The following is a 57,671-nucleotide window of genomic DNA, read 5'->3' on the forward strand; positions in this document are numbered from 1 at the left end:
GAGGGTGTGGATAACCAGTTTCGCCCGCCGCCAGGCAATGCTTTCAAGCCACTGGCCGACGCGCGCCACATCGAAGGTCTGAGTCGGATGCCAACGCCAGCCGACGCTCCAGCCGCCCTCCTGTGCCTGACTCAAGCAAATCGGCAGCGCAGGATCGGTCCAGATGGCCGGCATCTGCGCCAATCCCTTGGGCACGATGAAGCTATCCACACCCGCCTCCGCCTGAGCGCCAAGGCCCGGTAATTCGCTCAACGGCAGGCGCGCTTGCTGCGTCCAGTACAAAGGACGAGCAGGCAGCTGCGCGGCGATTCGCTGGCGATCATTGAGGTCGAGACCTTCCGCCTTGTTCAGCACCAACAAACCGGCACTGCTCAACGCCTCCTGCTGCGCCTCGGGCAGTGGTTTGCCAGCGGCGAGTGCCTGGGCATCCAGAACCAATACACAAGGCTGTACCGCCAGTACGCCTTGCCACGGTGCCTCACTCAATTGCTTGAGCAACTGCGCCGGGTGGCCCAATCCGGAAGGTTCGATGAACAATCGGTCCGGCCGCGCCTTGCGCAGCAACCGCCCGAGGCCGATCTGAAACGGAGCACCGTTCACGCAACACAAACAGCCTCCGGCCACTTCCCCCAGTGCGATACCATCGGCGCCCTCGGTCAGCAGCGCGGCATCGAGGCCGATCTGGCCGAACTCGTTGATCAGCACCGCCCAGCGTTCGTTCGCTGGCCGCTGCGCCAGCAAGTGCTTGATCAAACTGGTCTTGCCCGCGCCCAATGGGCCGGCAATGACGTGAGTGGGAATGTTCTGCAACATGGTCGATGTTTTCTGAGGAGGTAATGGATGCGGTTGATGGGATTGTCGTTGGTGTTGGCGCTCTGTTCCGGCGAGGCGCTGGCACAGGCTTGCGTGGTACATAGCACAGCCGAGCGACTCGACGTTAAAGTCTGCCAGCAGAACCGCAACATCCCGGAAAAGCTCTTTGCCGACGGATTCTGCCAACCGAACCTTCCCGGGCAGAACGTCGAGGTGCAATACGTCGACCAATGCCCCACCGGCGCGTTCGGCGTATGCAGCAACGCCCAAGTCGCCAATATGCCTTACCGGCAGGATATTCACTATTACGGCGTGGCGACCGATGCGGCGTATCTGAAGCCGTTTTGCGAAGGTCAGAGCCAGGGCAACTGGCTCAAGCCTTAGGCCAGCCAATCCAGGGTCAGAATCAAACGGCGTTCGCCCGGCGCGGGTTGCGGCGAACGGTGGATCAGGCCGAATCCTTCGTTGCCGTGCCATTTCTCGCCTTTGAGCAGTGCCACTTCGCCGGTCGCAATGTGCTCGACCAGCGAATTTTCGGTGGGCTCGGCCTTAGGCTTGCCCAGTTGCCGGCGATCCATCACCCCTTCTTTCAGCCACTGACTGCCGATGCCGCAATACGTAGTAATCAGCCGCACCGGCACATGATCGACGTGAAAGCGCGGGCACATGGCCTTGTCCAGAACGCGCACGCGCAGGCCGATGCGCTTGGCGCCCAACAGGCAAGCGAATGCGCTGACCAGCCAGGACACGTCGGCAATGAAACCGGCATACCCTTCGAGATCGCTGAATCCTGAGGCCAGCCCATGCAGATTGGGTTCGGCGTCATCACTGGACAATTCCAGGACCAGCGACTCCGCCAGCGGTTCGTTCAGGGACAGCAACAAGCACCCGAAATCACTGATGTGCGCCGGGAGCTGGCGTTGCCAAACGGCCAGGTTTACCCCGTCTTCAAGAACTCGAGACAGGGTTTGTGGCGTTTCACCTTGAACCTGATGAACGACCGGCCGCAGCTTCAGGCTGGGCGCCAACATCAAGCGGCAACCTCTTCGTGCCAAGGACCGAACGGATCTGACAGCAAACGCCAACCCTCGACACCCAAGGCCATTTCATCATCGCTCAGCAGGCAATCGTCGAGTTCAGCGGTGAGTTGCGCGAAGTCGATGTTCTGACCGATGAACACCAGTTCCTGGCGGCAATCGCCGGTGGCGGCGGTCCAGTTCTCCATGATCCCAGCCGTGCTTTCTTCGTCCTGCGGCCACTGGGTTTTCGGCACGAAGCGCCACCAGCGCCCAGCGAAACCATGGCGCATCAAGCCACCGGCCTGGGACCAGCTACCCGCGTCCGTGTGCTTGCTGGCCAGCCAGAAAAAGCCTTTGGAGCGTAGCAGTTTGCCGTTCACCCACGGTCGATCAATGAAGCTGAAAAAACGTTGCGGATGAAACGGTCGGCGGGCTCGGTAGGCCGTCGAGGCGATGCCGTATTCTTCGGTTTCCGGTATGTGTTCACCGCGTAATTCCTGCAACCAGCCCGGCGCCTGGGCAGCCTTCTCAAAGTCGAAACGACCGGTGTTGAGGATCTTTTTCAGAGGAATCTCACCCATGACCATCGGGATGATTTCTGCCTGAGCGTTGAGGCGTTCAAGGATCGCGATCAGTTCCTGGCGCTCGCGGCTGCTGATCAAATCGATCTTGCTGATGAGGATCACGTCGGCGAATTCGATCTGCTCGATCAACAGATCGGTGATCGAGCGTTCGTCCTCCTCACCTAATGTTTCTCCGCGGGAAGCGAGACTTTCAGCGGCCTGATAATCGAGCAGGAAGTTCATGCCGTCGACCACCGTGACCATGGTGTCGAGCCGCGCGATGTCGGCCAGGCTCTGCCCCTCTTCATCACGGAAAGTGAAGGTTTCGGCCACGGGCAATGGCTCGGAGATGCCGGTGGATTCGATCAACAAGTAATCAAAACGCCCATCCCTGGCGAGCTTGCTGACCTCTTCGAGCAGGTCTTCGCGCAAGGTGCAGCAAATGCAGCCGTTGCTCATCTCCACGAGTTTTTCTTCGGCACGGTTCAGGCTGACGTCGCGCTGGACTTCGCTGCCATCGATGTTGATTTCGCTCATATCGTTGACGATTACGGCGACTCGCAGGTTCTCGCGGTTACGCAATACGTAGTTGAGCAGCGTGCTTTTACCGGCGCCGAGAAAGCCCGACAGGACGGTCACGGGGAGACGATTGGGCATCAGGATTTCCTCACAGAGATGCCCGATCGCAGTGTCGGGCTGATTTGAATGTTATAGTGTAACAATGCAATCACGCCAGCCCGCTCTTGTCCACCACGATAAAGGGCACGATGCTGAAAACCGCCCACTCCGTGAGAACTCCCATGCGCATTGCCCTGAAATCAGCGCTGATAAGCTTTTCGCTGTTATTTGCCGTAGGCGCCTGGGCGCAAGTGCCGAGCCTGGCGAAGTGCACACGAAGCGCCAATCTGCTCGCCTGCGTGGATGCCGATGGCAACGCCTATAGCGTCAACACCGTCGGCAGAACGATCTATTTGCGCGGCTTCGAAAAGGCAGGCAAACGCTATTGGGCGCAGACCAACAGCCGTTACGGTCAGCTCACGTTTTTCACCGGTCTCGCCTCCGACGGCGAAGCCTGGGTTGGTTACAACCGGCGAGTCGGCTGGACTACGATCAATCGCTTCTCCAGCTCAGGCGGCAGTAGCGCCAGGTTCACCTGTAGCAGGATCAGCGGCTGCTAGGCCTGCGCTTTTTTCTGCTGCTGTTGCCAGGCGATGTAGCTGTCGAGCGGCGGGTTCTTCTGAAAATAGCGCTGCAATCCCTCGAACAATCCATCAGCCACAGCCTGCTGATGGCGTGCGGTCACCAGTCGCTGGCTGTCGCGGGCGTTGGAAATGAAGCCCGTTTCCACCAGGATCGACGGCACGTCCGGCGACTTCAGCACCGCGAATCCCGCTTGTTCCACGCGCTTCTGGTGCAGCGTGGTGATGCCCGCCAGGCTGCCGAGCACGGTGCTGCCCAGCTGCAAGCTCGCGGCGATGGTGGCGTTCATCGACATGTCGAGAATTACCCCGGCGAGCATCGGGTCCTTGTCCTTGAGATTGAGCAGACTGGTGGCGCCCAACAGATCCGCGCCGTTCTCCCGCTGCGCCATGAAACGCGCCCTGCACCGGGCCGCTGAGGTCGAGGACGATCCGCGTATCGCCCTGACCAAAATGCCCGGAACGGATCGAGCGAATGACCGTATTGCCAAGTGCCAGTTGGCTGAAGTCGCCGTTAAGGCTGGCACCACGCAGGTCAATGATCAGCCGCTCGGGAGCGCTCAGTGAAAAGGTTTTGTACTGCACCGGCCCGCTCAAATCGAACACCAGACGTAGCTTGTCATCCGATCGCCAGAGCCGCGCGTTGCGAATCTGCGTGGCCGAAACACCAAAGGGCAAAGCGAAGGCCGCGCAGGCCAGCATCCAGTTGAGCAGGTGACGTCTGTGCATGTTGGAAGCCGCTCGTGAAAAAGGCATGGTCGATTTCAATGTAATAACATAACATACGAAACCCCACACCCACGACGGACCTGCCCATGAATGCGCTGACTCTGCCGGATATCGCCGCGCAGGCTTCACGCCAAGCCCTGCCTCTCGATTGGGTAGGCATGTGCGGCATCGCTCTTCCTGTGTTGTTCGATGGCCAACGGCTTAGCGCAAAGGCGGACGCCGGCGTGAGCCTCGATGATGGAGAAGCGCGCGGCATTCACATGTCCCGGCTGTATTTAGCGCTGGAAGCACTTGAGCAGGAAAACCTGACGCCCACCCTGTTGCGGCGAGTTCTGCAAAGTTTTCTCGACAGTCATGAAGGGCTGTCCCACAGCGCTTACTTAAAAATTGATGCGAATTTACTGCTTAAAAGGCCGGCGTTGATCAGTCCGTTGGCCGGCTGGAAAACCTATCCAGTGAGCATCGAAGCCCGTTTGAAAAACGCGATGTTCCACGTGGAACTAAAAATCGATGTTCCATATTCCTCAACGTGTCCGTGTTCAGCCGCACTTGCTCGGCAGTTGATTCAGCAACAATTCATCGACGACTTCGCCAACAAATCGCTGCAACATGCTGATGTATTGGCGTGGCTGGGTTCTACCAAAGGTATTGTTGCGACACCTCACAGCCAACGCAGCAACGCACGTTTACAGCTGCGGCTGGACGACTATCTGGATGACCTGCCGCTGATAGCGTTGATCAACGACGCCGAAGCGGCACTCGGCACTGCCGTACAAACCGCCGTGAAACGCGCCGATGAACAAGCCTTCGCCCTGGCCAATGGGCAAAACCTGATGTTCTGCGAGGACGCCGCTCGCCGTTTGAATCTGGCCCTGAAACGCTCCCCCGGCATCAACGCTTTCCACATACGCGTCGTCCACGCCGAAAGCCTTCATGCCCACGATGCCGTTGCCGAAAGCCGATGGAACTGGGTGTCCGCATGATCCGTTGCCAGGCATTGCGCTGGGGTGCGCCCGGTCAACCGCTCACGCCGCCTGTGGATTTTGAATTGCCAAAAGGCAGTCTGACTGCCGTGATCGGCGCCAATGGCTCGGGTAAAAGCAGTCTGCTGAAAGTCATCGCAGGGCTGCAAAAACCCCTAGCCGGAAAAGTAAGCCTCGATGTTCCACGCAAGGGCTCGCTCTCCTTCCTCCCCCAGCAGCAATACCTCGACAGGCAATTCCCAATCAGCCTCCAGGACTTGGTGGCTGCCGGTTTCTGGGGCAGCAAACAATCACCAGAGCTACGCCGCCAACGCCTAAAAGCCGTGCTGGAAGATTGGTGCCTGAGCGGTCTGGAACAGCGACCGTTGATGGCCCTTTCCGGTGGCGAATTGCAGCGCGCCCTGCTCGCCCGTTTGAGCCTCGCCGAAGCACCTTTGTTGTTGCTCGACGAACCCCACGCTGCACTCGATGAACTGGGTCAGTCGCTGCTCTGGAAGCACATCCACGACTGGCACGCCGAAGGTCGAACCCTGCTGGTCGTGTGTCATGACCTGGCCGCGGTTAGACAACATATTCCTCAAAGCCTGTTGATCAAGAGCAGCGGCTGCGTCCTTGGACCCAGTACCGAACTGATCCGCCAACAACCGCAAACGCAGGTGGCCTGATGCTCGCTGCCGCTCAGCTATGGCAACCGTTCCACGAGTTTGTATTCATGCGCCGGGCACTCGTTGGCGGATTGGTCCTGGCTTGCAGCACCGCGCCGTTGGGCGTGTTTCTGATCCTTCGTCGCATGAGCCTGATCGGCGACGCAGTGGCTCACGGCATCCTGCCGGGTGCAGCCCTCGGTTTCTGGTTCGCCGGTTTGAGCCTCCCTGCACTGACCATTGGCGGCCTCGGCGCAGGCCTGAGCATGGCCGGACTCGCGGCCTGGATCACCCGCCGGACGGGATTGCGCGAAGACGCGAGCCTCGCCGCGATCTACCCGATTTCCCTCGCCAGCGGCGTGCTGATCCTCGGCATCGCCGGCAAACGCCTGGACCTGCTTCACCTGCTGTTCGGCTCGGCACTGGCGGTCGATGGGCCGACGCTGACAGGCATGCTGTGGGTCTCCGGGTTCAGCCTGATCGCCATGGCACTCATCTACAAACCGTTGTTGCTGGACACCCTCGACCCGCTTTTCCTGCAAACCGTCAGTCGCCTCGGTCCATTGGCACACGGCGTGTTCCTGACTCTGGTGGTGCTGAACCTGGTGATCGGTTTCCAGGCCATCGGCGCATTGATGATGGTCGGCTTGATGATGTTGCCCGCCGCCGCGTCGCGCTTCTGGAGTCGCCGTTTGCCGGTGTTGATCGCAATCGCCGCCCTGCTCGGCTGCCTCTCGGTATGGCTCGGATTATTGCTGTCGTTCTACTACTCGCTGCCCAGCGGCCCGGCGATCGTGCTGGTGGCGGGCGGTTTGTACGTGCTGTCCGTGGTGTTCGGGCCGCTGCACGGTTTGCTGCGCCGCCCGCCTTTGCTCACATCCCAATGAGGTGCTTTCCGATGCGCGCTTTACTCGTGCTGTTCAGTCTGATGCTGCCGATGTCGCTGTCTGCTGCGGAAAAACTTCAAGTGGTCACCAGTTTCAGCATCCTCGCCGACATGACCCATCAGGTCGGCGGAGACCATATCCAGATCACCAACATGGTCGGTCCTGACGCCGATGCCCACACCTACGAGCCGACCCCGGACGATGCCAAAGCCTTGCTCAAGGCCAGACTTATTATCAAAAACGGCCTGGGGTTCGAATCTTGGCTGGATCGCCTGGTGACCAGCACCGAGACCAAAGCCGCGGTCATCAGTGCGAGCCACGGAGTCATTCCGCGCTCCCTGGATGAAGATGGCGAGACCGTGCCCGACCCTCACGCCTGGCACAACCTGGCCAACACCGAGCTGTACATCAGCAACATCACCAAGGCGCTGATCGCTGCCGACCCGGCGAACAAAGCCGACTACGAACGCAACAGTCAGGCCTACCTGAAACAGATCTACGCACTGCTCGCCGAAGCCAAGGCCAAGCTCGGTTCGCTGCCACCGGGCAATCGCAAGATCGTCACCTCTCACGATGCGTTCGGTTATCTGGGCCAGGCCTACGGCATCGACTTCATGGCACCGCAAGGCCTGTCTACGGAACGCGAACCTTCGGCCGCCGAAGTCGCCGCGCTGATCACCCAGATCCGTCAGGCCAAGGTCAAAGCGGTGTTCATGGAAAACATCAAGGATGCCCGTCTGCTCAAGCAGATTGCCGATGAAAGCGGTGCGCACATCGGTGGCACGCTGTACTCCGACGCGCTCGCCGCGACCGGTCCGGCGAGCACCTTCGCCGGACTGTTCGAATACAACCTCAACACCCTCTACGACGCATTGAGCACGCCATGATCCGAAAGAACCCCTCAGGCGATTTGCCACTGATTGCGGAGTCTGCCTACGTGGATAAAACTGCAATCATCTGCGGCAAAGTGGTGATCGGCGAAAACGTTTTTGTCGGCCCCTACGCAGTTATTCGGGCCGACGAAGTGGATGCGTCAGGCGAGATGGAGCCAATCACCATCGGCGCCAACTCGAACATTCAGGATGGCGTGGTGATCCACTCCAAGTCCGGCGCGGCGGTGACCATCGGCGAGTTCAGTTCCATCGCTCACCGCTCCATCGTTCATGGCCCTTGCACGGTTGGTGATCGAGTGTTCATCGGTTTCAACAGCGTGCTGTTCAACTGCGCGGTCGGCGATGGCTGCGTGGTGCGGCACAACTCAGTGGTCGACGGTCGTGACTTGCCCGAGGACTTCTACGTGCCCTCCACCACCCGCATCGGCCCTAACACCGACCTGTCGCAGTTCCCACCGGTGAGCGTCAGTGCCTCGGAATTTTCCGAAGACGTGGCGCGCACCAACGTCGATCTGGTGCGCGGCTACAAAGCCCTGCAGAACGAGTTTTGACCATGAGCAGCGTGCTGATTCGCAATGCCAGATTGGTGAACGAAGGTCGGGAATTCGATGGTGATCTGCTGGTGACCAACGGCCGGATCGTGAAGATCGCCAGCAGCATCCACGGCGAATATGCCCACGTCGAAATCGACGCACAAGGGCAGTGGCTAGAGCCCGGCATGATCGACGACCAGGTGCATTTCCGAGATCCCGGGGCACCCGACAAGGGTAGCTTTTACACCGAATCGCGGGCGGCCGTGGCGGGCGGCATCACCAGTTTCATGGACATGCCCAACACAAATCCGGCCACCCTGACCCTCGCGGCACTCGCTGACAAGAAGCGGCGAGTGGCGATCAACTCCGTCGCCAACTACGGCTTCCACTTTGGTGTGAGCAACGACAACCTCGACACCGTTGCGGCGCTCAATCCCTGCGAAGTGGCTGGCGTGAAAGTGTTCATGGGCGCCTCTACCGGCAACATGTTGGTGGACGACCCGCAGACACTTGAACGATTGTTCGCCGAAGTGCCTACCATCCTTGATCGTGACTACCCGAGCCTCGGCAACCTGATCAAGTGCAATCCGGCGATCAAGACCCAGGCCGATCGTAATGCCCTGCGCCAAGCCCTGATGAGCAATCGACTGGACGTCATCGGCAGCGATCACGCGCCGCACACCTGGGCGGAGAAACAACGGCCCTACCACCGGGCCCCGTCCGGTTTGCCATTGGTGCAACACGCCGTGCCCGCGTTAATGGAACTGGTGATCGACGAAGTGCTGCCGATAACTACCCTCGTGGCCAAGACCAGTCACCGCGTGGCTGATCTGTTTGCCATTCCCGACCGCGGCTATCTGCGCGAAGGCTACTGGGCCGACCTCGTTCTGATCAAACCCGAGCCAGAAGGCGTGGCCGTTTCCAGGCAGCCGATCTTGTCGCAATGCGGCTGGACACCCTTCGCTCGCCAGCGTTTTCGCCACAGCGTCAGCACCACAATCGTATCGGGGCAAATCGCCTGGCACGACAAACGTCTTAATGACAACTGTCAGGGTTTACCCCTACGGTTTATGCGCTAACGCGCGTTTATTGCACTCGAGAGCACCGACATGATTCACATCACCCTGAGCAATGGTTCATTGCGTGAATACGACCAACCGTTGTCGGTGTATGAGTTCGCAGCGAGCATCGGCGCCGGTCTGGCCAAAGCGGCCGTCGCCGGTCGGGTGGACGGCGTTCTGGTGGACTGTGAATTCATGATCGAGGCCGATGCCCGGGTCAGCATCGTCACGCCTCAAGAGCCCGATGGGTTGGAGATATTGCGACGCTCCTGTGCATTGATGCTGGCGGTGGCCATCAAACAACTCTATCCAAGAGCGCAGTTGTACAACGGAGCGGAGCTGGGTGATGGGTTCTTTCATGAGTTTGCGTTTGAGCGGCCTCTGAATCTGGTCGACCTTGCCGGCATCGAAGCGCGCATGAAGACCCTGGCAGCAACCAACCATTCAATCCGGCGCCGCAAACAGTCATCCCCATCGACGCTCACGGAAACGTCATTGCCCTATCTTCTTGGAGACTTCGAGTGTGTGTCGGTGGGCCCGCATGTGCCCGCGACCCGGGTGTTGCAGGCATTCGCGCTCGATCACATCAGCGGCACGGAGCCACAGCGGATCTATGGCACGTGCTGGTCGTGCCAACAGGAACTGGAAGACTGGCGGGCGCCGCCGCACGTGATCATTGTCAGCATGGACGAGCGTCAGGCGGATTACGCACAGTCGGTGACCGAGGCATTGCGCCGAGGTGGCGTGCGCGCTCGTGCTGATCTGCGCACCGAGAAAGTCCGCCACAAGATCCGCGAGCACAGTCAGCAAGTGCCGTATCTGGTGGTGATCGGGGAGAAAGAAAAAGCCGGTGGGTTTGTCAGTGTGCGCAGCCGTACCGGGGAGGATTTCGGCAGGATGGCAGTTGATGCGGTGTGTGAGTGGTTGAGGTCAACGGGTATTGCGGGTGTCTGAAGCGACGCCATCGCTAGCAGGCTAGCTCCCACAGGATACACACCGACCCTGTAGGAGCGAGCGGGCGGCGATCCGACTTGCCCGCGAAGCTTTTAAGCTCTCGGCTTAACGGTCCCGCAATCCTGACCCAGCCAAACCGCACGGGTATCGAGGCTACCCTTCTGCTGAATGCCGGTCGCATTGAACGTGCCGTTGACCTTGGTGGTGAACTCACGATCACTGAGGAAGGTGGCGACACCCGCGCCCTGCGCTTTCGGACAGCTGAAACGGAATTTCCACTGATTGCCGCTGCGCTCAGTGATTTCCTGTTTGCAGCCCGATTGCGGGTCCGTCAGCGGGATATTGTCTGACTTCACTTGCTCCGGCGTCAGACACGCCCGTATCCCCTTTCCGCCCATGGTGATGCCCTGCTTCTCCAGCTGCGCGCGCTGTTGCGGGGTCATCTGGCCCTGCAACTGACCGAGGATCAGCTGCAAGTCCGGCAGGTTCTGGTCATCGACCTTCATGTTGCTCGTGGTCAACTCCCACAAACCTGGCTGCAGCATCTGCGCCTGAGCGGCCACAGGAAGTGCTAAACCTAGAGCCACGGCCAAACCCAGCAGACGAACGTTCATCGAGTAACTCCTGATCAGTAGTGGCCGTTAGACGTCAGCCATAGGCTTCAGTTCATGGGCCAATTAAATAGCGACATTCTGCACGGAACATGGTCTGTTAAGCATTGAATCTTCAGGAGCAAGGCTGCCCCATGGATTACTTTGGACCGCACATTTTCGGCTACATGATTGCACTGCTTCATACGCTGGGCCTGATCGCAGCCATCCACGCCGTACTCACCGTCCGGACCGCCCAGGGAGCTATCGCCTGGGCCCTGTCGTTGATCTTCATGCCTTACCTCACGCTGATTCCGTATCTGGTCTTCGGCCGCAGCACCTTCGATGGCTACATCAATGCGCGGCGACAAGCCAACGAGGAAATGCGCAAGGCCATCTCCGAGCTCAACTGGCGCCCCTGGGTAGAAGAGGCGCTGACCGCACGCGCTTCCAACGCCTACGCGTCCCTGCGGGCGATGCCGAAACTGGGCCGCATGCCGTGCCTGGCGAACAACGAAGTGCGCTTGCTGATCAATGGCAAAGCCACCTTCGACGCGATTTTCGAAGCCATCGACAACGCGAAGGAAGCGGTGCTGATTCAATTTTTCATCATCCACGACGACCGTCTCGGCCAGCGCCTGCAAACGTTGTTGCTGAAGAAAGCCGCCGAAGGCGTGGCGATCCACTTGCTGTACGACCGCATCGGCAGCCATTCCCTGCCCCACGGTTACGTGCAGCCGTTGCGTGACGCCGGCGTCGAGGTCAAAGCCTTCGCCACCCGCAGCGGCTGGCTCAACCGCTTCCAGGTCAATTTCCGCAATCACCGCAAGATCGTCGTGGTCGACGGCATTCTGGGCTTCGTCGGCGGGCATAACGTCGGCGACGAATACATGGGCGAGAAACCGCCGCTGGCGCCCTGGCGCGACACCCACGTCCGCGTGTGCGGGCCGGTGGTGGCCTGCATGCAGGAATCGTTTGCCGAAGACTGGTTCTGGGCGGCGCGATCATTGCCGCCGCTGATCCTGCCGGACGTGTATCCGGACGACGGTGTGCTCTGCCAATTGCTCGCCAGTGGCCCGGCCGATTCCTACGAAACCTGCTCATTGTTCTTTGTCGAAGCCATCCACGCGGCAACAGAACGGGTGTGGATCACCAGCCCTTACTTCATCCCCGACGAGGCCGTGTTTGCCGCGTTGAGACTGGCCGTTCTTCGAGGCGTGGATGTGCGGCTGCTGCTGCCCTCACGACCGGACCATCGAATCGTCTACGCGGCCTCGAGCCTCTATGCCTTCGAAGCCGTGCGCGCAGGCGTGAGAGTGTTCCGGTACGCGCCGGGTTTCCTGCATCAGAAGGTGGTGTTGATCGACAGTGAAATCAGCGCCATCGGCAGCGCCAATCTGGACAACCGTTCGTTCCGGCTCAATTTCGAAGTGATGTTGCTGACCGTCGACAGTACGTTTGCCGCCGAGGTGGAACAGATGCTCAACGATGACTTCGCCCAGGCCCACGAGATCGCCAAAGAAGAAAGCCGGGAGACCCGCCGCCTGCAACAGGTCGGCATGCGGATCGCCCGGCTTATTTCACCGATTCTCTAAAGGTAGATATCGTCGCGAGTCCATGGCAGTTCATGGCTGCCATCGGCGTGGGCTTTCACCGCGAGAATCTGGTGCAGGTTGATCCAGCCTCGGGCGAATGCATAAGCACATCCAGCCAGGTACAAACGCCAGATCCGCAGCGCCTGTTCCGGAACCAGCCTGGAAGCGGCTTCCAGATTGTCCTCCAGGCGTTCGCTCCAATGGTCCAGGGTGCGCGCGTAGTGCAGACGTAGACTCTCGACGTCGACGATCTCCAGCCCCGCTTCGCTGATCTCGGCGGAGATCATCGACAGGTGCGGCAACTCGCCGTTGGGGAACACGTATTTCTCGATGAAATCACCGGCACCGCGTCCAACCGGACGGCCATCAGTGTGCTTGGCGGTAATGCCGTGGTTCATCACCAGGCCACCCTCTTTCACCGAGCCGAACAAGGTCTTGCAGTATTCGGCCAGATTGGCGTGGCCGACATGTTCGAACATGCCGACGCTGACCACTTTGTCGAAGCGACCGTCCTGAGGCAGATCGCGATAGTCGAGCAGTTGCAGTTCAATCAGATCGTCCAGGCCTTCCGCGGTAACCCGTTCACGGGCCAACGCCAATTGCTCTTTACTCAGGGTAATCCCGAACACTTTCGCGCCGAACTCACGGGCCGCATACCGGGCCAGCCCACCCCAACCGCACCCGACGTCCAGCAAGTATTCACCCGGTTGCAGCCGCAGCTTGCGGCACAGGTGACGGAATTTGGCTTGCTGAGCTTGCTCCAGCGTTTCGCTGCCGGTCTCGAAATAGGCACAGGAATACGCCATGTCGCTGTCGAGCCACAGCTGATAAAACGCGTTGGAAAGATCGTAGTGGTAGGAAATCGCCTTCGCGTCGGTTTCCTTGTCGTGGACAGTGCGCACGGGATGACTGTCTTGGTCACCGAGCAACGCCTGGCTCCATTCGTCACAGACGCGAATCACGTCGCTGATGGAGCCTTCGAGTTCCAACTTGCCTTCGACAAACGCCGCTCCGAGCGCGTCCAGGCTTGGATGAGTAAACTGGGTAACCATTTGTGGGTCCTTGACCACAATAGTGACGCTGGGCGTCGGCCCCAGGTTGAACTCATGGCCGTCCCAGAGTCGCAGGCGTATCGGTAACTGCAGATTCTGTAAGGCCGGTGGAAGTTGCGCGAGCATGGAAAGTCCCCCTTGTTTCAGACGTCTGATGTGAGGGTAGACCATCCTGGAAAAATAGCTGGCTATCGATTTAATAGCGTTTTTCTATAACTCGCGGCGCTTAAACCAGCCGTCGTGAGTCCACAAAAGCAGATGGTCCTCACCCTAGATGACTACAAACTTGATGCACAGTTCTAAAAAGTTGGTTTTGCCCCCATAGCCCTGTTTTAGAGGCGTTCAAGCCTCGTCTTTGATTTTCAGCAAAGGCTCCTGAAAGCGCAGCAGGCGCCCCGCGTTACCGAGCACCAACAACGTACTGAGGTTATGCAGCAACGCCGCGATCATCGCCCCTGCTGCACCGAGCCAGCCGAACGCCGCGAATGTGACAATCGCCAGGGTCCAGCCCAGACCGATGATCACGTTGACCTGCAAGGTCTGCCGACATTGGCGACTCAACCGGACACAGGTTCCGAGGCGACGCAGGTCGCTGCCGATCAACACAATGTCCGCCGACGCCAGCGCGATGTCCGCGCCACCCGCGCCCATGGCCACCCCTACGACGCCGGCCTTGAGTGCCAGTGAATCGTTGATGCCATCCCCTACCACCATCGGCCGGAAACCGTTGTCGATTTCTGTCAGCACGCGGTTGAGTTTGTCCTCAGGCAGTGCCTGCGCCTCAACATCGCTGATGCCGACATCACGTGCCAGTGTGTGCGCGACGCTTTGCCGATCTCCGGTGAGCAGCAACTGGCGACCCAAACCCAACTCACGTAATTCGCTCAAGGCAAATCGCGCTTCTGGTTTGACGCTGTCAGCCAGCAACAGCCAAGCCAGGAATTCACCGTTGAGTGCCAGCCCGGCAATCGGGCCATCGTGTTCGGGAACGGTCGACGTGGCGATGCCCAACTGCGCGAATAGCTCTGGACGGCCCAGCGCTGCCTCGCCCTGCTCCGTCATCGCGACCACGCCCAGACCCTGGCGCTCGTGGATGTCCGACAGCAGCAGAAAATGTTCCTGCGTGACCAACCCGGCGAGTGCACGGCTGACCGGATGACTGCTGGCCGAGCCGAGGCTGGCGGCGAGTTTCAACACGTGACTGCGATCCTCCAGCGGGCTGTCAATGGACTGCAAGCGCAAGGTGCCAAACGTCAGGGTTCCGGTCTTGTCGACCACCAGCGACGTGAGGTCCGCCAACTCTTCCAGAAACGCTGAGCTGCGAATCAGAATCCCGTGCCGCGCCGCCACCGTCACGCCGGCAATCGCCGTGGCCGGTGCCGATAACACCAACGCGCAAGGACACGCCGCCACCAGCACCGCGAGCATCGCCTGGGCATCGTTGGTGACAAACCAGGTCACCGCCGCCAACAGCAACACCAGCACCATGTAACTGCCGGCGTAGCGTTCGAGCAAACGAGTGATCGGCGGCTTCGAACGCTCGGCGCTTTGCATCAGGGCGATGACTTTACCGAGCGTCGATTCGTTGCCGGTGCGGGTCACTTCGATGCGCAGCAGGCCGTCGAGGTTGATCGCACCGCCAAAGACCTGCATGCCAACGCGTGCCTCGATCGGCACCGACTCACCGGTAATCGATGCCGTGTCGAGGCTCGCCTGACCGGACAACACCCGACCATCGGCCGGCACTCGGTCACCCGCTCGTACCTCGACAATGTCGCCGGTTTTAAGTGTGCCGTTGTCGACTTCGACGATGGCACCGTCCACCTGAACCTTGCGAGCGTGACTGCGGGTCAATTTTCCGAGGGCGCGAATCGCTTCCTGGGAACCGATCACGCTGCGCTCTTCCAGTACGTGACCAAAGATCATGATGATCGGCAGCAACGCAGCAGTCAGCAAATCACCCGTCGCCCAGGCACCGAGCATGGCGAGGGCGATCAGCTGATCGGTGATCCCGTGCAAGCTCGGATATCGCAGGCTGTACCACGCCGAACGCATCACCGGCACGGCCACCAGCAACGAAGCAAAACCCAACAGCAATTGACTGACGCCCGTCTGCTCCGGTGACAGCCAGCGCCAGATCAACCCGAGGCTGAGCAAGCCAAGGGCAAACATGGCCAGGGTCAATTGGCGTGCAGCGCTGCGTTGTTCCGCCGAGGACAACAGGCTGGGTGCGGCGGCGGTTTGGGTGGTCATTGCGCTGCTCCCTGAATGATCAGGCGGGAATCGTCTTTCGGATTGACCGTCGTTACCGAGCCGGCCTGGCCGAGAATCTTCGGCATCCGCTCACGATAAATACGCAGCAACATTTGCGGGTCGGTGCCCTGTTGTTGCGCCTGGGCCAGGCTCAACACCGTGGCCGTATCAGCCGAAGCTTTGGCCAGCCGTTCGCTCGCTTGGGCGTGGGCGACTTGCAGTGTCCGGTCGCCTTGTTCATTGGCGGTCTGTGTCAGTTTCTCCGCCTCGGTGCGCGCATTGGCGACGGCTTTATCGGCTTGCTGGCTGGCGGTCAACACCGCATTGAACGCATTCACCGCGGGGCCGGGCAGACTCGATTGCACATCGACTCGTGCCACTTCGATGCCCAGTCCCTGCCCCGTCGCTGTCAGCTCGGCTAGACGTTGATTGATGCCTTGCACCAAGTCGCCGCGCAGGCGTTCGCGACGTTCGGCCGCCTGATTGTCGCTGCCGATCAGCTCCGGTCGCGCCACCAAAATGGTGTCCAGGTCTCGTGCGGCAGTCAGGGCAACGGCGCTGCGGGTGACCAGCCGATCGAGTGCTGGCAGCACATGTTCACCTTGAAGCACGAAGGCGTAAGGTTCGGTGACTTTGTAGAAAACCCGCACATCCAGTTGCACCACGCCCGCGTCACCGGTCAGCAAATAGCCCGACCCAGCGAGCGCATCGCTCAACGGTGTCGCGAAGGACGCCACCCGATCGGCCTGCAAGGCAGCATCGCTGCGAAGCAGATTCTCCACCCGACGCTCGATCACCCGGTCAGCCGCCGGCAACAAAATCACTTGTTCAACGGGGCGCGGCCAAGCCAACAGCAACCCGGCATTCTGGATGCGATCCAGCGCGCCGAAGTGCAGGACCACCGCCCGATTCTGAGGATCAATCTGCCGCACATTGGAGAATGCCCAAGCTAACGCGGCGAGAATTGTCACTCCGTACAGCGCCAAAAAAGCCAATCGCCCAGCCTGAATCCAGGGGCTACTTAACTCATGTGTTCCACGTGGAACTAAATTCATGGCTGCGACCCGGACTTGTTATCGAGGGTCGGCGGACCGTCAACCAACACCCGGAAAGGCGCGGCATCGGTGCGCAATATCAGTTTGGTGCCTGGGGTGACGATCGTGCCCAAGGTATCGAGGGAGCGCAGCAAGTTATAAAGCTGTGGCGAACCGGCATACGCACGGCCGTAAATCTGCGCGGCTTCGACACGGGATTGAGCTTCGATATCAGCCGCTTTGACCGTCGCGTCGGCCTGTACGATTCGCGCATCACGCTCGGCAGCCGATCGAATTTGCGCGGCTTCTCGCTTGCCGATGGCGGTGCGTTCAGTGGCAATTGTTTCACGCTCGGCGCGCATGCGATCGACGGTGGCAGTGAGCGTTACCGACGGCAAGGTCAAACGTTCGATGCCCACTTGCAGCACGCGAACGCCATACGTGGTCAGCAACTGCTGATCGATCTGTTTCCGCAGCTGCGCTTCGAAGTCGGCAATGTGCACTTGATTGGCGTCGGTGTTCACCAGGTTGGCCAGATCGAAACTGCTCGCGGTGGTTTCCAGTGCAGAACCGACAAACGTACGAATCTGCCGCGCCGCTTCGTCCGGCTGATTCTGCACGGCGCGCATAAATCGCTGCACGTTGTCTGGGTCGCCCTGCACCTGCCACGCCACATACGCCTGAACGATAATGCGCAAACCGTCGCGCGTGCCCACATCCTGTAGGCCGCTGGAGGTGGTGCGCAGCCGCAAGTCGACAGGAATGGCCGCTTCAAACGGTGCCGGCCAGCGCCAGCCAAGACCCGGCTCCAGCAACACCCGCGACGGATTGCCGAAGCGAGTGATCACCGTGGCCTCCCCCGAGCGAACCTGCACCAGACTGGCTGCCGCGATGGCGAACGCCACGAGCAATGCCGCCCAACCCATGCGCCGCCACGGGAATGGACCGGCTTCCTGTGGATCGCCGTGATGATGGTGATGGTGACCGTGGTGATGTCCGCCATGGCCGTGATCGTGGCCGGCGTGGTCGTCATGATCTTGAGAGTGCGACTGGCTCAATGGGTGGCTCCTGGCTGAGCGCTGGTGCGCGGCGACGCAGGATCGGCCGGCAGCGTGAAGGTACGTAGGTCGATGGTCGGCGCGTTGCTGCTGCCACCCAGACGATGATCGAGCACCAGCAACCGGGCGTTGGCCAGGCCTTGGGTGAGTTGGCTGAAGTACTGTTCCAGCACGAACGCCTGGCCGGCACTGGCATACGCTTTTTGCTCGGCAGTGAATTTCAGATCAGCCGCCTTGGCGGTGGAATTGATTTCATGCGCACTGGCCGTCGCCTGATCGCGTGCGATGCTGGCCTGCAATTGCGCCTGATTGGTCGCTTCCGTTGCCGCCCCGCGCTCACGCGAGATCAATGCCTGGGCACCAATCTGCGCCGCCTGAACCCCGTGATAAGCGTTGGCTGCACCAGCTGGCGGATGGATCGCCTCCACCACCGTGGCGAGAATTTCTACGCCGCTGTCGAGTTTGTGCAAATCAGACTGCACGGCGCGGCCTATCTCTTCGGCCAGCCCTACCCTGTCTTCGCCGAGCAAACCATCGAGGGTTCGCGAGGCAAAGTCGTGAACCAGAATCCGGCTGGCGGTGCTGCGAATCAACGTCGGTACATCAGCACTGTTGTACGTCGCGGCCAACGCCGCTCGATCGGTCAGACCGATGCGATAGACAAAACGCACGTCCATGTTGACGATCTGAAAGCTCTGCTTGTCAGCACGGCTGCTGGCGATGACCTGGGATTTATCGTTCACATGGCTGGCGTCCCACAAGCGATTGGCAATCGCCGGCGCCGGGCCTTCTGCTGGTTCCAGAACGAACGGCGCCGATGTTTCGCCAACACTTGTTGCCAACTCGTGTACGACGCCGTTTTCAACGTTCAGTACCCGGCCCAGGGGCCACGGCAAACCGGCGTGCAAACCCGGACCGAACACCTCAACCGGTTTACCGAAACGTTCATAGATGCCCCGCCCTTGCAGGGGTATTTCGTGAATGCCGGTGAGCGACCAGCCGACAATCGCCACCACTGCCATCACCGGCAAAAACGCCCGGCGCATGTAGGTGAAGGCCCAAATCTGCCGCAAGTCGATGCCGAAGCGGTTGTGAAGTTCGTGCTGCAACGCCAGCAAAGGTTGTGGCGGCCAGCGCAGCATGTCGGCGACAACACTTCGCGCCAACAACGTCGGTTCCAGTTGTTCACGGCGAGGGCTGAATAGCGATAACACCGCACGCAGCAGCAACTCGACCGCGACCAGTCCTGGCAGCATACCGATCAGCACCGCCAACCGCGCCGGCCAGACTGAGGTTTCGCTGCCGAACAACAGACACAAAGCGCTTACCACCAGGCAAATGATCGCTACCCGGCACAGTTGCGCCACCTGCCCCGCTTCAGGCCACTCGGTAACGTTTTCCTGGGCGAGTTGACGCTCAAGCACCAGCAATCCGAAGGCCAGCAACAACGACAGCGCGGCGCCGACGCTCGCCGATAATCCCAATGCCGCGGGCGGCAACGCGAGGTTCCAGAATTGGCTGATGCTGTAGATCGCCAATAGCGCCCAACCGGCGAGCCAGAGGGTCGGTGCGCCGATCTGCCCGAGCAAGCGCACCCAGCGCTGGCTGAGCCGCTCCAGCAGTCGCTCATACCAGCCTTCGGGAGAAACGATTTCATCCAAAACCACCACGGGCAGCGGTGGGCTCATCGCTTGTGCGCGCCACTTTGTCACCCACCAGGCTGATTGCAGCCCCGCAATCAGCACCAGCAAACCGGCGCCCTGATTCACCAGCAACGGGGCCCACAGCGTCAACGGCGCAAACAGCCCGACAAAAAACGACAACACCAACCCGACCGCCGCCAAGGCACTCAGGCCGATGGCGAACTGACGCAATCGCCGCCCTTGAAAAACCGCCTGCTGAAAGCGCGGCAGCCCGGCTACCTGCGTTCCATCGACTTCGAGATCGACTTGCATACCACCCCAGTGCTTATCATTGGCTACATCGCATTTCGTTACCATATAACGAAAGTGGTGAAATTTTTGTACTCATTCGCTCTATCTAAAGACGCTCAACCTGTCGCGTTGCTGAAGCCTTGACCGAAATACCCGCAAACGCACATATTACGTCCGTAATTTTAATCAAAGACTACGGTTATCCAGCCCATTCCCCTTTCAGTCCAGGAGTACATCCATGAGCACTTATGACGTCGTAATACTGGGCGGTGGCCCCGGCGGCTACAACGCAGCGATCCGCGCAGGTCAACTGGGCCTGAAAGCGGCGTGCGTGGAAGGTCGGGCGACGCTCGGCGGCACCTGCCTTAACGTCGGTTGCATGCCCTCCAAGGCGCTTTTGCATGCCTCGGAACTCTACGACGCGGCCATGGGCTCGGAATTTGCCAACCTGGGCATCGAGGTCAAACCCACCCTGCACCTCGCCCAGATGATGAAGCAGAAAGATGAAAGCGTGACCGGGCTGACCAAGGGCATCGAATTTCTGTTTCGCAAAAACAAAGTCGACTGGATTAAAGGCTGGGGCCACATCGACGGGCCGGGCAAAGTGACGGTGACCGACAGCCAGGGCGGCAAGACCGAACTGAGTGCCAAAGACATCATCATCGCCACCGGCTCCGAGCCCACTCCCCTGCCCGGCGTCGAGATCGACAACAAGCGCATCCTCGATTCCACCGGGGCGTTATCGCTGGCCGAAGTGCCGAAGCACTTGGTGGTGATCGGGGCCGGCGTCATCGGCCTGGAACTGGGCTCGGTGTGGCGGCGCTTGGGCGCTCAGGTGACGGTGGTCGAATTTCTCGACCGGATCTGTCCCGGTGTGGACGGTGAAGCAGGCAAAACCCTGCAGCGTTCATTGAGTAAACAGGGCATCAGCTTCAAGTTGAGCTCGAAAGTGACCAGTGCCACCACCTCGGCAAACGGCGTTCAGCTCAGCGTGGAGCCCGCAGCTGGCGGCACCGCCGAGTTGATCGAAGCCGATTACGTGCTGGTGTCCATCGGCCGCCGACCTTATACCCAGGGCCTGGGGTTAGAGAACGTTGGCCTCGCCACCGACAAGCGCGGCATGCTCGCCAACAAAGGCCACCGCACCGAAGCCGCTGGCGTGTGGGTGATCGGCGACGTCACGTCCGGGCCGATGCTCGCCCACAAGGCCGAAGATGAAGCCATGGCCTGCATCGAGCAGATCGTCGGCAAGGCAGGCGAGGTCAATTACGACTTGATCCCCAACGTCATCTACACCAAGCCTGAATTGGCCAGCGTCGGCAAAACTGAAGAGCAGCTCAAGGCTGAAGGCCGCGCTTACAAGGTCGGCAAATTCCCCTTCACCGCCAACAGCCGGGCGAAGATCAACCACGAGACCGAGGGCTTTGCCAAAGTACTGGCCGATGAGCGCACCGACGAGATTCTCGGCGTGCACCTTGTGGGGCCGAGTGTCAGTGAAATGATTGGTGAATATTGTGTGGCGATGGAGTTCAGCGCATCGGCTGAGGACATTGCGTTGACATGCCATCCGCACCCAACGCGATCCGAGGCGTTGCGTCAGGCGGCGATGAATGTGGAGGGGATGGCGACGCAGATGTAACCCTGAACATTGGCGGTGACAGGTCTACCGCTATCGCGAGCAGGCTCGCTCCCACAGGGATTTGTGGCGTACACAAAACCAGTGTGGGAGGGAGCCTGCTCGCGATGGGGCCGACTCGGTCTAAAGCGGCAAATGCCCCAACGGTAACGCCCCCGGCGTCTTCACCGTGTGAATCGCAAAGTTGCTGCGGATGTCGCTCACGCCCGGCAATTTCAGCAGTCGTTCCGTGAGAAAGCGGTCATACCCGCGCAAATCCGGCACCACCACTTGCAGCAGAAAATCCGATTCCCCTGACACCAGGAACGCCGAAATCACCTCCGGCAGTGCCGTGACGGCCAGGCGAAAGGCTTCGGCCTGCTCATCGTTGTGGCGCTCAACCTTAACCCCGACAAACACCGTCAGCCCAAGCCCCACTTCGTCACGATCAAGATTGGCCTGATAGCCGCGAATCACGCCGGCCTCCTCCAGCATCCGCACCCGGCGCAAACAGGGGGAAGCGGACAAACCGATCTCCTCGGCCAATTGCACATTGCTCAAGCGCCCGTCCCGTTGCAGGGCCGCCAGAATCTTTCGGTCGTAGGTATCCAGTTTCATCGCTTGGTAGATCCTGATGGTTTATTCTTCACAAAGTGGCAGGTTATGCCAATTCCCAAGCGTTTAGAAGCTGACTACGCAAGCACCTGCCCCACCCTTGAGCCCTAGACTGGCGCTACCAAATCGACAACGAATGGGGTGCAACGTGGAAGGACTCTGGCTGTTTTTCATGGCGCTGGCGGTGGTGTATCTGTTGCCCGGCCCGGACATGATTCTGCTGCTGCAAACCGGCGCCCGTCAGGGCAAAGGCGCGGCGTTGGCAACGGCGGTGGGTCTGGGCATTGCTCGTGGATGCCATGTGGCGCTTGCCGCGTTGGGGCTGGCGGCGCTGTTCAAGGCTGCGCCGTGGACCTTCGACGTGGTGCGTCTGGCGGGGGCCGCTTACCTGCTGTGGATCGGCATTCAGTGCCTGCGAACCACGATGTTGCCGAACCTGAATGGCGGCAATGCCCCCCTCGAACAACCTCGCTGGCAAGACGCAATCCAGCGCGGCTTGCTGACCAACCTGCTCAACCCCAAGGCGTTGCTGTTCTGCTCAGTGTTATTGCCGCAGTTCATCAACCCTCACGCAGGACCGGTGCTCGCGCAGTTTGCGGTATTGGGCGTACTGCTGGTCGGCGTCGGTTTGCTGTTCGACAGCGCCTACGCCTTGACCGGTGCCGCACTGGGCCGCTGGCTGCAACGCAGTCCCTCGGCCCAGCGCCTGCAACAGTGGGTGTTCGGCAGCCTGTTGATCGGCTTCGCCGTGCGGCTGACCTTTGTTCAACAGGCCTGAACCTTACTGCGCCTTACGACGGCGGCGCCGGTTGATCAATAACAGCGCCACGGCAACCACCGCGATAACCCCGCCGATCTGCAACGGCCACTTGTACGGCCGCAACACCGAACGCGTGGCGTCAGTCACCTGGGTGACATAACGTTTGCTCGCATTTTCGAAGTCGGGATACGGGCACTGGTGGCCAAAATCCACCGCCCACTCCACGTAAGGCCCTTCTTTGACATAGCGCTGGTACAGCGCACTTTGGTCTTCAAGGCTGCTGTTCCACCCTGCCGCCGAACACAATACCGCTGCAAAGGCCTGGCTGGTGTGAGGCAAGTTATCGGCGGCACGGTTGGCCAAAGCCGTTGCGACGAATCGATAGTGATAGCGCTCGTCAGGCTTCGCGGCGCTGGCTTGCTGGCGCTGGACTTCACCTTCGGCCACCAATGGTCCGACCTTCAGTTCAGCCGTCTCCAGGCTGTAATTGCCGCCAAACGTGGCGTAGTCCGGGGCCATTTCATAACCCAGAATGTCCATGCCCCACTCGCGCGCCGTCCAGGCTGCGTTGAACAGGGCGGCGGCGCGTTTGGTCGGCCACCACGCCGCATCAGCCAACTGCCGCTGCTGCGCATACAACCGGGCTTTTTTCTGTAGGTCGGGATTGTCGAAGTACACCAACGCTTCGTCGTAGCGCTCCTCGCGCAACAACCGACGCCCGAGCAAATTGCGCAGTTGCGCCGCCACCGGCAAGGGCACGTAGTTGTCACGATCCTGCTGGCTCAGCGCGGGCGGTGCCGACACTTGGGTGTCGACGTAATGCTTAAGCTCATCGACGGTCAGCACCCGCTCGGCAACGATCGCCGCATCGAACCAATAGATACTTTGGCTGCGATAAAGCTGATCGAACGCTTGCAGGTAATCCCCGCGTTGCAGCGCCAGTATCGCGCTTTCACCCTCGACCCGGCACTTGGGCTGCAGGCTTTCGAAATCGTAGTCGGGTGTGCGCCGCTCGCCCCACGACTCGTTCTGCGGGAAGGCCTGGGCCGCCTTGGCATATGCCGCAGCCGCTGCGCTTTTGTCGCCCTCACGCAGCGCCAGCTTCGCCCGCAGCCACCACGCCAGACCGCCGTCCCCGGCATGCTCAAGGAACGCTTTGGCGCTGGTGTAATCGCCCTGTTGATAATTCATCGCCGCCAGTCGGTCCGCGTTGTCCAGACTGCCGCGCGTGCTGCTTTGCAGGAGTTTGATCAGCTTCAGTTCGTTCGGCGGCTGATCACCGAAGGACCAGCCCAGGCGACTGATCAGCGACGCCGTCACCAGTTGCTGCACCGGTTTGCCCTTGAGCAACTCGGTCAACTGATCTTCAGGTATCGCCAGCAGATCCGCCATCAACAGCTTCAGCGAGGTGTAACCCACCGCCGAACCGTGGCGATTTTGCGTGGCGTACAGGTTGATGGCGCTGTTCCAGTCGCCAGCGGTGCGCGCCACGCGGGCTTGTTCGCCGAGGCTCGCGACACCGAGTTCCAGCGGGTCGTTGAAGCCCTCGATGCTCAGCTGAAGGGCCTGCTCGAAGGCTTTGCGCGACTGTGCCAACAGGTCAGGCGCTGCGTCTGCTTCGGCGCTCTGGGCAAACAGCGTCCGGCCTAATGAATAAGCGGCCCAGGTGCTGCGCAATGCGCGTTGATCCGCCGGCAGCGCCAGCACTTTCTGGAAGTATTCGGCGGCCAGCGCGTGATCACCGGCGTTGAACGCCGCCGCACCCGCCAGATAGAACCGAAGCTCGGCCGGCAGGCTCGCGCCCTGAGTGTCGACTTGATGGGCATCGCTCAGGGCGCGCAGTTGTTTGACCAGGGCTTGCTGCTCCACCGTCAACCCGGCCTGTTCGGCCTTGTCCCGCTGCTCGGCGTAGTCGGTCAACTCCATGCTGTAAGGGGACGTCTCAACGTTCTTGAGCCCTGCGATCAGATGCCCAAGGCGATTGATCTCGAATTGGAAGTTGCCTTCCGGCAGCTCCGCCAGCGACTGGGCGCGGTTGTCCAGCAAGCGCATCGGAAAGTCCGGCCCGCAGGCCATCGCCGAACCCAGCGGCAGGCTAAGGCCCAGGCAAAGCAAATGGCGGGGCCAGTTACGGGTGAACATTCGAACCTCCTTGATCAATGTGTGCGCAGCGTGCCCAACCGATGGCGCGCTGCTCGCCGGCCGGTATCCGGCCGTCGCGCAAGCGGGTGAAGGTAAGCAGATCCGGGCTTTGTTGCAATGAATAACCGGCCAGCGCATCGGCGCCATCGCAGCCGCGAACCGCCAGTGTCACGCGTTCGGGCCAGGCGTTGTCGAGATTGCCTTGATTGCTGACGCTGATGTCATAGAGGTCGTCTTGCGCGATGAGTTTCAAACTCAAGCGACTGTCGAGCGCATCTCCGCGAGCTACGGCCTTCAGGGTGTTCAGGCTCCAGGCCCGACGATCACCCGCCAGCGGCAGGCGAAACCAGATCAGGCCGGCCAGATGCGTCGGTGGGTCGGCGCGCAGCTCGGCGGCGAGTGCGCTCAGCTGCAAAGGGTCTGCCAGCAATTCCTGGCGTTTACCGGTGCGCTCGATAGGCACTTCGCTTTCCACGACTGGCGCACCGCTGGTGCCCGGCAACAGGGCCACGCCATAGGCGGGCAGCGCCAGGTAAAAGGGTTTCGGGGTGATGCGGCCCCAGGCCTTGGCCCATTGCCGGGCCTGATCGGGGTCAAACAAGCCGCGACGTGGATCGCTCACCGCATGCACCTGCAACACGCTGCTGTCGACGGTCGCCAAGAGTGCCGGCAATTCAGGGCTGTCGAGCCAGGCCGGCAATGCGGTGATGCTTAACGGCAACGCGGCGGGTAAACCCGCGCGCAAGTGCGTGAGAAATTCGCGGTAAGCCGGTAGCCGGGCGCTACCGGCGTCGTGATCGATTTCCACGCCGGAAAGCGTTAGCCCCTGCCCTTGCCAATCGCTGAGCACTTGCTGAATCTGCGCCGTGACGTCGTCCTGATCCAGCGCCTTGAGCTGGCCATCGAGACGGATCACTGCAATCAGCGGCCGGCCATCTCGTTTGAGCAACGCCGGATCAATCCGCGCCCGACTCCAGCCCGCCTGAGGAAACGCCTGCAAGGCCAGCACCCGCAAGGTTGAGAAGTCAGCGCGACTGTCTTGCAGGGCAGCGTCATGCGCCGACGTCCATTGCCGTTGCCAGACGTAGAGTTGCTGATCGAGCGGTGGCGCGTTGTGTTGCTCGCAACCGTTGAGCAGCATCAAAGCGGCAAGCACCACCGCCAGTCGAACAAAAAAATCCATGAATCCCCTTTCTCTGTAGCAGCTGCCGAGCAGCGCAAGGCTGCGTTCGGCTGCGTTCGGCTGCGTTCGGCTGCGCAGCAGTCGTAAACCCTGAGTGCACGATTTACCTAAAAAACCGCGTCGCCTGATTTTACGACTGCTTCGCAGCCGAACGCAGCCTTGCGCTGCTCGGCAGCTGCTACAAAGAGTGCCTACACCAAGGGCTTGCGAGCAATGATCACCTGACTTTTCGCCACGACCGCGTCCAGCGCCTGCTTGATCTGCGCACCCCGCGGCGACGCCAGAATGGCCTGCCACGTGTCGGCCCAGTGGTTGAGCAACGGGTGGTCAGGATTGCTGAAATCGACCTTGGCTTCCCAGAACAAAAGCATCCACATCGACCAGTAAAACCCGTACTGGCTGTGGCTGAGCACTTCCAGGCCGGCGTCGCTGACCATCGCCTTGAACTGCTCTTCGCTGATGATGCGAATGTGGTTGGGCTTCTGGAAATACTCGGGCGCCGCGATGTCTTTTTGCAGGTCTTCGGAGCTTGGGTGCGGGACGCTGAGCAAATACAGCGCACCCGGTTTGCCGACACGCACCAGTTCAGCGAGGAACTGCGCCGGATCGTCCACGTGTTCGATGACTTCGGTGGACACAACCCGAGTAGCCGTCGCATCGGCAATCGGCAGCGGGTTGCAGTCGGTGACGTGGCATTCGACGTCACGCGCCGGTGTGTCACTCAGGCGCTGACGGGTGGCTTCGACCTTGGCCGCATCGATGTCGGCGATGATGATCTTCGCCCCGCGCATGCCGCAGAAATGCACGTTGCCGCCATCACCGCAGCCGACATCCAGCAACGTGTCCTCGGCGGTCACCGGGAACCCGGTGAAGAGCTCTCCGGTTTGCTGGTTGAACCAGCCGCTGAGCATCGCGTCGTGCAGCCCGAGCATGTATGGATCGACCTTCTCGACCTTTTCCGCCACAGGCGCCGCGGGAGCGGGCGTACCCGCCGTGAGTTTCTTCAAAAGGCTCAGCATGAGGTAGCTCCAGAGGTTTGGGCGGCTGTTCGGGACGTGCCCAGGCGTTTGACCAGCGAGGCACCGCGGTTGCGCATGGGCATTTCGATAAAGCGGTAGTTGAGTTCACTCAACAAGGCGATCAACCCGCCAGCAATCATCAGCGTCAGGATCGGGTGACCCGCCGGGTTGGGCAGACCAGCGCCCTGCAAGCGGAAGGTGAATTCGCGCACCAGCAAATAAGCCGGAATGTGGATCAGGTAGATCCCGTAGGAGCGGCTGCCGACCCACGTCATCACATTCTTGAACACGCCCTGTGGCAGCAGGTAATCGCGATTGTAGGAAGCGATCCAGACCAGCACCGCGCACAACACGGCAATCGTGCCGATGCGGTAATTCGTGAAAGTGAAGCGATCCGTCGCCATGAAACTGAGCACCAGCGACAGCACGACCAGCGCCGTCACCCCGGCCCAAGGGCGGCGCAAGAACGTCGGCTCCCAGCGTAGATACGAGGGTTGCGCACTCCACATCGCCAACAGGATGCCGAGTGCCAGCGCATCGGTGCGAACCACCATCAGGATCGGTGTGCGCAACGTGAACAACTGCACCGCGACCAGCGCCAGCAAGGCCCAGACCAGATGCCTGCGACAGATCAGGATCAGCAGCGGGAACAGCAAGTAGAACTGCTCCTCCAGCGACAGGCTCCAGTACACGAAACTGGTGCCGTATTCATAGTTATAGAAGCTGTCGGCGAAGCGGAAGTTGGCGTACTGCGCGACCCCGGCCAGGGTCGCTTGCAGGTTGGCGTGCAGCGTGCCGAACGCCCCGGAGCGATTGAGGAAAATACACGCCAGCAACATCAGCGCCAGCCACAACCACGCCGACGGCAACAGTCGAAAGGCTCGGCGCAGCCAGAAATTGCGCGTCTGCTGCCAGTATTCCTGACGCGTGCTGCAACCCTGCAACGCCGGGATCAGGCTGCGCGCGATGACAAATCCGGAGATGGCGAAAAACAGATCGACGCCCCACCACGGCTGCCCCCACGCGGTGATGGCTTGCAACAGCGGCACCGGGGCCGCAAACAGGCTGTCTTGCAGGTGATGGAACAACACGCCGAGCACCGCAATGCCGCGCAATAACTCGATGTCCATGATCCGTCGGTCGTTACTCATGTCGTCCTCCTGGACGCTACTGCGCTATCCACTCGCTTCAACGCTGCGCAGATCATGCTTCGGGGGTATCCAAGGCGACGCGGGTTTCAAGGAGCTGTGCGAAGAAGGCTTTCAGTCGTTGCTCGGCGGTGGCCTGGCTGCAGAATTTCTCGAGGCTGGCCACCGAATGCGCGGACATCTGCGCGTAACGCCCGGCGTCGTTTTTGGCGACGTCATAACTGGCGCGATAGGCGCGGCACAACGACGCCCAGTTCGTCACGTAACGCAGGGTCCGGAACGCCCGGCGCGGGTCATGAGGCCAGGCAGTCAGTTCGTCGGTGGAGTCGATCAGGAACGCATTATCGGCGTCCAAGTAATCGATCATTGCCGTGGTGCGTGGCGCCACCGCCGGTTTGCCGCAAGACATGAACTCCATCAGCGGCAGGCACTGGCCTTCGCCGTAGGACGTGTTCACCACGTAGCTGGTTGCCTGCACCAGTTGCTCGTAGTCCGCATCCGCGAGGTAGCCGTAAATCAGCACGATGCGGCAGCGGTAAGATTGGTTTTTGTACAAATGGTGAAGGATGTCGGTCAGCGCTGCTTCGGCATCGTGGTGGGTCAGTTTGAGCACCAGCGTGGCGTCATCGACCTCGCGGAACGTCACGCAGAAGGCACTGAGCATGTCTTCCCAATTCTTGCGCCCGTCACCGGGGTTGAACACCGAGGTGTAGATCACGCCGTCGAGCACCAACTCGTGTTCACGGGGCGGCGCCTCGAAATCGATACCTTCACCTTCGCGTAACTGCGCCGGCCCAAAGGCCCGCAAATCCAGCGTGCGGCTGTCTGCCACGAGGCCTTTGATCTTCAGTCGCACCTGACTGGCCAGCGGCTGGCGTTGCAACTGGGCGCCACGCGCCGAGAATCGGTCCCACACCGGCGCCGGTACCGCGACGATCGGATAGTCGGCACCCATCGCCTCGCGCACGGCGTTCACCGTATAGCCGGAATGGGTAATCGCCGCGCCTGAGGCGCGCAAAACCGTGCGCCAGTCATTGCGCGGTTCGCCGGCAAAGGGTTCGTTGGGAATGGTGCTGAATTCCCACGCGAACACCGGCAAGGTCGGACAGGCGAAGTGCACAGGCGTGCAATGCGGCGGTGAGAACGACAGGAACACGCAGTCTTCCCCACGGGACAGCGCGTCGAGGTACAAGGCATCGACCTCGGTTTGCGGGTCCCTGACTTCGACCACACGGCCCAGGCGTTCCAGCACCGGCCGGTACTCCTTGAGCACGAAGTAATAGCTGTACTCCGAACGACCGAGGTTCTGGGCGATGGTGTGCTGGTTGGTTTCCGAATGAATGATGATCAGCATGAGGCGCTATCCGTCACGGCCGCTGCCGGCAAAGCCTGCGGCGTCAGCCCGAAAAAATCCGCCAGGCGCTTCTGCACCGGGGCGAAGGCGCAGTAGTCGTGCATGCGCTCGACCGCGTCACCAGACATGCGCTGGTACGCCAGCGGTTGTTCCTTGGCCATCCGGTAGCTGTTTTCGTAGGCGATTTTCAGCGAACCCCAGTCCGGTCTATAACGCAGGGTCCGATAGATGATCCGCGTGTCCTGGGGCCAGATGGTCAGCTCTTCGCTGGACTTGATCACGAACGCCACACGCTCATCGATATAATCCTCCATGGCGGTGTGGTCCGGGGCAATCACCGGCTTACCGCTGGCCATGAACTCCATCAGCGGCAGGCACAAACCTTCGCAGCGCGACGCGTTGACGTAATAACTGGCGGCTTCGTAAAGCCGCGCATATTGCGGATCGTCCAGGTAACCGTGCATCACCACCACCCGACAGGCGAACGGCGAGAGTTGCGCGAGCAAGGTCATCAGTTCGTCGTAATAGGACGACAGGTCGCTTTGGGTAATCTTCAGCACCAGCGTGGCATCCTCCGTTTCGCGGAAGGCCCAGCAGAAGGCGGTGATCAATTGATGCCAGTTCTTGCGACCGTCCCGGGGGTTGAACACCGTGACGTACACCACGCCGTCGACCTGAGTCTCGACCTGGCCGGTGGTGTCCGGCCATTGACGCGGTTCAGGCTCATGCACGGCCATCGTCTGCGGGCCAGCGATGGCCGGCAAAAATCCGGCAAGCCGTTCATGGGCGGTATCTGAAAGAAGGTCGCGAATGCCTTCCCAATACCACTGGCTCAGAAAGTGCGTGCGATGCACCCGGACGGGCAGGGTTTTGCCCATGTCCCGGTGCCACAGGTGCAGGTAATGGCGAGCAATGACGAAGCGGCGCTTCAAGGTCAGCGGCGGTGGCTTCGCGGCTTCCGCTGCAGCCTCTCGCGCGGCGATTTCTTCGGCCGTGGGCACGACAGGGATCAGAGCGTCAGCGCTGAGCCCGAGGGTACGGGTGTCGAAAATGCAGCCCTTGATCTCCAGTGTCGAACCGGCATTGACCGGGACGCTGGTGTGGTTGCTGCGAATGGCCGCGAAGTTCTCCCACAGCGGCGTGGGCAAAACCAGCACAGGGAAGTCTTCACCCATGGCCCGCCGAATCGCCCGGGCGGTGTGGCTGGAAAGCGTGATGACCCGGCCCTGGCGCGCCAGCATCTGCGTCCAGTCCTGGCGCGGGTCGTTGTCCCATTGCTCATCGGGAATCGAGTCAAACTCCCAGGCCACCACGCAGATCGTCGGGCATTCAAGGTCGTTCGGGGTTTTCTGCGGCGGCGTAAAGGACAGGAACAGGCTGTCTTGGCCGGCGGCCAGCAATTGGCGATAGAGAGGATCGACCTCGGCGGTGGAGGACACCACATGCACCCGCCCGAGGCTTTCGAGCACCGGGCGATAAGCCTTGAGCACGAAGTAATAACTGTATTCAGGACGACCAAGGCTCTGACTGATGGAACTGTCGTTGACGTCCGAGTAAAGAATGAAATTCATGGCATCCCACGATGAAGCCGCCATCCCGGCAGCCTCACTCTATGACGGCAAAGCCACGGATCGACCCGGGGTTTTCCGGTCGTCGTCCATCGTCTTCTTGCCCGTCTACGTTCTTGTTTTAATGGTCAGTTTCGCGGGGCGTGAATACCACCCGGCCGAACCCTGGATAATCGTGACGAGGGGCATTCTAAACACATCCGCTGAGGATTCGTGAACCGCCCGGCGAGAATAAATCGGGCTACGCTAACGAGAACTGACCGGTCACGGTGGGACCTGTTGAAATTGCTGCGCAATTGGCACAGATTGGCTACCAAACAACTACAACAAAACATTTCGCCTGTCTTTCGACCAAGGAATCCACCCGGTCCGTCAGACATTTCCATAAAGCCTGTGGGGAATGGACGAAATGCATGACCAAGGGGCCGCTGTTTGAAAAAGCGTCTGTTCGTTACGGGTCTCAGTGGATTCGTAGGACAACACATCCAATCTCGCCTGAAGGCTGACGCCTCGGAATGGGCGCTTCTGCCTGTCGCCGCCCGTTACGATCTCGCTGAGCCAGGCACCCTCGACGGCCTCTGGCCCGAGATGCCCGACGCAGTCATTCACCTGGCCGGCCAGACCTTCGTTCCCGACGCCTTCCGCGATCCGGCACGCACGCTGACGATCAACCTGCTCGGCACCTTGAATTTGCTTCAGGCACTCAAGTCCCGGGGGTTTAAAGGTAAGTTCCTGTACGTCAGCTCCGGCGACGTCTACGGCCAAGTGATGGAGTCGGACCTGCCGATTACCGAACTCCAGCCGCCCTGCCCGCGCAATCCCTATGCGGTGAGCAAACTGTCAGCCGAATTCCTGAGCCTGCAATGGGGCCTGAGCGAAGGCTGGCCGGTCCTGGTCGCCCGCCCGTTCAACCACATCGGCACCGGCCAGAAGGACAGCTTCGTCATCGCCAGCGCCGCGCGCCAGATCAACCGCATCAAACAAGGCCTGCAAGCCCCGCAACTGGAAGTCGGTGACATCGACGTCACACGCGATTTCCTCGATGTGGGCGATGTCGTGTCGGCCTATCTGGCGCTGTTGGAAAAGGGCACGCCGGGGCAGGTCTACAACATTTGCTCGGGGCGCGAGCAGAGCATTCGCAGTCTGATCGAACAATTGGGGGACCTCGCCCAGGTCGACCTGCAATTGATTCAGGATCCGGCGCGCCTTCGCCGCGCGGATCAGCGTCGCGTTTGTGGCAGCTCTGCCAAGCTTGCCCAGACCACAGGATGGACGCCTGAAATCACAACACAACAATCCCTGCGGGCGATCCTGTCCGACTGGGAGAAGCGAGTAAAAGAAGAATGACAAAAAGTGCATTGATCACGGGGATTACCGGTCAGGACGGCGCGTATCTGGCCAAACTGCTGCTCGACAAGGGCTACAAGGTCCACGGCCTGGTGGCACGCCGCAGCAGCGATGCGCGCTGGCGCCTGCGTGAGATGGGGGTCGAGGGCGACATCGTTTACCTGGACGGCGACATGGCCGATGCCTGCTCGGTGCAGCGTGCGGTGATCAAGTCCGCCCCGGACGAAATCTATAACCTGGCGGCGCAAAGTTTTGTCGCGGCTTCCTGGGATCAACCGGTCACCACCGGCATCGTTGATGGGCTGGGCGTGACCCACCTGCTCGAAGCGATCCGCCAGTTCAGTCCGCACACGCGTTTTTACCAGGCGTCGACCAGCGAAATGTTTGGTCTGATCCAGGCCGAGCAGCAAGACGAGAACACGCCGTTCTACCCGCGCAGCCCTTACGGCGTGGCCAAGCTGTACGGCCACTGGATCACCGTGAACTACCGCGAAAGCTTCAACCTGCACGCCAGCAGCGGGATCCTGTTCAACCACGAATCACCGCTGCGCGGCATCGAGTTCGTGACCCGCAAAGTGACCGACGCCGCCGCCCGCATCAAGCAGGGCAAACAGCAGGAACTGAGCCTGGGCAACATCGACGCCAAACGCGACTGGGGGTTTGCCGGCGATTACGTTGAAGCCATGTGGCTGATGCTGCAACAGGACAAGCCTGACGACTTCGTGGTCGCCACCGGCGTGACCACCACCGTGCGCGAGATGTGCCGCATCGCCTTCGATCACGTCGGCCTGAACTACCGCGACTTCGTGAAAATCGACCCGGCGTTCTTCCGCCCGGCCGAGGTCGAAGTGCTGCTCGGCAACCCGGCCAAAGCCCAGCGTGTATTGGGCTGGAAGCCAAAAACCGATCTGGATACCTTGATCCGCATGATGATGGATGCGGACATGAAACGCGTCGCCAAGGAGTAGGCCATGCTGATTCCTGTGATTCTCTCCGGCGGTGCCGGTACTCGCCTGTGGCCGGTGTCCCGCGAGGGCCATCCCAAGCCGTTCATGACCCTGCCCGACGGTCAGTCGCTGCTGGGCAAGACTTATCGGCGAGCGGCCGGTTTGCTCGATGGCTGGGGCGATATCGTCACGGTGACCAACCGCGACTACTACTTCCAGAGCAAGGATCACTATCAGGAGGCGCAGCTAAGTCGCCATCGCGGGCACTTTCTGCTGGAGCCGACAGGCCGCAATACGGCCCCGGCCATCGCCGCCGCCGCCCTGTCGCTGCAAGCCTTGCACGGTGATGACGCGATCATGGTGGTGATGCCCGCCGACCATTTGATCCTCAACGAAGACGCCTTGAAGTCTGCGGTCGAACACGCCGTGGCACTGGCCAAGGATGGTTTCCTGGTGACGTTCGGCGTGGTACCGACGGCCCCGGAGACCGGTTTCGGCTACATCGAGACCGGTGCGGCGCTGGACGGAAAAGGCGCCGCAAAGGTCCAGCGCTTTGTCGAAAAACCGGATCTGCAAACCGCCACGCATTACCTGGAAAGCGGCAAGTTCCTGTGGAACTCGGGGATGTTCTGCTTCTCCGTCGCGACCGTGCTGGCCGAAATGCAGATCCACGCCCCCGAGCTGCTGGAGCAGACGCAAACCTGCATGGCGCAAAGCGCCCCCGTGGAAACGGCCGGGTGCCTGCAACAGGAATTGTCCCCGGCGCTGTTCGCCGAGATCACTGACATTTCCATCGACTACGCCTTGATGGAACGCTCCGACAAAGTGGTCGTGGTACCCGCCGGTTTCGACTGGAGCGACATCGGCTCCTGGGGCGCGGTGGCCGCGCTGGTGCCGGCGGATGCGCAAAACAACCGCGCCACTGGCGACGCGGTGTTCATCGACAGCCACAACAACTTTGTCCAGAGCGAAGACCGGCTGGTGGCGGCGGTGGGTGTGGATAACTTGATAATCATCGACACCGCCGACGCGGTGCTGGTGGCCCACGCCGATCGTGCCCAGGATGTGCGCCGGGTGGCCAAGCAACTCAAGGACAAAAAGCACGAGGCCTATCGCCTGCACCGTACGGTCAGTCGGCCTTGGGGCACCTACACCGTGCTCGAAGAAGGCCCGCGCTTCAAGATCAAGCGCATCGTGGTCAAGCCCGGCGCCAAGCTGTCGCTGCAAATGCACCACCACCGCAATGAACACTGGGTGGTCGTCGAAGGCATGGCCAAGGTCACCAACAATGGCACCGGCACCCACCTGGTGGCCAAGAACGAATCGACTTTCATCGCCGCCGGTCACAAGCATCGCCTGGAAAACCCGGGCGTGATCGACCTGGTGATCATCGAAGTGCAAAGCGGCGAATACCTGGGAGAGGACGATATCGTTCGCTTCGAAGACCAATATGGCAGGACGGTTTGAATGCTGCTTTCCCTATACCGCTCACTGTGCAGCCACCGAGGGTTCATCCTCGGTAGCGTCCAGCGAGAGTTTCAGGCGCGTTACCGCAATTCGCTGTTCGGAGCCCTGTGGCCCGTACTCAATCCACTGTCGATGATCGTCGTCTACACCGTGATTTTTTCTCACATCATGCGCGCCCGCCTGCCGGGTGTGGACGACAGCATGGCCTACAGCGTGTACCTGTGCGGTGGCTTGCTGGCCTGGGGACTGTTTGCGGAAATCACCCTGCGCAGCCAGAACATGTTTCTGGAAAACGCCAACCTGTTGAAGAAAATCAGCTTCCCGCGGGTCTGCCTGCCGGTGATTGTCTTGATCAACGCCGGCATCAACTTCGCGATCATCATCGGCCTGTTCCTGGGGTTTCTGCTGGTCACGGGACGTTGGCCGGGCATGGCGTTGCTGGCGTTGATACCGCTGATGGCGTTGCAAATGATGTTCTGTGCCGGGCTGGGAATGATACTCGGCGTGTTGAATGTGTTCTTCCGTGATGTCGGGCAACTCTTCGGCATCTGCCTGCAATTCTGGTTCTGGCTGACGCCCATTGTGTACCCCATGAGCATCCTGCCGGACTGGGTTCAGCGCCTGCTGCAACTCAACCCCCTGACCAACCTGATCGTCAGCTATCAAAACTTGTTTCTCTACGGGCAATGGCCGGTCTGGAGTTCGCTGCTGCCGATTTTTGTAACCGGCGTGGTGTTCTGTCTGATCGGGCTGCGTCTGTTTCGCCAGCGCGTCGGTGAAATGGTGGATGAACTCTGATGGGGCATATTCGCGTCACCGGCCTGGGCAAGGCCTACAAGCAATACCCGAACCGCTGGAGCCGACTGGCCGAGTGGCTGATCCCGTTTTCGCCCAAGCGCCACCACCAGCACTGGGTGTTGCAAGACGTCGAATTCGAGATCGCCCCCGGTGAAGCGGTGGGCATCGTCGGGGTCAACGGTGCGGGTAAAAGCACCTTGTTGAAGATGATCACCGGCACCACCCAACCGACCTGCGGCAAGATTGAACTCGAAGGCCGGGTGGCGGCGCTGCTGGAACTGGGCATGGGCTTTCACCCAGACTTTACCGGCCGACAGAATGCAATCATGGCCGGGCAATTGCTGGGCATGCAGGTCGATGACATTGAAGCGTTGATGCCCGAGATCGAACATTTCGCGGAAATCGGCGAAGCCATCGACCATCCGGTGCGTACCTACTCCAGCGGCATGCAGATGCGCCTGGCGTTCAGCGTGGCCACCGCTCGGCGTCCGGACATCCTGATCGTCGACGAAGCGCTGTCCGTGGGCGACGCCTACTTCCAGCACAAGAGCTTCGAACGCATCCGCAGCTTCCGCAAGGCCGGCACCACCCTGCTGATCGTGTCCCATGACCGCTCGGCCATCCAGGCGATTTGCGATTCGGCCATCCTGCTCAAGGACGGCCGCATGGCCATGCACGGTAAACCCGAAGCGGTCCTGGACTACTACAACGCGATGATGGCTGAACGTGAAGGCCAGATCGTGCGTCAGGAAATGCTCGCGGACGGGGAAGTGCAAACGATTTCCGGCACCGGTGAAGCGGGCATCCTCAGCGTGCGGTTGCTGGACGAGAATGACCGCTCCATCGACGCCGCCGAGGTCGGTCAGCCCGTGGTGCTGGAGGTCCAGGTCGAAGTCCGTCAGGACATCGAGCGATTGGTGCTTGGCTTCATCCTCAAGGACCGCCTGGGTCAGATGATGTATGGCATCAACACCCATCGTCAGGACAAGGCCCTGACCGATCTGCACGCCGGAGAACGCTACACCTATCGTTTTGCCTTCGTCATGGGCCTGGGCAAGGGCAACTATTCCGTGTCCCTGAGCCTGTCGCGGCTGGACTCGCACCTGGACCGCAACTACGAATGGCGCGATTACGGGTTGGTGTTCCATGTGATCAACAACCGGCATGAAGACTTCGTCGGCTGCTCGTGGCTGGCGGCGAAAACCACCATTACCCGCTCCGGATCGACTGTTTCGGAGCGCACGCCATGACCCGTCTTCTGGTGGAATGCACCCACGTATTCCAGCACCCCAAAGTCAATTCGGGCATTCAGCGCGTGGTGCGCAACGTCATCAATCAGCTGCCGGACACTGTCGACGGTGTCGAGTGCATTCCGGTGGTGATGCTCAAGGGCAAGCTCTATCGGGTGCTGAAACTCGGCGCGTTGAACATCCCGTTTTTCGATGGCTTGATGACCTTCGGCGGACGCCTGGGACGGCTGGCTCATCGTTTCTGGCAACTGCATCAACGTTTGCACAATCGCAGCCACTCGCGAGTGGTCAAGCGCCTTCTGCACGTGGCCTACCGTCTCACGGCAATCACCTGTTTCAGCCTGCCAATACGGCTGATCGACGCCATCAACCAGTATCAACTGCCCAAACGGTGCTCGCCGCTGCAACATCAGCCGGGCGATCAACTGGTGTTGCTGGACTCTTCCTGGCACAGCGATTTCTTCCCGTTTGCCGAACAGCTCAAGCGTGAAGGCGTGGGCATCGTTTCGGTGATCTACGACCTCATCCCGCTGACTCACCCACAGTTCTACGACACGCGGCTGGTGCAGATTTTCAACGAGTGGTTCAACTGGATCACCCAAACCGCCGACGGCTACGTGGCGATTTCCGCGACGGTGCGCGATCAGGTGCGAGAAGAATTGCAGCGTCGGCTGGGTCCGGCCAAAGCCAATACGTTGTGGTTCGATTATTTTCACCTCGGCTCCGAGCTGGATTTGAGCGAAGCCACTGCTACCGTCGAGCCGCGGCTGACGCGCGTGTTCACAACACCGGAACCGGTGTTCTTGATGGTCAGCACCATCGAGCCGCGCAAGAACCACGACTACCTGCTCGACGCTTTCGAACGCGCCTGGGCCTCAGGTTCGCAAGCCCGGCTGTGCATCGCCGGGCGCATCGGCTGGAAGTGCGACGCCCTGCTCGCCCGCGTGCGCAACCACCCGCAATTGAACCAGCGCCTGTTCATGTTCAACGACCTGAGCGACACCAGTCTCGAACACGCCTATTCCCACGCCAGCGCACTGGTGTTTCCGTCCTGGGTCGAAGGTTTCGGCCTGCCCCTGGTCGAAGCGATGCAGCGCGGTTTGCCGGCCATGGGCAGCGACATTCCGATCTTTCGCGAAATCGGTGGCGAGTTCATGGCGTACTTTGACCTCACCGAACCGCAAAGCCTGGCAAACCTGGTCACCGGTTTCGAACGTTCCGGGCAATTCCCCGCAGCTCGCAACGTCGCGGACTGGCAATGGATCGGCTGGCGTGAAGCCAGTGCGCAACTGGCCGAGCGAACCCTGCGCAATCTGGTAGAAGCGCCGGTCGTGCAAGAGAGGCAACATGCGAATTGCCCTTAACGCCCGGATCCTGCAAGCCCCGCGCACCGGCATCGGCCATTACGTCGCCGAACTGGTGACAGCCCTGGCTGATGAGCCCGATGTCGAACTGACGTTGTTCCACGGTTGGGGCTGGAGTTCGGACTTGCCGGAAGCCGCCATGCCCGGTTATTCGCGACTGACGCCGTTGCTGCGGCAAATTCCGGGGGCTTATCAGGCGCGGCGCTGGCTGGAGCAGAAACGCTTCGATCAGGGTCGCTCGCAGACCATCGACCTCTATCACGAACCGAGCCTGTGGCCGCTGTCGTTCGATGGCCCGACCGTCATCACCCTGCATGACCTGACGCACCTGCACTACCCCGAGACGCAGCCCCCTTCGCGTTTGCGGGAAATAGAGCGGCGACTGGCCGACGGCGTGCAGCGTGCGCGTCTGATTCTCACCGACTCGCAGTACATTGCCGACGAAGCTCAAGCGTATTTTGCGCTGCCGGCCGAGCGTTTTGTCGTCGCGCCGTTGGGCGTGGCCGCACGTTTCCACCCAAGGGAACCTGAAGCCATCAAAGCGGTGCTCAAGGCCCACGGCGTCGAGGCGCGGGAATACTTCCTGTGTGTCGGCACCCTGGAGCCGCGCAAGAACCTGACGCTGGCCCTGCGCGCCCATGCCCGATTACCAGAAGCCGTGCGCCAGCGTTTTCCACTGCTGATCGCCGGCATGGCCGGTTGGCAGGGCGAACAGTTCAGTGATGAATTGCGCGCCGCCCTGGCCACCGGTGATGTGTGCCTGCTCGGGTATCTGCCCGATGAAGCGCTGGCACAGCTGCTGGCCGGCGCCCGGGCATTGATCTTTCCCTCGTTGTACGAAGGGTTCGGCCTGCCCGTCCTGGAAGCCATGGCCAGCGGCACCCCGGTGATTCTGACCCGGCATTCGGCCATGCCGGAAGTCGCGGGCGCCGCCGGCAACTACATAGCACCGGACGATCCAGACACCTTGCGCGATGCCATGATCCGACTTATCGATGACCCGCTGCATTGGCAGGTCTGTCGCGAAGCCGGTTTGCAACAAGCGAAGCTTTTTTCCTGGGAGCGTTGCGCGAAGGCCACGGCCCGCGCTTACCGCCAGGCAATGGGAGACTGATATGCGCGTACTGCACTTTTATAAGACCTACCTGCCCGACTCGATGGGTGGCATCGAACAGGTGATTTTTCAACTCTGCGAGAGCGGCGCGCGCCACTCGGTCGACAGTACGGTACTGACGTTGAGCAACGACCCGGCACCTGGCGTATTGCAGATTGGCCAGCACCAGCTTCATCAGGCCCGGATGGATTTTCAGATGGCCTCCACCGGTTTTTCCTACAGCGTCTTCAAGCAGTTTCGTGAGCTGGCGGCTGAGGCCGACGTGGTCAACTATCACTTCCCCTGGCCCTTCATGGACCTGGTGCATTTTTTCAGCGCCGCCCAAAAACCCTGCGTGGTGAGCTACCACTCGGACATCATTCGTCAGCGCCATTTGCTCAAACTCTACCGTCCATTGATGCGTCGTTTTCTGGACAGCGCCGACCGAATCGTCGCGGCCTCCCCCAACTACTTTCACACCAGCGATGTGCTTCAGGACTACCGCGAGAAAACCCGAGTCATCACCTATGGGTTGGACAAGTCAGGTTATCCACAGCCCGATGCTGCACGTACCGAACGCTGGCGCAAACAGGTGGGTGACCGGTTCTTCCTGTTCGTCGGCGTGATGCGCTACTACAAGGGCCTGCATATTTTGCTCGACGCAATGCAAGGGCTGAATTATCCGGTGGTGATCGTCGGGGCCGGACCACTGGAAGCCGAACTGCATGCTCAGGCCAAGGCCTTGGGCCTGCAGAATCTGCACTTCCTGGGGCGTTTGGGTGACGAGGACAAAGTGGCGTTGCTGGAGTTGAGTTACGCGGTGGTGTTTCCGTCGCACCTGCGCTCCGAAGCGTTCGGCATCTCGCTGCTCGAAGGCGCGATGTACGGCAAGCCGATGATCTCCAGCGAAATCGGCACCGGCACCAGCTACATCAACATCCACAACGAAACCGGGCTGGTGGTGCCGCCGAGTAATCCACAGGCGTTCCGTGAAGCGATGCGCACGCTGTGGGAAAACCCGACGCGTGCAGCGGAAATGGGCGTGAAGGCTGAAGCGCGGTATCGGCAGTTATTCACCGCTGATGAAATGGGCCGCAAGTGGACGGCGTTGTACGAAGAACTGCTGGAAGAGAAATCCCTGTCCTACGCGTAATCGCTTTTTTGTGGGAGCGAGTAGGCTCGCTCCCACAAAGGGATTTTCTGGGTGCTCTGGATTGTTCACAAATCCAGGACCAACGGCTGCGAACCCTGCGCCGGCACTGCGCAACAAATCAGCACCTCACCCGCATCAGGCACTTGCGCCGGAGGCTGTGGATAATTCACTGCGCCACTGATGAGGCGCGTCTTGCAGGTCCCGCAGGAACCGCCGCGGCAGCTGAATTCCGGGTGCAATCCGCGGCTTTCCGCCAGTTCCAGCAAACTGCCGCTCTCCGGCTGCCAGCGCGCCTCTTTGGCCGAGCGCTGGAACACCACCGGCACCGAAACCGTGGCAGCCGGTGGTTGCTCGATGACCACGGCGTCCTGGTCCGGCGTGCGACGCAGCGTCGACGGGCCAAAGGTTTCGGCATGAATCCTTGAGTCGCGAATGTCCAGTTCCCGCAGGGTGTCGTACAGCGCTTGGGTAAAACTGCCCGGGCCGCAGAGGACAAAGTCCACCTGGTCGTAGTCTTCCAGTTCAAGGATCGTCTTGAGCAAGTCGCCGTCAATCCGCCCGGTTAGATCGAAATCTTCCCCCTCGCGAGCATCCGGCTCCGGCTGACTGAGCAACCGCCGCACGCGTACCGCGTCACCCAGGCCATCAAGCAAACGGTCCAGCTCAGGACGAAACGGTTGATCGGCCAAGGTTCGCGAGCTCTGGAAAAACCAGGTCGGGCGGATGCCCCGCGTGCGCAGGCCTTGATAAACCACCTCACGCACCATCGACAGCAGCGGCGTGATACCGACGCCCGCCGCCAACAGCACCAGCGGTCGCCGCTCATTGGCTGCCACGGTGAAATGCCCCTGAGGTGCGCGGGCTTCCAGCACATCGCCAACACGGATCTGCTCATGCAGGTGCGAGGACACCAGGCCTTCACGCTTCACGCTGATGCGGAAAAAGTCATCGGACGGCGCGCTCGACAGGCTGTACGTGCGGATATGCACATCGCCAGCAATGTTGAATCGCAGGGGCAAATGCTGCCCGGCCTGAAACAGCGGCAACCCGGCGCCATCGGCCGGCTCCAGATAAATAGAACGGATGCTGTGGCTTTCCTGTTCGATGCGCGCCACCCGCAGCGGCCGCCAGTGATCGCCCAAGGCCTTGGCTTGCAGGCGTGCGTTTGCCTGATCCCAGGTGCCGGTCAGCAAACTGGTGGGTGATACGCCGTCAAAGCGCCAGCGCAAGGCCAGCGCCGCAGGCCGGCGCACCACGCTCTCCACCTCGAAGGTCCAGAGCCGCTCGGCCCCCTGAAAGGCTTCGACCTGCGCGCCTTCGAGGATGACGTCCGCGCGGCCGCTGAGGTGCAGCAGATCGCCCGAATTGAAATCGATGAACAGCAAACCGGCCCGAGGATTGATCAGCAGGTTGCCCAAGGTGTTGAAAAACAGGTTGCCCGCGAAGTCCGGAATGGTCAGGCGATTACCTTCCACCTGTACGAAACCGGCCTGGCCACCGCGATGAGAAACATCCACCGAGCGTTGGCCGTTGACGTCCACATAACTGGCGACAAAGAAGGTATCGGCGTCAGCGATCATCGCTTGGGCCGCCTCATCCAGCGCATTGAGGTGCTGCGCGACACGGGTTGCCGGGTCCGCCAGGGGCACCGAGCGAAACTGACGCAATTGAATGTATTGCGGGCAATTGCCGAACGATTGCTCCACCGTGACCCCGAAACCGTTCTCGGTGACAGCACCGACCCGGCCATTCATACGGTTGCGACGTCGGGTGTGCAGTTCGATACCGAGCAGACCGATCGCCGCGCCCGCTTGCAATTGCGCAGGGTCATCGCTGCCGGGCAGGCCGTCGAACTGCAACAACGCAGGCGCCGGGGAATGAGCAAACCCCGGCGGCCCTTCAAGAACACTGGCCCAAGGGTTGCCGTCGGCATCCACCGCGCCGTACAGCATGAACGGCAGTTGCTGATAGAACTGGCGGTGCTGATCCGGCATCTCGCCGCGAATCACCCTACGACCTAATGTGTCCATTCGCTCGGCCACACCCACGTGGGCCTGCAACTGTTTCTCGCCTGCGTGCCAAGGTGAACGTTCCATAACGGCTTCTCCCCTGCGCTGATCGCGCAATAAGAACGGCCCGACTGAATCGGGCCGTGAGCATCAGGCTGTTTTTTGCAGGCCGGCGACGGTACGCGGCATGGCGACAAACCCTGGCAAGGCTTCGATGCGTGTCAGCCAGGCGCGGATATTGGCGTAGTCGTCCAGCGACACATTGCCTTCCGGTGCATGGGCGATGTAGCTGTAGGCCGAAACATCGGCGATGGTGGGCTCGTTGCCGACAAGGTAGGGGGTGGCGGCCAGTTCCTGATCGATCACTTTAAGCACGGTGTGGGCGTAAGCGATCACCTCTTCGGCGTTGTAAGGCGCACCAAACACGGTGATCAGCCGGGCTCTTGCCGGGCCAAAGGCAATCGGCCCGGCAGCGACCGACAACCAGCGCTGCACCTTGGCCGCACCGACCGGATCGGTTGGTAGCCAGCGACCATTGCCGTATTTCTGCGCCAGATAGACCAGAATCGCGTTGGAATCGGCCAGCACCACGCCTTGATCATCAATCACCGGTGCCTGACCAAAGCGATTGAGCGCCAGGTAATCCGGCTGCTTGTGCGCGCCCTTGGCCAGGTCGACCAAGATCAGCTCGGTCGGCAGTTGCAGCAAGGACAGCATCAGCTCCACACGGTGAGCATGGCCAGAGCGAGGGAAGTTGTAGAGTTTGATGGCTTGCATGGTCGACTCCGCTGGATGGTGGCGCCGTTCAGGGAAGATCAGCGCCGATGGGAGCTATCTTCCCCTCTCAACCAAAACAACAGAATAACCAGAAAACGCAATCCATTATTTCAGCCAACGCAATAACCCATCAGCCGTGCAGCGCCGGGTGCTCACGTAGCACTTTCACGGCGAAGTCCACGAAACTGCGGATCCGAGCCGGCGCCTTGCGCCCACCCTGATAGACCACATGGATGGGCAACGGCGGCAGTTCGAAGTCAGCCAGCACGATTTCCAGCTCACCGGCGGCGACCTTGCTCGCCACTTGATACGACAGGACTCGGGTCAAACCCAGCCCCAGGCTCGCGGCGGTAATGGCGGCCTGATTGGCTGTGACCACAAGCCGTGGTTCCGGGCGAACGTTCAGGGGCTCCCCCGCCTCAAGGAACGGCCAGGTTCTCAGTTGGCCAATGGACGAGGTGGCGATAATCGGCACCCCGTTTAAATCATTTGGGTGCAGAGGCTTGCCGCGCTTCGCCAGAAACTCCGGAGAGGCGCAAATCACCCGCCGCACCTCGCCCACACGAATCGCATGTTGGTTGCTGTCAGGCAATTCACCAATGCGCACCGCTACATCGATGCCCTCCTCGACCATGCTCACCACCCGGTCGACGAGCAGCGCATTGATGGTGACCTCAGGAAACTGGTTGAGGTAACCGACCGTGAGCGGCGTGACGAACAACTCACCGAACAATACCGGTGCTGTAATCGTCAGTTGCCCACGAGGTTGTGCGTGACTTCCGGCTGCCGAATCCTCGGCTTCCTGCACCTCGGCGAGAATCCTCCGACAATCTTCCAGAAAACGCTGCCCCGCCTCGCTCAAATGCACGCTGCGGGTGGTACGCGTCAGCAACTGCGTGCCAATGCGCTTCTCCAGCGCCGCCACCGCCCGGGTGACACTGGCCGCCGACATCCCCAAACGCCGCGCTGCCGCAGAGAAGCCTTGGTCCTGGGCAACGGCGGCGAAGACCTGCATTTCCTGGAATCTGTCCATGGGGCAATGTCCTTCATTCGGATAAAAAAAATCGCAACCATAGGCTGCGATTTTTAGTGTTCAGTCAGCTGTGGATAACTTATTCCACCGTCACCGACTTCGCCAGGTTCCGCGGCTGGTCAACGTCCGTGCCTTTCAACACCGCCACGTAGTACGAGAGCAACTGCAGCGGGATGGTGTAGAGGATCGGCGACAGGATGTCGTGGATGTGCGGCATGTGCACAACGTGGGTGCCTTCGCCGTTGCTCATGCCTGCCTTTTCGTCTGCGAAGACGATCAATTGGCCGCCACGGGCACGGACTTCCTGGAGGTTGGATTTCAACTTCTCCAGCAGTTCGTTGTTCGGCGCCACGGTGACCACGGGCATGTCGTTATCCACAAGCGCCAACGGGCCGTGCTTCAGTTCGCCCGCCGGGTAGGCTTCGGCGTGGATGTAGGAGATTTCCTTGAGTTTCAGGGCCCCTTCCATCGCTACCGGGAATTGCGCGCCACGACCGAGAAACAGGGTGTGGTTCTTCTCGGCGAACAGCTCAGCGATTTTCTCCACAGTGCTGTCCATGGCCAGGGCTTCGCCCAGACGGGTTGGCAGGCGACGCAGTTCTTCAACCAGGGTGGCTTCGACGCCTTTGGCCAAGGTGCCGCGAACCTGACCCAAGGACAGGGTCAGCAGCAGCAGACCGACCAATTGGGTGGTGAAGGCTTTGGTCGAGGCCACGCCGATTTCGCGACCGGCCTGGGTCAGCAGGGTCAGGTCGGATTCACGCACCAGCGAGCTGATGCCGACGTTGCAGATCGCCAGGCTGGCGAGGAAGCCCAGTTCCTTGGCGTTGCGCAGCGCGGCCAGGGTGTCGGCAGTTTCGCCGGACTGGGAAATGGTGACAAACAGGGTGTCCGGCTGTACCACGACTTTGCGATAGCGGAATTCGCTGGCGACTTCGACCTGGCACGGGATGCCGGCCAGTTCTTCCAGCCAGTAACGGGCAACCATGCCGGCGTGGTAGCTGGTGCCGCAGGCCACGATTTGTACGTTGCGCACTTTGGCGAACAGCTCGGCAGCCTGTGGTCCGAATGCCTGTACCAGCACACCGTTCGGGCTAAGACGACCTTCGAGGGTGCGTTGAACCACGGCCGGTTGCTCGTGGATTTCCTTGAGCATGAAGTGGCGGAATTCACCCTTGTCGGCCGCTTCGGCGCCGTCGCGGTACTGCACGGTTTCGCGCTCGACGGACTGGCCTTTCACGTCCCAGATGTGCACGCTGTCGCGGCGAATTTCGGCGATATCGCCTTCTTCCAGGTACATGAAACGGTCGGTGACCTGGCGCAGGGCCAACTGGTCGGAAGCGAGGAAGTTTTCACCCAGGCCCAGACCGATCACCAACGGGCTGCCGCTACGCGCTGCCACCAGACGATCCGGCTGATCGGCGCTGATAACGGCCAGACCATAAGCACCGTGCAACTCTTTAACGGTGGCTTTGAGGGCCACGGTCAGATCGCGCAGGTCCTTGAGTTTGTGGTTCAACAGGTGAGCGATGACTTCGGTGTCGGTGTCCGAGGTGAACACGTAACCCAAGGCTTTCAGCTGTTCGCGCAGGGCTTCGTGGTTCTCGATGATGCCGTTGTGGACCACGGCCAGGTCGCCGGAGAAATGCGGGTGCGCGTTGCGCTCGCACGGCGCACCGTGAGTAGCCCAACGGGTGTGGGCGATGCCGAGGCGACCGACCAGCGGTTCGGCTTCAAGGGCGATTTCCAGCTCGCTGACCTTGCCCGGACGACGCATGCGCTCGAGCTTTTCGTCGTTGGTGAAAACCGCGACACCGGCGCTGTCGTAGCCACGGTATTCCAGGCGCTTGAGGCCTTCGAGCAGGATGGCGGTGATGTTACGTTCTGCGACTGCGCCGACAATTCCACACATGCTATTTCTCCTGACTGACAGCCGCGCAAATCAAATTGATGCCGCGGGCCTGAATCTGATCGCGCGCCGCAAGTGGCAGGCGTTCATCGGTAATAAGGGTATGGACGCTGCTCCAGGGCAGTTCCAGGTTGGGAATCTTGCGGCCGATCTTGTCGGCCTCCACCATCACGATTACTTCACGGGCGACGTCAGCCATGACCCGGCTCAGCCCCAGCAATTCGTTGAAGGTGGTGGTACCGCGAACCAGATCGATGCCATCGGCACCGATGAACAACTGGTCGAAGTCGTAAGAGCGTAGTACTTGCTCGGCGACCTGCCCCTGAAAGGACTCGGAATGCGGGTCCCAGGTGCCACCGGTCATCAACAGCACCGGTTCGTGTTCGAGCTCGCTCAAAGCATTGGCAACGTGCAAGGAGTTGGTCATCACCACCAGTCCCGGTTGCTGGCCGAGTTCCGGAATCATGGCGGCGGTGGTGCTGCCGCTGTCGATGATGATCCGTGCATGTTCGCGAATCCGCGTAACAGCGGCGCGAGCAATGGCTTGTTTGTATTTGGAAACCGGTTGGCCGATGTCGGCGACCAACTCCTGAGGCATGGTGATCGCTCCGCCATAGCGGCGCAGCAGCAGACCATTACTTTCAAGCGCGGCCAAATCCTTGCGAACCGTAACTTCCGAAGTTTCGAAGCGCTTGGCCAGCTCATCCACACTGACTTCGCCCTGCTCATTGAGCAAGGCGAGGATGTTGTGGCGGCGCTGGGGGGTATTGCGCTTCGACATGAGCTGGTAAGTTTCGATTCGAAAGATAACGGAAGCAATCAAAACCTATTGGCGAAACTTCGTCAAGCTGCGCAAGAAAAATATCTGTGGATAAAAAGCTTCGCGGGCAAGTCGGATCGCCGCCCGCTCGCTCCTACAGGGCCTGAGTTGTGAACAAATTTGTAAACGACCTGGATCCTGAAGAAGCGAGGCTTGCCCGCGAAGGCAATCTCAAACCGCCGCAAAGCGCTGTGGATAACTCAGCTCTTTTTGATCTTCACCGGCCGCTTCCAGCCATCAATGTTCTTCTGACGTGCCCGACCCACCGCCAACTGTGCGTTATCCACATTCTGGGTAATGGTCGAACCAGCCGCCGTCGTCGCGCCGGAAGAGATATCCACAGGTGCCACCAACGAGTTGTTGGAACCGATGAACACATCTTCACCCAATACGGTCTTCCACTTGTTGGCACCGTCGTAGTTGCAAGTGATGGTGCCCGCGCCAATGTTGGTGCGCGCGCCAATTTCGGCGTCCCCCAGATACGTAAGGTGACCGGCCTTGGCGCCTTCACCCAGATGAGCGTTCTTCAGCTCGACAAAGTTACCCACATGCGCGCGAGCCTCAAGCACCGTGCCCGGACGCAGGCGTGCGAATGGACCGGCATCGCTGCCTTCGCCCAGGATCGCGCCTTCGATATGGCTGTTGGCCTTGATCACCACGCCTTTTCGCAGGGTACTGTCCTTGATCACACAGTTCGGGCCGATCACCACGTCATCTTCAATGACGACCTTGCCTTCGAGGATCACGTTGATATCGATCAGCACATCTCGGCCGACAGTGACTTCACCGCGCACATCGAAACGGGCCGGGTCACGCAGGGTCACACCTTGAGCCATCAAGCGGCGACCGGCGCGCAACTGATAATGACGCTCGAGTTCGGCGAGCTGCTTGCGATCGTTGGCGCCCTGCACCTCCATCGCGTCATGGGGCTGCTCGGTGGCCACCACCAGACCATCGCTGACTGCCATCGCAATCACGTCGGTCAGGTAGTACTCGCCTTGGGCATTGTTGTTGGAGAGACGGCTCATCCAGCCGCCCAGTTGCGCGAAAGGCAGCGCCAGAATGCCGGTGTTGCCTTCGGTGATCGCGCGCTCGGACTCGTTGGCGTCTTTCTGCTCGACGATGGCCGTGACCTTGCCCGCGGCATCGCGGACGATGCGGCCGTAACCGGTCGGGTCATCCAGTTCGACGGTGAGCAGGCCCAGTTGTTGCGGCGCAACTTTCCTGAGCAGACGTTGCAGGGTTTCGACTTCAATCAACGGTACGTCGCCGTACAGGATCAGAACGGTGTCGGACTCGATGAACGGCACGGCCTGAGCCACCGCATGACCGGTACCCAGCTGCTTGTCCTGCAGGACGAAATTCAGATCGTCCGCCGCCAGACGCTCGCGCACCGCTTCGGCGCCATGGCCGATCACGACGTGGATGCGCTGTGGATCAAGTTGCCGGGCGCTGTGGATAACATGGCCCAGCATCGAGTTGCCGGCGATCGGGTGCAGAACTTTTGGCAACGCCGAACGCATGCGAGTGCCTTGGCCGGCAGCGAGGATAACGATTTCAAGAGACATGACTGGCTACCAATCCTGGGTGGTCAGCGGCTGCGACCAGGTTATGAAAATCGGAAAAGAAAAAAGGGTAGCCGAGGCTACCCTTTTTAATCAATCGCGCAACAAGCAATGGCCTATTAGTGGCCAAACTTCTTGCGGATCTGCTGGACGGTGCGCAGCTGAGCTGCAGCCTCGGCCAGACGTGCGGCAGCAGAACCGTAATCGAATTCCGCGCCCCGCTCATGCAAGGCCTTCTCGGCAGCCTTAACGGCTTCCTGAGCGGAGGCTTCGTCCAGGTCGGCAGCACGTTGCACGGTGTCGGCAAGAACCTTGACCATGTTCGGCTGAACCTCGAGGAAACCACCGGAGATGTAATACACCTCCTCTTCCCCGCCCTGCTTGACCAGGCGGATCGGGCCCGGCTTGAGATTAGTGATCAACGGCGCGTGACCCAGGGCGATACCAAGATCACCCAGTGCACCGTGCGCAATCACCATCTCGACCAGGCCGGAGAAGATTTCCCCTTCCGCGCTGACGATATCGCAATGGACTGTCATAGCCATCTGATTGCCTCAACCTAAATTAGCGCCCGTTGCCAGGCGCCGGGATTACAGTTTCTTGGCTTTCTCGATCGCTTCTTCGATGCCGCCGACCATGTAGAACGCTTGTTCTGGCAGGTGGTCGTAGTCACCGTTGAGGATGCCTTTGAAGCCAGCAATGGTGTCTTTCAGGGAAACGTATTTACCCGATGCACCGGTGAAGACTTCAGCCACGAAGAACGGCTGCGACAAGAAACGCTGGATCTTACGAGCACGGTTTACCAACTGCTTGTCGGCTTCCGACAGCTCGTCCATACCCAGGATCGCAATGATGTCCTTCAGTTCTTTGTAACGTTGCAGAACATACTGTACGCCGCGAGCGGTGTCGTAGTGGTCCTGACCGATTACGTTCGGGTCCAGCTGGCGCGAAGTCGAGTCGAGTGGATCGACCGCCGGGTAGATACCCAGGGAAGCGATGTCACGGGACAGAACGACGGTGGCGTCCAAGTGGGCGAAGGTGGTCGCTGGCGACGGGTCGGTCAAGTCATCCGCAGGTACGTATACCGCTTGGATCGAGGTGATCGAACCGTTCTTGGTCGAAGTGATACGCTCTTGCAGAGTACCCATCTCTTCGGCCAGGGTCGGCTGGTAACCTACTGCGGAAGGCATACGGCCCAGCAGTGCGGATACTTCAGTACCGGCCAGGGTGTAACGATAGATGTTGTCGACGAACAGCAGAACGTCGTTACCTTCGTCACGGAACTTCTCGGCCATGGTCAGGCCGGTCAGTGCTACGCGCAGACGGTTACCCGGCGGCTCGTTCATCTGACCGTAAACCAGTGCCACTTTGTCCAGAACGTTGGAATCCTTCATCTCGTGGTAGAAGTCGTTACCCTCACGAGTACGCTCACCCACACCGGCGAACACGGAATAACCGCTGTGCTCGATGGCGATGTTACGGATCAGTTCCATCATGTTTACGGTTTTGCCTACACCGGCACCACCGAACAGACCGACTTTACCACCCTTGGCGAACGGGCAAACCAGGTCGATAACCTTAATGCCGGTTTCCAGCAGGTCGTTGCCGCCCGCTTGTTCAGCGAAGGTTGGCGCAGGACGGTGAATGCCCCAGCGCTCTTCGGTGTCGATCGGGCCCGCTTCGTCGATCGGGTTGCCCAGAACGTCCATGATCCGGCCCAGCGTCGCTTTACCGACCGGTACGGAGATGGCAGCGCCAGAGTCGGTGACTTCCAGACCGCGCTTCAAGCCTTCGGTGGAACCCATCGCAATGGTACGAACCACGCCGTCGCCCAGCTGTTGCTGAACTTCGAGGGTGGTTTCAGCCGCGCTCACTACTTTCAGCGCGTTGTAGATGCTCGGTACGCTGTCGCGTGGAAATTCCACGTCGATAACGGCGCCGATGATTTGAACGATACGTCCGCTACTCATAGCTGGATCCTCTGAATATTTGAACCGTTAAACCGCGGCAGCGCCGCCGACGATTTCCGAGATCTCTTGGGTGATCGCAGCCTGACGCGCCTTGTTGTAGACCAGCTGCAAATCGCTGATCAAATCACCGGCGTTGTCGGTAGCGTTCTTCATCGCGATCATCCGCGCAGCTTGTTCAGCCGCGTTGTTCTCGACCACCGCCTGGTAGACCTGCGACTCCACGTAACGGACCATCAAGCCGTCAAGCAGCTCTTTGGCGTCCGGTTCGTACAGATAATCCCAGTGGTGCTTGAGTTCCTGATCCGGGGTTGCCACCAGCGGAATCAACTGCTCCACGGTAGGCGTTTGCGTCATGGTGTTGACGAACTTGTTGGACACCACGGACAGGCGGTCAATACGGCCGTCCAGGTAGGCATCCAGCATCACCTTGACGCTGCCGATCAGGTCATTGATCGACGGCTCTTCACCCAGGTGGCTGATAGCTGCTACGACGTTACCGCCGAAGTTGCGGAAGAAAGCCGCACCCTTGCTACCAACAACACACAGGTCAATCTCGACGCCGTTTTCGCGGTTTACCGCCATGTCCTTGACCAAAGCCTTGAACAGGTTGGTGTTCAAGCCACCACACAGACCACGGTCACTGCTCACCACGACATAACCGACGCGCTTTACTTCACGGTCGAGCATGAACGGGTGGCGATATTCCGGGTTGGCGTTGGCCAGATGGCCAATAACCTGGCGGATGCGCTCCGCATAAGGACGGCTAGCAGCCATGCGCATTTGTGCCTTGCGCATTTTACTGACCGCCACTTTTTCCATGGCGCTGGTAATCTTTTGCGTGCTTTTGATGCTCGCAATCTTACTGCGAATCTCTTTTGCGCCTGCCATGTAACACCTATCAGGTTAGCAAGCGGGAGCCTTGCGGCTCCCGCTGCGGCTTACCAGGTTTGGGTGGCCTTGAACTTCTCGATACCGGCTTTCATGCCAGCGTCGATTTCGTCATTGAAGTCACCCTTCACGTTGATCTTCGCCATCAAATCGGCGTGATCGCGGTTGAAGAAAGCAATCAGCGCTTGTTCAAAGCTACCGATCTTGGCGATTTCGACGTCAGTCAGGAACCCACGCTCAGCGGCATACAGCGACAGCGCCATGTCAGCGATCGACATTGGTGCGTATTGCTTCTGCTTCATCAGCTCGGTAACGCGCTGACCATGCTCAAGTTGCTTACGGGTCGCTTCGTCCAGGTCAGAAGCGAACTGGGCGAATGCCGCCAGTTCACGGTACTGAGCCAGAGCGGTACGGATACCACCGGAGAGCTTCTTGATGATCTTGGTCTGAGCGGCACCACCCACACGGGATACCGAAACACCGGCGTTCACAGCAGGACGGATCCCGGAGTTGAACATGGCCGATTCCAGGAAGATCTGACCGTCAGTGATGGAAATCACGTTGGTCGGAACGAACGCGGAAACGTCGCCAGCCTGGGTTTCGATGATCGGCAGTGCGGTCAGGGAACCGGTTTTGCCGGTCACTGCGCCGTTGGTGAACTTCTCTACGTATTCTTCCGAAACGCGGGATGCGCGCTCCAGCAGACGGGAGTGGAGATAGAACACGTCGCCTGGATAAGCTTCACGGCCTGGTGGACGGCGCAACAGCAGGGAAATCTGGCGGTAAGCCACTGCTTGCTTGGACAGATCGTCATAAACGATCAGCGCGTCTTCACCGCGGTCGCGGAAGAATTCACCCATGGTGCAACCGGAGTACGGTGCCAGGAATTGCAGTGCTGCAGATTCCGAAGCGCTCGCCGCCACGACGATGGTGTTAGCCAGTGCGCCGTTTTCTTCCAGCTTGCGAACCACGTTGGCGATGGTCGATTGTTTCTGACCGATCGCTACGTAGACGCAGAAAATGCCGCTGTCTTTCTGGTTGATGATCGCGTCGATCGCCAGAGCGGTTTTACCGATCTGACGGTCACCGATGATCAGCTCACGCTGGCCACGGCCGACAGGAATCATGGCATCGACAGCCTTGTAGCCAGTCTGTACAGGCTGGTCTACCGACTTACGCCAGATCACGCCTGGAGCAACTTTCTCGACCGCATCGGTCTCGGTGTTGTTCAGCGGACCTTTGCCGTCAACTGGGTTACCCAGTGCGTCGACTACGCGACCCAGCAGTTCCTTACCAACCGGAACTTCGAGGATGCGGCCGGTGCACTTGGCGCTCATGCCTTCAGCCAGAGACTGGTAGGAGCCCAAAACAACGGCACCTACGGAGTCTTGCTCCAGGTTGAGAGCCATACCGAAGACGCCGCCCGGAAACTCGATCATCTCGCCGTACATGACGTCGGCCAGACCGTGAATCCGCACGATACCGTCAGATACGCTGACGACAGTGCCTTCGTTACGGGCTTGGGAGGTCACATCGAGCTTGTCGATGCGGCCCTTGATAATTTCACTTATTTCGGAAGGATTGAGTTGCTGCATTGCTCTGCTGCCCCTTCAAACTCAAGATTTCAATGCTTCGGCAAGGCTCGCGAGTTTGCCGCGAACCGAGCCATCGATAACCAGGTCGCCGGCGCGGATGACAATGCCCCCGATAAGGGATTTGTCTTCCTCGACTTGCAGGCGCACTTCCCGGTTGAGTCGTGCACTGAGAACCTTGGCGAGTTTGTCTTGCTGTTCTTGGTTCAATGCAAAAGCACTGGTCACTTCAACGTCTACCGACTTCTCTTGTTCGGCCTTGTACAGGTCGAACAGAGCGGATATCTCCGGCAAAAGCGGGAGACGGTCGTTTTCGGCAACGACGTGAATGAAGTTCTGTGCCTTGGCATCAAACTTGTCGCCGCACACGTCAATAAACGTGGCGGCCTTGTCTGCGCTCGTCAGTCGCGGGGCCTTGAGCACGCGCTGCATAGTGTCGTCTTGCGACACTGCTGCAGCCAGGCCGAGCATGGCTGACCAAGAGGCCAGTTGCTGGTGGGCCTGGGCGTGCTCGAAGGCTGCCTTAGCGTAAGGTCGGGCCAACGTGGTCAATTCTGCCATGATCGCCCTCGCTTAAATTTCAGCAGCCAGTTTGTTTACCAGCTCCGCGTGCGCGTTTTGATCGATTGTGGAACCCAGGATCTTCTCGGCACCAGAGACTGCCAGGCTACCCAGTTGGGCACGCAGCGCGTCTTTGACACTGTTCAGTTCCTGCTCGATCTCGGCCTGAGCCTGAACCTTCACACGGTCAGCGTCGATACGGGCTTTTTCAACAGCCTCTTCAACGATCTGGTTACCGCGTTTCTTGGCTTGCTCAATGATTTCGGCTGCCTGAGCTTTTGCTTCGCGCAGTTGCTGACCCGCTTTATCTTGGGCCAGCTCCAGGTCGCGAGCTGCTCGGGCGGCAGCGTCCAGTCCATCCGCGATCTTCTTCTGACGTTCGTGCAAAGCCGCGATGACCGGAGGCCACACGAACTTCATGCAAAACAGTACAAAAATGAAGAACGCAACGGACTGGCCAATCAGGGTTGCATTAATGTTCACGCCAACACCTCGCTCGTTCGTTGCACATCACACCAATTACTCGAAGGTTCGAGTAATTAGCCAGCGAGTTGACCAACGAATGGGTTCGCGAAAGTGAAGAACAGAGCGATACCAACACCGATCATGGTTACGGCGTCGAGCAGACCGGCAACGATGAACATTTTAACTTGCAGCATTGGAACCATTTCTGGCTGACGCGCTGCGCCTTCCAGGAACTTGCCGCCCAACAGGCCGAAACCAATTGCGGTACCCAGTGCGCCCAGGCCGATCAACAGTGCAACAGCGATAGCGGTTAGACCAACTACAGTTTCCATCTTTCCTCCCGACTTTTACGTCGTATGGTTTAGGTTTTTTAGATTTTAAAGCGGTAAAACAAATCGTTTCATAGCCCTGTTCGGGCACCCACCCGTTTGACCGGGTGGGACATCAGACTAGTCGAGACTGGTCTTAATGGTTCTCTTCGTGCGCCATCGACAGGTAAACGATGGTCAGCATCATGAAGATAAACGCCTGCAGGGTGATGATCAGGATGTGGAACACAGCCCACGCCCACTGCAGAACTACGCCCAGGCCGCTAAGCCAGAGCAGACCGCTGCCGAACATCACAGCGATCAGAATGAACACCAGCTCGCCGGCATACATGTTGCCGAACAATCGCAGAGCCAGGGAGATCGGCTTGGCGATCAGGGTCACGAATTCCAGCAGGAAGTTCACCGGAATCAGCAGCGCTTGCAGGAAAATATTCTTGCTGCCGAACGGGTGCAGGGTCAGTTCGCCGATGAAGCCGCCGATGCCCTTGACCTTGATGCTGTAGAAAATGATCAACGCGAACACCGACAGGGCCATGCCCAGGGTAGCGTTCGGGTCAGTAGTGGATACGGCACGGAACGGAATGTGCGCATCACCGGTGATCAGGATGGCCAGCTGAGGAATCCAGTCGACCGGGATCAGGTCGACGGCGTTCATCAGGAAGACCCAGACGAAGATGGTCAGTGCCAACGGTGCAATCACCGGGCTACGGCCATGGAAGCTGTCTTTCACGCTGCCATCGACGAATTCGACCAATACTTCAACGAAGTTCTGCAAAGCACCAGGCTGACCGGAAGTCGCCTTCTTCGCCGCCATGCGGAAAAGAAGAACGAAGATCAGACCCAACGCAACCGACCAGCCGAGGGTATCGACGTGGAAAGCCCAGAAGCCCATTTCTTTGGCTTCTGCTGCGGTGTGGGCAAAACCCCACCCGCCAGTTGGGTGCTGACCGAAGGTCAGGTTCTGCAAGTGGTGCTGGATATAGCCCGAAGCGGTTGTCTCTGCCATGGTTGCCTCAAACGCCCTAAGGTCTCGAAAGTCTTGTTCTCATCAGCAGGGGCGCGAACCAGCTGACCAGTTGGGTCAACACGAAGACGCCGAATACAGCTAGCGGCGCCAATGGCTTCACACCTGCGAACGTCAATGCAAAGAGCACTGCCGTCAAAATCAGTTTGCCCGCCTCACCGGCATAAAAAGACCGGACGATGGCTTGGGCTGCTCGGGCGCCGGAAAACCGAAATGCCCTGTGAGCGAAATAAACATTGGGCAGCAAGGCTATCAGGCCTCCGCAGAGTCCTGAGTACCCGGCAACGACTCCGTGCCATTGCCAGAGCGCCAAAGCGGCAATCAGCAAAACGACAAACTGAGCCATTAACACCGGAAAAACTGCCAGGCGATGGAACGGCAAGCGGTTTGGCGTGCGGCTTTCCATCACAATTACTCCCCAATGGTCGGCTGCCAGAATTCAATAACTTGGCATAATTTGTGCCGACAAAATGCGCGCAGAGTATAGGGGCGGTTCAGCCCCTATTCAACTGTCAGGTAGTGATTTCCGACTGCACGCTACATGAGGAAATGTTTCAACGAATGTGCGCGAGCACACCTTGAAGCTCATCGAGGGAGTTGTAACCAATAACCAACTGCCCTTTCCCCTTCTTTCCGTGGCGGATCTGCACCGCAGAGCCTAGGCGTTCAGCCAGGCGCTGCTCGAGTCGGGCGATATCAGGGTCCTGTTTAACCGGTTCAGCAGGCTCCTGTTTGCCACTCAACCACTGGCGAACCAGTGCCTCGGTTTGGCGCACAGTCAGCCCACGTGCGACAACATGTCGCGCCCCTTCAACCTGTTGATTCTCCGGCAAACCGAGCAAAGCACGGGCATGACCCATTTCCAGGTCGCCGTGCGACAGCATGGTCTTGATAACTTCCGGCAACGCGATCAAGCGTAGCAGGTTGGCCACGGTCACGCGGGATTTGCCCACGGCTTCGGCCACTTGTTGCTGAGTCAGCTGGAATTCCTGCTGCAAACGCTGCAAGGCCACGGCTTCTTCGATGGGATTGAGGTCTTCGCGCTGGATGTTCTCGATCAGCGCCATGGCGATCGCGGTTTCATCCGGCACATCGCGAACCATCGCCGGGATGGTTTCCTGGCCAGCCTGCTGGCTGGCGCGCCAGCGGCGTTCACCAGCGATGATTTCAAAACGACCGCTGCCAATCGGACGCACCACGATCGGCTGCATCACGCCCTGGGCCTTGATCGACTGCGCCAGTTCTTCCAGCGCCTGAGGATCCATGTCCCGACGCGGCTGGTACTTGCCGCGCTGGATCAGGTCCAGGGGCAGGTGCTGCAGCTCACGCTGATCGGCCTGGACCGCTTGTTCTTCCAGCGAGCTGACAGTCGGACCACTCAGCAGTGCATCCAGTCCACGTCCGAGACCTCGTTTCTTGACGGCCATGGGGATTCCTTAAGTTGCCTGAGCGGCGGCGGTGCGTGAGTTTTTGCGTTGACGACGAACAAGCTCGCCGGCCAACGCCAGATAGGCGATAGCGCCACGCGATGCTTTGTCGTAGGCCAGCGCCGGCATGCCATAGCTGGGTGCTTCGGCCAGACGGATGTTGCGCGGGATGACGGTGTCGTACAGCTGTTCGCCGAAGTGTTCCTTGAGCTGCGCCGACACGTCGTTCATCAGGCTCAGGCGCGGGTCATACATGGTCCGCAACAGGCCTTCGACTTTCAGATTCGGGTTGAGCAATTCAGCGATGCGCTTGATGTTATCCACAAGGTCGCTCAAGCCTTCGAGCGCGAAGTACTCGCACTGCATGGGGATAATCACCCCGTCAGCCGCGACCAACGCGTTCAGCGTCAGCATCGACAATGACGGCGGGCAGTCGATCAAAATGTAATCGTAATTTTCACGGATCGGCGCCAACGCACTGCGCAGGCGACTTTCCTTCATTTGCATTTCCAGCAGAACCACTTCGGCCGCGGTCAGGTCACGGTTGGCCGGCAACAGCTGGTATCCGCCGTGCTCGGAGTAGTGCATGGCCTGAGCCAGGTCGCACTCGCCGATCAGCAGGTCGTAGACCGAGTTTTCCAGCCCGTGTTTATCCACACCGCTACCCATGGTGGCGTTGCCCTGT

General features: G+C 60.1%; 53 protein-coding genes and 1 pseudogene (2 of these 54 running past the window's edge). 20 read left to right on the forward strand and 34 right to left on the reverse strand.

Features of this window, described 5'->3' with window-relative positions; all coding sequences use genetic code 11:
- Positions 1-813: the 5' portion of a CobW family GTP-binding protein gene (locus tag ACA075_RS30200; RefSeq protein WP_497296727.1), read on the reverse strand. 153 nt of this gene lie to the left of the window's left edge; the window shows 813 of its 966 coding nt (coding positions 1-813); its start codon is at positions 811-813; its stop codon lies beyond the left edge, outside the window.
- Between the two features lie 27 nt (positions 814-840).
- Between ACA075_RS30200 and ACA075_RS30205 the strand changes: the two genes are divergently transcribed.
- The gene (locus ACA075_RS30205) at positions 841-1,197 is read left to right on the forward strand and encodes an NADH:ubiquinone oxidoreductase (protein ID WP_497296728.1); all 357 of its coding nucleotides are present in this window, start codon (positions 841-843) and stop codon (positions 1,195-1,197) included.
- Here the strand turns inward: ACA075_RS30205 and ACA075_RS30210 are convergent.
- Together ACA075_RS30210 and zigA are read right to left on the reverse strand one after the other, a co-directional pair.
- Entirely contained in the window at positions 1,194-1,844 is a 651-nt protein-coding gene (locus ACA075_RS30210) for a DUF1826 domain-containing protein (protein WP_497296729.1), read from the reverse strand. The two genes, ACA075_RS30205 and ACA075_RS30210, sit on opposite strands and share 4 nt — an antisense overlap.
- Complete coding sequence (gene zigA, locus ACA075_RS30215; protein WP_497296730.1) at positions 1,844-3,052, reverse strand: zinc metallochaperone GTPase ZigA; 1,209 nt, start codon at positions 3,050-3,052, stop codon at positions 1,844-1,846. The genes ACA075_RS30210 and zigA overlap by 1 nt, the downstream gene beginning before the upstream one ends.
- Before the next feature lie 143 nt (positions 3,053-3,195).
- On the opposite strand from zigA, the gene ACA075_RS30220 reads away from it, so the two are divergent.
- Positions 3,196-3,573, forward strand: coding sequence for a glutamine synthetase (locus ACA075_RS30220; RefSeq protein WP_497296731.1), 378 nt, complete (start codon positions 3,196-3,198; stop codon positions 3,571-3,573).
- Here ACA075_RS30220 and ACA075_RS30225 read toward each other — a convergent pair.
- Positions 3,570-4,323 (reverse strand): annotated as a pseudogene (locus tag ACA075_RS30225) (N-acetylmuramoyl-L-alanine amidase). The gene ACA075_RS30220 and the pseudogene ACA075_RS30225 sit on opposite strands and share 4 nt — an antisense overlap.
- Positions 4,324-4,409: 86 nt before the next feature.
- Here ACA075_RS30225 and folE2 point away from each other — a divergent pair.
- Genes folE2 through ACA075_RS30260 form a run of 7 tightly spaced genes read left to right on the forward strand, consistent with a single transcriptional unit; the run spans position 4,410 to position 10,278 of the window.
- Positions 4,410-5,306, forward strand: coding sequence for a GTP cyclohydrolase FolE2 (folE2, locus tag ACA075_RS30230; protein WP_497296732.1), 897 nt, complete (start codon positions 4,410-4,412; stop codon positions 5,304-5,306).
- Positions 5,303-5,971, forward strand: a complete 669-nt coding sequence (locus tag ACA075_RS30235; protein WP_497299354.1) for a metal ABC transporter ATP-binding protein — start codon at positions 5,303-5,305, stop codon at positions 5,969-5,971. Before folE2 ends, ACA075_RS30235 begins: the two co-directional genes overlap by 4 nt.
- Entirely contained in the window at positions 5,971-6,837 is an 867-nt protein-coding gene (locus ACA075_RS30240) for a metal ABC transporter permease (RefSeq protein WP_497296733.1), read from the forward strand. The genes ACA075_RS30235 and ACA075_RS30240 overlap by 1 nt, the downstream gene beginning before the upstream one ends.
- Before the next feature lie 11 nt (positions 6,838-6,848).
- Positions 6,849-7,724, forward strand: a complete 876-nt coding sequence (locus ACA075_RS30245) for a metal ABC transporter substrate-binding protein (RefSeq protein ID WP_497296734.1) — start codon at positions 6,849-6,851, stop codon at positions 7,722-7,724.
- Positions 7,721-8,281, forward strand: a complete 561-nt coding sequence (locus ACA075_RS30250) for a gamma carbonic anhydrase family protein (protein ID WP_077748526.1) — start codon at positions 7,721-7,723, stop codon at positions 8,279-8,281. The genes ACA075_RS30245 and ACA075_RS30250 overlap by 4 nt, the downstream gene beginning before the upstream one ends.
- Positions 8,282-8,283: 2 nt before the next feature.
- On the forward strand, positions 8,284-9,342 hold the full coding sequence (locus ACA075_RS30255; RefSeq protein ID WP_497296735.1) for an amidohydrolase family protein: 1,059 nt from the start codon (positions 8,284-8,286) through the stop codon (positions 9,340-9,342).
- A 30-nt stretch (positions 9,343-9,372) separates the two neighbouring features.
- The gene (locus ACA075_RS30260; protein ID WP_497296736.1) at positions 9,373-10,278 is read left to right on the forward strand and encodes a His/Gly/Thr/Pro-type tRNA ligase C-terminal domain-containing protein; all 906 of its coding nucleotides are present in this window, start codon (positions 9,373-9,375) and stop codon (positions 10,276-10,278) included.
- A gap of 92 nt (positions 10,279-10,370) precedes the next feature.
- Here ACA075_RS30260 and ACA075_RS30265 read toward each other — a convergent pair whose 3' ends face one another.
- Positions 10,371-10,892, reverse strand: a complete 522-nt coding sequence (locus ACA075_RS30265; RefSeq protein ID WP_094469893.1) for a DUF3617 domain-containing protein — start codon at positions 10,890-10,892, stop codon at positions 10,371-10,373.
- Between the two features lie 131 nt (positions 10,893-11,023).
- Between ACA075_RS30265 and cls the strand changes: the two genes are divergently transcribed.
- Complete coding sequence (gene cls, locus ACA075_RS30270; protein WP_497296737.1) at positions 11,024-12,463, forward strand: cardiolipin synthase; 1,440 nt, start codon at positions 11,024-11,026, stop codon at positions 12,461-12,463.
- Here cls and cfaB read toward each other — a convergent pair.
- From cfaB to hflK (ACA075_RS30295), 5 genes are all read right to left on the reverse strand, one after another.
- A complete protein-coding gene (gene cfaB, locus ACA075_RS30275) occupies positions 12,460-13,641 on the reverse strand; it encodes a C17 cyclopropane fatty acid synthase CfaB (protein WP_497296738.1) in 1,182 nt (393 codons plus the stop codon). The genes cls and cfaB overlap by 4 nt on opposite strands.
- Positions 13,642-13,857: 216 nt before the next feature.
- Positions 13,858-15,768, reverse strand: a complete 1,911-nt coding sequence (locus ACA075_RS30280; protein ID WP_497296739.1) for a cation-translocating P-type ATPase — start codon at positions 15,766-15,768, stop codon at positions 13,858-13,860.
- Positions 15,765-16,823, reverse strand: a complete 1,059-nt coding sequence (gene hflK / locus ACA075_RS30285) for a protease modulator HflK (RefSeq protein ID WP_497296740.1) — start codon at positions 16,821-16,823, stop codon at positions 15,765-15,767. The genes ACA075_RS30280 and hflK (ACA075_RS30285) overlap by 4 nt, the downstream gene beginning before the upstream one ends.
- Positions 16,820-17,860 (reverse strand): protease modulator HflC, encoded by a 1,041-nt coding sequence (gene hflC / locus ACA075_RS30290; protein ID WP_497296741.1) that lies wholly within the window; start codon positions 17,858-17,860, stop codon positions 16,820-16,822. The genes hflK (ACA075_RS30285) and hflC overlap by 4 nt, the downstream gene beginning before the upstream one ends.
- Complete coding sequence (gene hflK, locus ACA075_RS30295; protein WP_497296742.1) at positions 17,857-19,815, reverse strand: protease modulator HflK; 1,959 nt, start codon at positions 19,813-19,815, stop codon at positions 17,857-17,859. The genes hflC and hflK (ACA075_RS30295) overlap by 4 nt, the downstream gene beginning before the upstream one ends.
- A 217-nt stretch (positions 19,816-20,032) precedes the next feature.
- On the opposite strand from hflK (ACA075_RS30295), the gene lpdA reads away from it, so the two are divergent.
- Complete coding sequence (lpdA, locus tag ACA075_RS30300) at positions 20,033-21,433, forward strand: dihydrolipoyl dehydrogenase (RefSeq protein ID WP_497296743.1); 1,401 nt, start codon at positions 20,033-20,035, stop codon at positions 21,431-21,433.
- Positions 21,434-21,553: 120 nt separating this feature from the next.
- Here lpdA and ACA075_RS30305 read toward each other — a convergent pair whose 3' ends face one another.
- Positions 21,554-22,027, reverse strand: a complete 474-nt coding sequence (locus tag ACA075_RS30305) for an Lrp/AsnC family transcriptional regulator (RefSeq protein WP_497296744.1) — start codon at positions 22,025-22,027, stop codon at positions 21,554-21,556.
- Positions 22,028-22,172: 145 nt separating this feature from the next.
- Here ACA075_RS30305 and ACA075_RS30310 point away from each other — a divergent pair, with 145 nt between their 5' ends.
- Positions 22,173-22,802 carry a LysE family translocator gene (locus tag ACA075_RS30310; RefSeq protein ID WP_497296746.1) on the forward strand — a complete coding sequence of 210 codons (630 nt, stop codon included), beginning with the start codon at positions 22,173-22,175 and terminating at the stop codon, positions 22,800-22,802.
- A 3-nt stretch (positions 22,803-22,805) separates the two neighbouring features.
- On the opposite strand, the gene ACA075_RS30315 is transcribed toward ACA075_RS30310, so the two are convergent.
- The 6 genes from ACA075_RS30315 to ACA075_RS30340 all read right to left on the reverse strand — a co-directional run bounded on the left by ACA075_RS30315 (position 22,806) and on the right by ACA075_RS30340 (position 31,201).
- Positions 22,806-24,926, reverse strand: coding sequence for a hypothetical protein (locus ACA075_RS30315; RefSeq protein ID WP_497296747.1), 2,121 nt, complete (start codon positions 24,924-24,926; stop codon positions 22,806-22,808).
- Positions 24,913-26,109, reverse strand: coding sequence for a DUF3142 domain-containing protein (locus ACA075_RS30320; protein WP_497296748.1), 1,197 nt, complete (start codon positions 26,107-26,109; stop codon positions 24,913-24,915). Before ACA075_RS30320 ends, ACA075_RS30315 begins: the two co-directional genes overlap by 14 nt.
- A 191-nt stretch (positions 26,110-26,300) precedes the next feature.
- On the reverse strand, positions 26,301-27,128 hold the full coding sequence (locus ACA075_RS30325; RefSeq protein WP_497296750.1) for a class I SAM-dependent methyltransferase: 828 nt from the start codon (positions 27,126-27,128) through the stop codon (positions 26,301-26,303).
- Complete coding sequence (locus tag ACA075_RS30330; protein ID WP_497296752.1) at positions 27,122-28,279, reverse strand: acyltransferase family protein; 1,158 nt, start codon at positions 28,277-28,279, stop codon at positions 27,122-27,124. Before ACA075_RS30330 ends, ACA075_RS30325 begins: the two co-directional genes overlap by 7 nt.
- Before the next feature lie 52 nt (positions 28,280-28,331).
- A complete protein-coding gene (locus tag ACA075_RS30335) occupies positions 28,332-29,630 on the reverse strand; it encodes a glycosyltransferase (RefSeq protein WP_497296753.1) in 1,299 nt (432 codons plus the stop codon).
- A complete protein-coding gene (locus ACA075_RS30340; protein ID WP_497296754.1) occupies positions 29,624-31,201 on the reverse strand; it encodes a glycosyltransferase in 1,578 nt (525 codons plus the stop codon). The genes ACA075_RS30335 and ACA075_RS30340 overlap by 7 nt, the downstream gene beginning before the upstream one ends.
- Before the next feature lie 429 nt (positions 31,202-31,630).
- Here ACA075_RS30340 and ACA075_RS30345 point away from each other — a divergent pair, with 429 nt between their 5' ends.
- From ACA075_RS30345 to ACA075_RS30380, 8 genes are read left to right on the forward strand one after another with little or no spacing between them, the layout of a single operon-like run.
- Positions 31,631-32,545, forward strand: a complete 915-nt coding sequence (locus ACA075_RS30345; RefSeq protein ID WP_497296755.1) for a GDP-mannose 4,6-dehydratase — start codon at positions 31,631-31,633, stop codon at positions 32,543-32,545.
- A complete protein-coding gene (gmd, locus tag ACA075_RS30350; protein ID WP_109626923.1) occupies positions 32,542-33,513 on the forward strand; it encodes a GDP-mannose 4,6-dehydratase in 972 nt (323 codons plus the stop codon). The genes ACA075_RS30345 and gmd overlap by 4 nt, the downstream gene beginning before the upstream one ends.
- 3 nt (positions 33,514-33,516) lie before the next feature.
- A complete protein-coding gene (locus tag ACA075_RS30355; protein WP_497296756.1) occupies positions 33,517-34,959 on the forward strand; it encodes a mannose-1-phosphate guanylyltransferase/mannose-6-phosphate isomerase in 1,443 nt (480 codons plus the stop codon).
- The gene (locus tag ACA075_RS30360) at positions 34,960-35,757 is read left to right on the forward strand and encodes an ABC transporter permease (protein ID WP_497296757.1); all 798 of its coding nucleotides are present in this window, start codon (positions 34,960-34,962) and stop codon (positions 35,755-35,757) included. It begins immediately after the preceding gene.
- Positions 35,757-37,007: an ABC transporter ATP-binding protein gene (locus ACA075_RS30365; protein ID WP_497296758.1), complete on the forward strand. Its 1,251-nt coding sequence runs from the start codon at positions 35,757-35,759 to the stop codon at positions 37,005-37,007. The genes ACA075_RS30360 and ACA075_RS30365 overlap by 1 nt, the downstream gene beginning before the upstream one ends.
- Positions 37,004-38,371 (forward strand): glycosyltransferase family 4 protein, encoded by a 1,368-nt coding sequence (locus tag ACA075_RS30370; RefSeq protein ID WP_497296759.1) that lies wholly within the window; start codon positions 37,004-37,006, stop codon positions 38,369-38,371. Before ACA075_RS30365 ends, ACA075_RS30370 begins: the two co-directional genes overlap by 4 nt.
- A complete protein-coding gene (locus ACA075_RS30375) occupies positions 38,355-39,485 on the forward strand; it encodes a glycosyltransferase family 4 protein (protein WP_497296760.1) in 1,131 nt (376 codons plus the stop codon). Before ACA075_RS30370 ends, ACA075_RS30375 begins: the two co-directional genes overlap by 17 nt.
- 1 nt (position 39,486) lies before the next feature.
- The gene (locus tag ACA075_RS30380) at positions 39,487-40,617 is read left to right on the forward strand and encodes a glycosyltransferase family 4 protein (RefSeq protein ID WP_497296761.1); all 1,131 of its coding nucleotides are present in this window, start codon (positions 39,487-39,489) and stop codon (positions 40,615-40,617) included.
- Between the two features lie 65 nt (positions 40,618-40,682).
- On the opposite strand, the gene ACA075_RS30385 is transcribed toward ACA075_RS30380, so the two are convergent.
- From ACA075_RS30385 to ACA075_RS30465, 17 genes are all read right to left on the reverse strand, one after another.
- Positions 40,683-42,713 carry a 2Fe-2S iron-sulfur cluster-binding protein gene (locus ACA075_RS30385; RefSeq protein ID WP_497296762.1) on the reverse strand — a complete coding sequence of 677 codons (2,031 nt, stop codon included), beginning with the start codon at positions 42,711-42,713 and terminating at the stop codon, positions 40,683-40,685.
- 63 nt (positions 42,714-42,776) lie between these two features.
- Positions 42,777-43,403 (reverse strand): glutathione S-transferase family protein, encoded by a 627-nt coding sequence (locus ACA075_RS30390; protein ID WP_497296763.1) that lies wholly within the window; start codon positions 43,401-43,403, stop codon positions 42,777-42,779.
- Between the two features lie 130 nt (positions 43,404-43,533).
- Positions 43,534-44,436, reverse strand: a complete 903-nt coding sequence (locus ACA075_RS30395) for a LysR family transcriptional regulator (protein ID WP_497296764.1) — start codon at positions 44,434-44,436, stop codon at positions 43,534-43,536.
- A gap of 79 nt (positions 44,437-44,515) precedes the next feature.
- Positions 44,516-46,348, reverse strand: coding sequence for a glutamine--fructose-6-phosphate transaminase (isomerizing) (gene glmS, locus ACA075_RS30400; protein WP_497296765.1), 1,833 nt, complete (start codon positions 46,346-46,348; stop codon positions 44,516-44,518).
- Between the two features lies 1 nt (position 46,349).
- Positions 46,350-47,126, reverse strand: a complete 777-nt coding sequence (locus tag ACA075_RS30405) for a DeoR/GlpR family DNA-binding transcription regulator (RefSeq protein ID WP_010465456.1) — start codon at positions 47,124-47,126, stop codon at positions 46,350-46,352.
- Positions 47,127-47,365: 239 nt separating this feature from the next.
- Positions 47,366-48,733 (reverse strand): bifunctional UDP-N-acetylglucosamine diphosphorylase/glucosamine-1-phosphate N-acetyltransferase GlmU, encoded by a 1,368-nt coding sequence (glmU, locus tag ACA075_RS30410; protein WP_497296766.1) that lies wholly within the window; start codon positions 48,731-48,733, stop codon positions 47,366-47,368.
- A gap of 116 nt (positions 48,734-48,849) precedes the next feature.
- Entirely contained in the window at positions 48,850-49,275 is a 426-nt protein-coding gene (locus ACA075_RS30415) for a F0F1 ATP synthase subunit epsilon (protein ID WP_007969909.1), read from the reverse strand.
- 45 nt (positions 49,276-49,320) lie between these two features.
- Positions 49,321-50,700, reverse strand: a complete 1,380-nt coding sequence (atpD, locus tag ACA075_RS30420; RefSeq protein WP_008155715.1) for a F0F1 ATP synthase subunit beta — start codon at positions 50,698-50,700, stop codon at positions 49,321-49,323.
- Positions 50,701-50,727: 27 nt separating this feature from the next.
- Entirely contained in the window at positions 50,728-51,588 is an 861-nt protein-coding gene (gene atpG / locus ACA075_RS30425) for a F0F1 ATP synthase subunit gamma (protein WP_109626974.1), read from the reverse strand.
- Positions 51,589-51,638: 50 nt separating this feature from the next.
- On the reverse strand, positions 51,639-53,183 hold the full coding sequence (atpA, locus tag ACA075_RS30430) for a F0F1 ATP synthase subunit alpha (protein WP_008007884.1): 1,545 nt from the start codon (positions 53,181-53,183) through the stop codon (positions 51,639-51,641).
- Between the two features lie 21 nt (positions 53,184-53,204).
- On the reverse strand, positions 53,205-53,741 hold the full coding sequence (locus ACA075_RS30435; RefSeq protein ID WP_059403768.1) for a F0F1 ATP synthase subunit delta: 537 nt from the start codon (positions 53,739-53,741) through the stop codon (positions 53,205-53,207).
- Between the two features lie 12 nt (positions 53,742-53,753).
- Positions 53,754-54,224: a F0F1 ATP synthase subunit B gene (locus ACA075_RS30440; protein ID WP_007948090.1), complete on the reverse strand. Its 471-nt coding sequence runs from the start codon at positions 54,222-54,224 to the stop codon at positions 53,754-53,756.
- Between the two features lie 56 nt (positions 54,225-54,280).
- On the reverse strand, positions 54,281-54,538 hold the full coding sequence (gene atpE, locus ACA075_RS30445; protein WP_002555987.1) for a F0F1 ATP synthase subunit C: 258 nt from the start codon (positions 54,536-54,538) through the stop codon (positions 54,281-54,283).
- 133 nt (positions 54,539-54,671) lie between these two features.
- Positions 54,672-55,541 (reverse strand): F0F1 ATP synthase subunit A, encoded by an 870-nt coding sequence (atpB, locus tag ACA075_RS30450; protein ID WP_162437614.1) that lies wholly within the window; start codon positions 55,539-55,541, stop codon positions 54,672-54,674.
- Positions 55,542-55,557: 16 nt separating this feature from the next.
- Positions 55,558-55,965, reverse strand: a complete 408-nt coding sequence (locus tag ACA075_RS30455; RefSeq protein ID WP_010465473.1) for a F0F1 ATP synthase subunit I — start codon at positions 55,963-55,965, stop codon at positions 55,558-55,560.
- Positions 55,966-56,113: 148 nt separating this feature from the next.
- Entirely contained in the window at positions 56,114-56,986 is an 873-nt protein-coding gene (locus tag ACA075_RS30460; RefSeq protein WP_077748853.1) for a ParB/RepB/Spo0J family partition protein, read from the reverse strand.
- A gap of 9 nt (positions 56,987-56,995) precedes the next feature.
- On the reverse strand, positions 56,996-57,671 hold the 3' portion of the coding sequence (locus ACA075_RS30465; RefSeq protein ID WP_090177596.1) for a ParA family protein. Its footprint extends 122 nt past the window's final position; only the last 676 of its 798 coding nucleotides appear in the window; its start codon lies off the right edge, out of view — the gene reads right to left on this strand; its stop codon occupies positions 56,996-56,998.

This window comes from Pseudomonas sp. LBUM1663 (genome assembly GCF_059695905.1).

Coding starts and splice junctions, on each gene's coding strand:
- ACA075_RS30205 (WP_497296728.1), top strand. CDS start 841: ATGCGGTTGATGGGATTGTCGTTGGTGTTGGCGCTCTGTTCCGGCGAG.
- ACA075_RS30210 (WP_497296729.1), bottom strand. CDS start 1,844: ATGTTGGCGCCCAGCCTGAAGCTGCGGCCGGTCGTTCATCAGGTTCAA.
- zigA (WP_497296730.1), bottom strand. CDS start 3,052: ATGCCCAATCGTCTCCCCGTGACCGTCCTGTCGGGCTTTCTCGGCGCC.
- ACA075_RS30220 (WP_497296731.1), top strand. CDS start 3,196: ATGCGCATTGCCCTGAAATCAGCGCTGATAAGCTTTTCGCTGTTATTT.
- folE2 (WP_497296732.1), top strand. CDS start 4,410: ATGAATGCGCTGACTCTGCCGGATATCGCCGCGCAGGCTTCACGCCAA.
- ACA075_RS30235 (WP_497299354.1), top strand. CDS start 5,303: ATGATCCGTTGCCAGGCATTGCGCTGGGGTGCGCCCGGTCAACCGCTC.
- ACA075_RS30240 (WP_497296733.1), top strand. CDS start 5,971: ATGCTCGCTGCCGCTCAGCTATGGCAACCGTTCCACGAGTTTGTATTC.
- ACA075_RS30245 (WP_497296734.1), top strand. CDS start 6,849: ATGCGCGCTTTACTCGTGCTGTTCAGTCTGATGCTGCCGATGTCGCTG.
- ACA075_RS30250 (WP_077748526.1), top strand. CDS start 7,721: ATGATCCGAAAGAACCCCTCAGGCGATTTGCCACTGATTGCGGAGTCT.
- ACA075_RS30255 (WP_497296735.1), top strand. CDS start 8,284: ATGAGCAGCGTGCTGATTCGCAATGCCAGATTGGTGAACGAAGGTCGG.
- ACA075_RS30260 (WP_497296736.1), top strand. CDS start 9,373: ATGATTCACATCACCCTGAGCAATGGTTCATTGCGTGAATACGACCAA.
- ACA075_RS30265 (WP_094469893.1), bottom strand. CDS start 10,892: ATGAACGTTCGTCTGCTGGGTTTGGCCGTGGCTCTAGGTTTAGCACTT.
- cls (WP_497296737.1), top strand. CDS start 11,024: ATGGATTACTTTGGACCGCACATTTTCGGCTACATGATTGCACTGCTT.
- cfaB (WP_497296738.1), bottom strand. CDS start 13,641: ATGCTCGCGCAACTTCCACCGGCCTTACAGAATCTGCAGTTACCGATA.
- ACA075_RS30280 (WP_497296739.1), bottom strand. CDS start 15,768: ATGACCACCCAAACCGCCGCCGCACCCAGCCTGTTGTCCTCGGCGGAA.
- hflK (WP_497296740.1), bottom strand. CDS start 16,823: ATGAATTTAGTTCCACGTGGAACACATGAGTTAAGTAGCCCCTGGATT.
- hflK (WP_497296742.1), bottom strand. CDS start 19,815: ATGCAAGTCGATCTCGAAGTCGATGGAACGCAGGTAGCCGGGCTGCCG.
- lpdA (WP_497296743.1), top strand. CDS start 20,033: ATGAGCACTTATGACGTCGTAATACTGGGCGGTGGCCCCGGCGGCTAC.
- ACA075_RS30305 (WP_497296744.1), bottom strand. CDS start 22,027: ATGAAACTGGATACCTACGACCGAAAGATTCTGGCGGCCCTGCAACGG.
- ACA075_RS30315 (WP_497296747.1), bottom strand. CDS start 24,926: ATGTTCACCCGTAACTGGCCCCGCCATTTGCTTTGCCTGGGCCTTAGC.
- ACA075_RS30320 (WP_497296748.1), bottom strand. CDS start 26,109: ATGGATTTTTTTGTTCGACTGGCGGTGGTGCTTGCCGCTTTGATGCTG.
- ACA075_RS30325 (WP_497296750.1), bottom strand. CDS start 27,128: ATGCTGAGCCTTTTGAAGAAACTCACGGCGGGTACGCCCGCTCCCGCG.
- ACA075_RS30330 (WP_497296752.1), bottom strand. CDS start 28,279: ATGAGTAACGACCGACGGATCATGGACATCGAGTTATTGCGCGGCATT.
- ACA075_RS30335 (WP_497296753.1), bottom strand. CDS start 29,630: ATGCTGATCATCATTCATTCGGAAACCAACCAGCACACCATCGCCCAG.
- ACA075_RS30340 (WP_497296754.1), bottom strand. CDS start 31,201: ATGAATTTCATTCTTTACTCGGACGTCAACGACAGTTCCATCAGTCAG.
- gmd (WP_109626923.1), top strand. CDS start 32,542: ATGACAAAAAGTGCATTGATCACGGGGATTACCGGTCAGGACGGCGCG.
- ACA075_RS30355 (WP_497296756.1), top strand. CDS start 33,517: ATGCTGATTCCTGTGATTCTCTCCGGCGGTGCCGGTACTCGCCTGTGG.
- ACA075_RS30360 (WP_497296757.1), top strand. CDS start 34,960: ATGCTGCTTTCCCTATACCGCTCACTGTGCAGCCACCGAGGGTTCATC.
- ACA075_RS30365 (WP_497296758.1), top strand. CDS start 35,757: ATGGGGCATATTCGCGTCACCGGCCTGGGCAAGGCCTACAAGCAATAC.
- ACA075_RS30370 (WP_497296759.1), top strand. CDS start 37,004: ATGACCCGTCTTCTGGTGGAATGCACCCACGTATTCCAGCACCCCAAA.
- ACA075_RS30375 (WP_497296760.1), top strand. CDS start 38,355: ATGCGAATTGCCCTTAACGCCCGGATCCTGCAAGCCCCGCGCACCGGC.
- ACA075_RS30380 (WP_497296761.1), top strand. CDS start 39,487: ATGCGCGTACTGCACTTTTATAAGACCTACCTGCCCGACTCGATGGGT.
- ACA075_RS30385 (WP_497296762.1), bottom strand. CDS start 42,713: ATGGAACGTTCACCTTGGCACGCAGGCGAGAAACAGTTGCAGGCCCAC.
- ACA075_RS30390 (WP_497296763.1), bottom strand. CDS start 43,403: ATGCAAGCCATCAAACTCTACAACTTCCCTCGCTCTGGCCATGCTCAC.
- ACA075_RS30395 (WP_497296764.1), bottom strand. CDS start 44,436: ATGGACAGATTCCAGGAAATGCAGGTCTTCGCCGCCGTTGCCCAGGAC.
- glmS (WP_497296765.1), bottom strand. CDS start 46,348: ATGTGTGGAATTGTCGGCGCAGTCGCAGAACGTAACATCACCGCCATC.
- ACA075_RS30405 (WP_010465456.1), bottom strand. CDS start 47,126: ATGTCGAAGCGCAATACCCCCCAGCGCCGCCACAACATCCTCGCCTTG.
- glmU (WP_497296766.1), bottom strand. CDS start 48,733: ATGTCTCTTGAAATCGTTATCCTCGCTGCCGGCCAAGGCACTCGCATG.
- ACA075_RS30415 (WP_007969909.1), bottom strand. CDS start 49,275: ATGGCTATGACAGTCCATTGCGATATCGTCAGCGCGGAAGGGGAAATC.
- atpD (WP_008155715.1), bottom strand. CDS start 50,700: ATGAGTAGCGGACGTATCGTTCAAATCATCGGCGCCGTTATCGACGTG.
- atpG (WP_109626974.1), bottom strand. CDS start 51,588: ATGGCAGGCGCAAAAGAGATTCGCAGTAAGATTGCGAGCATCAAAAGC.
- atpA (WP_008007884.1), bottom strand. CDS start 53,183: ATGCAGCAACTCAATCCTTCCGAAATAAGTGAAATTATCAAGGGCCGC.
- ACA075_RS30435 (WP_059403768.1), bottom strand. CDS start 53,741: ATGGCAGAATTGACCACGTTGGCCCGACCTTACGCTAAGGCAGCCTTC.
- atpE (WP_002555987.1), bottom strand. CDS start 54,538: ATGGAAACTGTAGTTGGTCTAACCGCTATCGCTGTTGCACTGTTGATC.
- atpB (WP_162437614.1), bottom strand. CDS start 55,541: ATGGCAGAGACAACCGCTTCGGGCTATATCCAGCACCACTTGCAGAAC.
- ACA075_RS30455 (WP_010465473.1), bottom strand. CDS start 55,965: ATGGAAAGCCGCACGCCAAACCGCTTGCCGTTCCATCGCCTGGCAGTT.
- ACA075_RS30460 (WP_077748853.1), bottom strand. CDS start 56,986: ATGGCCGTCAAGAAACGAGGTCTCGGACGTGGACTGGATGCACTGCTG.